We start from the raw sequence: 57,067 nt of genomic DNA on the forward strand, positions 1-57,067 counted from the left end.
GGGGTGGGCACGGGTCGGGTCTCGAGGCGGTAGTCCCCGGGGCCGTGCACCACGACCGCCCGCATCGTCGCAGGGATCTCCGGGGTCGAAGGCGTTGCAGCGGCCGCCTGGGGAGGGGTCGAGGTCGTGGACATGGTGGTCTCCGTCGGTCACGTTCCAGCCGCGTCATCGCGGTGCAGCAGACCATACGGGGTCCTGAACAGATGTCAAGAACAAGATTTCTGGTCGGACACGATTCGCGCTGATCTGCGATTGCCCCTTGCAGAAATCTCGTTCTGCACGTAATTTCTGGTCAGGCCGCTCCGAGAGGCGCGGTCGACGCCGTTCCGCAGGGACCGGCTGACCCCACCAGACGACGACGTCAGGCGCCCGCCGCGTGCTCGTCGTCCTCATGCAAGGAGCACGCGATGCCGCGAGCCGTCCGCCCCGCCACCGGGGCACCCCGAACCGAGCAGGCGTCCTGCGTCGACGGGACGCAGTCGTGAGCGCCGTCAGCACGACGTCGCCGCAGCGCCGACGCCTGACCCGCCGGATCGTCATCGGCGCGGTCGTGCTCGTCGTGCTCATCGCGATGGCGCTGAGCGTGAAGGTCGTCAGCAAGGGCTCGTCCGTCGGAGCCGGCCCGGCCGCGTTCTCCGCCTCGGCCTGGGGCAAGAAGCACTTCCCCGAGGTGCAGGCCGCGATCGCCAAGCGCGCCGTCCCTGCCGACGAACTGGCGACGGCGCTCAACGCCGACACGGCCGCCGCGACGAAGAAGTACGGCGTCGCCGGTGGTGCGGGCACGGAGTTCTCGACGACCTTCACGGGCACCGTGGGCGAGGCGCAGGACGGCCTGTACCCGGTCACCGTCGACGGGCTGCCGGGGGGACTGCTCATCCGCATGCAGACCGGTCCGGCCATCAACGGCACCGACCTCCGCGACGCACCGGGGACGATCGAGTTCGGGCAGTTCACGAACCAGATCGACTACCAGAACGCCGGCGCCGCGCTGAACGACCAGCTGAAGAAGCAGGTGCTCGCCGACGTCGACACCGCGTCGCTCACCGGCAAGACCGTCGAGGTCACCGGGGCGTTCCAGCTGATCAACCCGAAGGCCTGGCTCGTCACGCCGTCGGCCCTGGACGTCCGATGAGCGGCGACGGCGCGATCGGCGCGGTCGTCCTCGAAGCCACCGACGTCGTCAAGACCTACGGGGCGACGCGCGCGCTCAAGGGCGTCAACTTCGCGATCCACCGCGGTCAGGTCACGACGCTGTTCGGGGAGAACGGCGCCGGCAAGTCGACGCTCATGAAGATCCTGTCCGGGGTCGAGCAGCCGACGTCGGGCACGCTCACGCTGCACGGCGAGACCGTGTCGTTCGCCGACACCGTCGACGCCCGCGACCACGGCATCTCGATCATCCACCAGGAGCTCAGCCTCGCGCCGAACCTGACGGTGCGGGACAACATCTTCATGGGGCGCGAGATCACCGGCCCGACCGGTGTCGACTACGCCGAGGAAGCCCGGCAGTCCGCGACCGTCCTGGCCGAGCTCGGCGAGGAGATCGACCCGCTCGCCGTGGTGTCGGACCTGCGCCTCGGCCAGCAGCAGCTCATCGAGATCGCCCGGGCACTGTCGGTCGACGCCCGGATCCTCATCATGGACGAACCGACGAGCGCGCTCTCGGCGTCCGAGGTCGAGGTCCTGTTCCAGGTCGTCCGCGACCTGACCGCCCGCGGCGTCTCCATCGTCTACATCTCCCACCACCTGGAGGAGGCGCTGGAGATCACCGACCACGCGGTCGTGCTCCGCGACGGCGCGATCACGGCGATGGCCCCCGCGGCCGACATCGACCTGGAGTGGGTCGTCCGGGCCATGGTCGGCGAGGGCTTCGACCTCGGGTCCCCGCCCACCGGCTACGACTTCGGACCGGTCGCCCTCGCGATCGAGGACGTCACGGTCGCCGACCCCGACGTCCCCGGCCGCAACGTCGTCGACCGCGTGTCCCTCGACGTCCGTGCCGGCGAGATCGTCTGCATCTACGGTCTGATGGGCGCCGGACGCACCGAGCTGCTCGAGGCCGTGGCCGGACGCAACCGGATCGACGGCGGCCGGGTCCGCAAGGGCGACCGCGACCTGGCGGGCCTGAGCATCGCGGACCGCATCGAGGCGGGCCTCGGACTGGTGCCGGAGGACCGGCAGCGGGACGGGCTCGTGCAGACGATGACGGTCGGGCACAACATGTCGCTCGCCTCGATCGGCGCCTTCGTGAAGGGCCTGTTCCTCTCCGGGAACCGCGAGACCGACATCGTCACCGAGTCCATCCGGACCGTTCACGTCAAGACGCCCGGCGGCCACGCGATGATCGGCTCGCTGTCCGGCGGCAACCAGCAGAAGGTCGTCATCGGCAAGATGCTGGCCACGCAGCCCGACGTCATCCTGCTCGACGAGCCGAGCCGGGGCATCGACATCGGCGCCAAGGCCGAGGTCTTCAAGCTCCTCGCCGAGCGCGCCAGGAACGGCCTCGCGGTCGTCTACACGACGTCGGAGGTCGGTGAGTGCCTCAGCATCGCCCACCGCATCGTCGTGATGAGCCGGGGGCGCATCGCCGCCGAGTTCGGATCCGAAACCACCAAGGAAGCGATCATGGCCGCCTCGGGCGAGGCCGTGGTCGCATGACCGCCACGAACGGAACACGCATGTCCTCCACCACCTCGGCGCGACGCCGGCCCGCGATGTTCGCCGACGGGTTCAGCCTCGGCCGGCTCCTGCTGCAGGGGCGCGCGTTCTTCGCCCTCGTCGCGATCATCGTCGTCTTCTCCGTCCTCTCTCCCAACTACTTCACCGTCAGCAACATCCTCACGATGTCGTCCCACGTCGCGGTCTACGCGATCCTGGCGATCGGCATGCTCGTCGTGATCCTCAACGGCGGCATCGACCTGTCCGTCGGCTCGACGCTCGGGTTCTCGGGCGTCATCGCCGGTGCCCTGATGAAGGGCGTCACGATCGGCGGCTCGACGCTGTACCCGAAGGTCTGGGTCGTCGTCGTGGTCGCCTGCGCGGTCGGTGCGTTCATCGGCTTCGTGAACGGCATCCTGGTCGCCCGCTTCAAGGTGGCCCCGTTCGTCGCGACGCTCGGCATGCTCTACGTCGTCCGCGGCATCGGCCTGCTCATGACGAACGGCCTGACGTACAACGACCTCGGCGGGAACGCGGCGCTCGGGAACACCGGCTTCGACTGGCTCGGCTTCAACCGGTTGATCGGGCTGCCCATCGGCGTCATCGTGATGATCGTCGCGGCGATCGCGGCGAGCCTGCTGCTCAACCGCACGGTGTTCGGCCGCTGGCTGTACGCCTCCGGTGGCAACGAGCGGGCCGCGGAGCTCTCCGGTGTCCCGGTCAAGCGGGTCAAGGTGCGGGTCTACGCGCTGTCCGGCCTCTGCGCCGCCATCGCGGGCCTGATCCTGTCGTCCGAGCTGACGAGCGCCAGCCCCACCGCGGGCAACTCGTACGAGCTCACCGCCATCGCGGCCGTCGTCATCGGCGGCGCCGCGCTCTCCGGTGGTGTCGGCAACGTCCGCGGCACCCTCCTCGGGGCCTTCGTCATCGGCTTCCTGTCCGACGGCCTCGTCATCATCGGCGTCTCGGCCTACTGGCAGACCGTCTTCACCGGCGCCGTCATCGTCCTCGCCGTGCTGCTGAACGCCGTGCAGTACAAGCGCCGCCCGGCCCGTGCCGGCGGGACGACAGCGCCCACCCCCACAGCTCCCGTGGACACGCAGCCCCCGGCCGCCGTCCACGAGAAGACCGCCGGCTGACCCCCGTCACCGGAACACAGCGAAAGGAACCCCACAATGAACCGCAAGCTGGCAATGGTGCTCGCCGCGGGCGTCGGCCTGACCCTCGTCCTCGCCGGCTGCTCCGCCGGGGGCAGCGCATCGTCGGACAAGGGCTCCGGCTCGGGCTCGTCGAAGAAGGGCGGCCTGATCTCGATCATCGTCAACGACCCCTCGAACCCGTACTGGAAGACCGAGGGCGACGTCGCGTCGGCCGAGGCCAAGTCCCTCGGCTACAAGTCGAACGTCTCGGCCTCCAAGGGCGACACGAACACCGAGAGCAACCTCATCGACACCGCGATCACGAACAAGTCGGTCGCGATCATCCTCGACCCGGCCAACGCGAGCGGGTCGATCGGTGCCGTGAAGAAGGCCGACGCCGCTGGCATCCCGGTGATCCTGGTGAACGCCGAGATCAACCAGTCGGGCCTGGCGAAGGCGCAGCTCGTCTCGAACAACGCCCAGGGCGCCGCACTCGGCGCGCAGCAGTGGGTCAAGGACGTCGGCGACTCGGGCAACTACGCCGAGCTCTTCGGCGCCCCGTCGGACAACAACGCGCAGACCCGGTCGAACGGCTACAAGACCGTGCTGTCGCAGTACCCCGGGCTCAAGGAGGTGGCCAAGCAGGTCGCGAACTGGGACCGCACGCAGGGCCACGACAAGATGCAGTCCATCCTGCAGGCCAACCCGGACATCAAGGGCGTCATCCCCGGCAACGACGAGATGGCCCTCGGCGCGGTCGCCGCGCTGAAGGAGGCCGGCAAGCTCGACCAGGTCAAGGTCGGCGGCTTCGACGGCTCGCCGGACGCGGTCGACGCGATCAAGGCGGGGGAACTGCAGTACACCGTCCTGCAGCCGGTCGCCACGTTCGCGAAGAAGGCGGTGCAGGAGGCCGACTCCTTCATCCGCACCGGCAAGACCGGCGCCAGCCAGGAGAAGCAGGCGTTCGACTGCGTGCTCATCACCAAGGAGAACGCGGACAAGGTCACGTCCCCGTTCACCCTCGCCGAGTGAGCGCGTGACACCACGCCCTCCCACGGGCGCGACGGCCGGTCGTCCGGGACGACCGGCCGTCGCCGTGTCCGACGCCGCCCGCGACGGCCACGCCCGCTTCCCGCTCGACCTCGTGTACCAGGCGGCGCGGATGTACTACCTGGAGGACGTCACGCAGGTGGACATCGCCGATCGGCTCGCGGTGTCGCGGGCCACGGTCAGCCGCCTGGTCTCCGAGGCCCGGCGGTCCGGGCTCGTCGAGATCCGGGTCCGCGACCCGTTCCTCGACGAGACCGTCGCCCTGGCCGACGAGGTCCGGGTGCTCCTGGGCCTCGACGCCGTGCAGGTCGTCTCGGCCGTGCACCACGCCACCATCGGCAGCGACCTGGCCGCCGCGGTGACCGTCGCCGTCGACCGGATGGCGCTCCGCCCCGGCGACGCCCTGCTCATCGGCAGCGGCCGGACGACCCACGCGGTCGCCCGCGACGTCACGCTCCGCCTGGACGGCGTGCTCCTGGCGCCGACGGTCGGTGGGCAGGCGGACCCGCTGCCGTGGTTCCAGTCGAACGAGATCACCCGGCTCGCGGCCGAACGGTCCGCCGCCGTGCCGGCGTTCCTGTTCGCGCAGGCGCTGCCGTCCGTGGACATGCGGGCGTCGCTGGAGAACGACCCGGCCTTCCAGCACGTGGTCGGCCTGTGGGACCGCGCCGTCGGTGCCCTGGTCGGCGTCGGGGCCCCGCCGGCGATCCGCGACGCCCACGCACGCGGGGTCCCGGTGGACGACGAGGTCCTCCGCGACGCTGCCGGGGACGTCTCCCTCAACTTCTTCCGCGCCGACGGCTCCGAGATCGCCTTCGACGGGGCTGAGCGGATGGTCAGGACGCCACGGTCGGTCCTGGTCGACATCCCGCACGTCGTCGCGATCGCGGTCGGGCCGGAGAAGGCACCGAGCATCATCGGGGCCGTGCGGGCCGGGGTGGTCGACGAGCTCATCACCGACGTGGCGACCGCCAGGGCCGTGGTCGCGATCGCCCAGACGGACGGCGGGAGCGAAGGCTAGCGGCCCCAGAACCGGACAGACAGGCCAAACCCATGTACGTTCGCTGAAAGACCGCTGCATGCGGTCGCACGTCGAAGGAGCAAGCAGCATGGCAAACACCACTTCCGGTCGTCCGACGACCGTCACCGTCGCATTCGTGATCTGGCTGATCGTCGTCCTGGCGAACATCCTGTCCGGCGTCATCAGCCTCGTGTCGGGCAGCGCGTCCGACGCGGCCGACAGCGTCGGCACCGCCCCGCTCGTGGGCGGCGCGATCTTCGCGTTCATCCTCGCGATCGTCGAGCTCATCATCGTCTTCAAGATGCGCGACGGTCGCAACTGGGCCCGCATCGTGCTGACCGTCCTCGCGATCCTGCAGCTCATCGGCGTCGGCGTCGGTGCCGCCTCCGGCGGCAACGCCTTCGGCTGGATCGGTGGCGTCGCAGTGCTCGTCGCGACCATCCTGATGTACGTCGGTGGCGCGAACGGCTACTTCCGCCGCCACTGAGTCGAGCGGGTCGCCCAGGCGACCACATGACGGACGGGAGGCTCGGGGCACGACTGCCCCGAGCCTCCCGTCCGTCTCCTGCGTGCGCCCGGCGCGCGCTCAGCCGAGCACCGGCTCCCGCCGGCGGTGGAACGAGCGGTAGGCGCCCGGGGCGGCCCCGAACGCCCGGGTGAAGTGGGCGTAGAAGCTGCTCTGCGACCCGAAGCCCGCGGCGTGCGCCACCTCGCTGGTGGTCATCGTCGTCGTGGCGAGCAGCCGCTGGGCCTCCGCGACCCGGCACCGGGTCAGGTACTCCACGATCGTCGTGCCGACGTCCTGTCGGAAGACGGTCATGGCGTAGTGCGGGTGCAGGTGGGCGGCGGCAGCGACGTCGGTCACGGAGACGGGTTCGCGGAAGTGGCCCACGACGAACCGGACCATGTCCACGACCCGGTGCATGGACTCCGCGGTCCCGTGGTCACCGCAGGGGCGGAGGTCCACCTGTGCGCGGGCGTGCCGGAGCAGGCGTCGGACGAGCGCCTGCGCCTCCAGGTTCGCGATGAGCTCGGCGCCGTCGTCGGCGAAGTCCTGCTGCCACGAACCGAGCATGGACTCGACGTCCCGTCCGGCGGCCGACGTCGGGACGATGACCGGGCGGTTCAGGAGCATCGCTCCGAGGTCGTGGTCGGGGAGGCCCCACGCGAGCACCTCGGCGAGCGGGATGTGGACCCACCGGAACTCGCCGACCTCGGTGGGCTCGCCGATGAGCTGGTGCGCGGTCCAGCCCCAGAAGAGCGCGGTCTCGCCAGCGTGCACGCTGATCGGCGTCCCCCCGAACCGGTAGTCGAGCCGGCCCTCGAGCACGAGGTTGATCTCGAGGTCGTCGTGACGGTGGGAGGCGTCCATCCTCGGAGCCGGCCCGCGGTGGCTCCAGTAGGCGGGCTCCACGGTCTCGACGACGGAGCCGGGCGTCAGCGGATGGGTGAGCGCGTCATCGAGCACGGGGCGAGCCTAGGACAGCTCCCCGAGCAGGACCCCGGCCGACCTGAGGATCCGGGAACGCCGCCGTCCGAAGTCGGAGGCGGGCCCTCCCGGGCGCTCCGTAGCGTGCTGCCATGACCAAGATCACCATCATCGGCGCCGGCGGCTTCGTCTTCCCCTTCCGTCTCATCGGCGACCTCGTCAGCTTCCCCGCGCTGCAGGACGCGACGCTGCACCTCATGGACCTCGACGCGGGCAGGGTCGCCCGCACCGCGGCCGCCGCCAGGGAGCTCGTCGCGCACCACGGCCTCGGCGTCGAGGTCCTCGAGACCACCGACCGCCGCGCGGCCCTCGCCGACGCGGACGTCGTCATCATCACGTTCCAGGTCGGCGGCGTGGAGTCGTACAAGTGGGACGTCGAGATCCCGCGGAGGTACGGCATCGACCAGGCCGTCGGCGACACCGTCGGCCCCGGTGGGGTCTTCCGCTTCCTCCGCTCGGTGCGTGCGTACGAGGACATCGCCCGCGACGCGCTCGAGCTCTGCCCGGACGCGCAGTTCATCAACTACGCCAACCCGATGGCGATGGCCACGGCGTTCCTCAACGCCAAGGGGCTCCGGACGGTCGGGCTGTGCCACAGCGTGCAGGGCACGACGCGGATGCTCGCCAGGACCCTCGACGTGCCCTACGACGAGGTCGAGTTCGTCAGCGCCGGCATCAACCACCAGGCCTGGATCCTGGAGTTCAAGCGACGCAACGGCGAGGACCTCTACCCCCGCCTGCGCGAGGTGATGACCGCGAAGCACCGCCGGGGCGTCGCGGCGGCCGACCTGCACGACGACGACGGCGACCACAGCGAGGCAGCGCTGGCCGCCAGCAACTACGAGGGCGGCAACGAGCAGGTCCGCACGCAGCTGATGCGCTCGTTCGGGTACTTCGAGACCGAGTCGAGCCACCACGCGAGCGAGTACGTGCCGTACTTCCGGAAGGACCCGGAGACGACGCTCGAGTACATCCCGGAGCGCTGGGACTACTACGAGATCTGCCTGGCCCACGACGAGCAGGGCGACGTCGACCAGCAGCTCGAGAAGCTCAAGGCCGACCTGTCCCCGTCCGTCGAGTACGGCGCCAGCATCGTCAACGCGATCGTCACCGGCATCCCCGCGGTCGTCTACGGGAACGTCCCGAACGCCACCGGCGTCATCGCGAACCTGCCGTCCGACGCCTGCGTCGAGGTGGCCTGCCTGGTCGACGGCAAGGGCGTCCAGCCGACCTCCTTCGGCGAGCTCCCGCCGCAGCTCGCCGCGATCAACCGGACCAACACGAACGTGCAGACCCTCGCTGTCCGGGCCGCGTTGACCGGGGACGTGGCGAACGTGCACCACGCGGTGGCCCTCGACCCGCTCACCGCGGCACACCTGACCCTCGACCGGATCGCGGCGATGACCGACGAGCTGCTGCACGCCCACGCGGCGCTGCTCCCGGAGGCGCTCCGTCCGGCGGACGCGGTCGGCGTGGAGCAGGGCCACGGCCAGGAGGCCCGGCCCGCCCTGGTCTGACCGGTCGCGCCCGGCGGACACCGCGCCGGGCGCGACCCCGAGGCCACGGCGCGGTGCTGCGCGCACCGCGACCCGAGCCTCCTGTCCGCACGACCCGGCACCACGACCTCAAAGGAGAGGACATGCCGAACCGCCCACCACCCCAGCTCGCCAGACGGGGGTTCCTCGCCCTCGCCGGCATCTCGATGGCCGGCGCGCTCGCAGCGTGCGCCGGCCAGGGGACCGCCGCACGCGGCGGCACGAAGCACATCCGCCTGTCGACCTGGAACATCCCGACCGACATCACGAGCTACCAGCGGATCGCGGACGAGTTCGTCGCCACGCACCCCGGGACCAGCGTCTCGGTGGAGGTGACCACCGGGCAGTTCCACCAGTGGTTCATCACCCGCCTCGCCGCGGACCTGGCACCGGACATCATCCGGATCACCCCGCAGCAGATCGGCCGGTACGCCGCGAACGGCAGCCTCATCGACATCAGCGGCCACATCCCCGCCGACTACCAGTCCGACTACACGAAGCCGTTCTGGGCGATCGGCGCCAGGAACGACGGCGTGTTCGGGGTGTTCCAGCACACCGACAACTTCATCACCTACTACAACCGCGACGTGATGGAGCAGATCGGCGTGACCCCGCCGACGGCGATCGCCGACGCCTGGACCTGGGACCAGTTCCTCGACGTCGCCCGCGAGGTCAAGCAGGTGACGGGGAAGTACGCCTTCGGCTACGGGTGGAGCGGACCCGAGACGGCCTACCGCTGGCTGCCGTTCGTCTACCAGAACAGCGGTGCCTTCCTCGGCGAGGACGGCGCGACGCCCTCCATGGACACCGCGGAGGCGATCGGCGCGCTCGAGTTCGGCCGGAAGTGGTACGCCGAGGGACTCGCCACCACGGGCAACCTCAGCAAGACCGGTGGCGGGGACGTCGCCCGGAACCTGTTCATGACCGGGCAGATCGGGATGATGCTGAACAACCCCGAGCCGATGGCGCAGCTCGACGAGCAGATGCCGGACAACTGGGGGACCGCGCCCATGGTCCGCAACACCGGCGAGGCCAGCGACCTGGGCGGGAACGCACTCGCGGTGACGAAGTCGAGCAAGCACCCCGACCTCGCCGCGGAGCTCGTCGCCCTCATCACGAGTCGTGAGCAGATCGAGCGCTTCTGCCACGACGGCAACTGGCTGCCGGCACGGAAGTCGCTCGACGCCGCCGACGTCGGCTACGAGTCCCACGCGGACACCATGCAGCAGTTCATCGACCAGGGCGCCACGATCCCGCTCTCGATGGTGAAGGCCGAGAGCGGCCAGTACTTCTCGTCGCTGAACGCCGTGTTCGCCGACTACCTCGACCTGTGCCTGCTCGGGCAGCTCCGCCCGGCCGAGGCCGCAGGCCAGATGATGGAGGCGATGCGCAGTGTCACTGCGAACTGACACCAGGGACCGGGCGGCCACCCTGCCCGCGAGCCCCGAACGTCCCGCCGACGCGAGGACGCGACGCCGGGCGCGGTTCGTCCCGTACGCCTTCATCGGTCCGGCGGGTCTGCTGTTCCTCGCGTTCTCGCTCGTGCCGATCGTCATCGCGATCGCGCTGAGCCTCCGGGACAGCAGCACCTCGATCACGGACGGCGGCTGGATCGGCGCCGGGAACTTCACGGCGATGACCGGGGACCCGCTCATCGTCACCGCGCTGCGGAACACCCTCGTGTTCACCCTCGGGACCGTGCCGACGTCGATGGCGATCGGGCTCGCCCTCGCGGTCGCCCTGAACCGACCGCTGCCGGGGCGCGGTGTGTTCCGTGCCCTGTTCTTCGTGCCGATGGTCGCGGCGGGGGTCGTCGTCGGCGTCGTCATGTCCTGGATCTTCAACGGGGACTACGGCGTCGTGAACAACCTGCTCGAGGCACTCGGGCTCGGCCGGCTGCCCTGGTTGACCGCGCCGGGCTGGGCGATGGCGACCCTGGTGATCGTCGTCGTGTGGACCCGCATCGGGTTCTGCATGGTGATCTACCTCGGAGCGCTGCAGTCCGTGCCCGCAGAGCTCAAGGAGGCGGCCGCGATCGACGGCGCGTCCCGCTGGGCCCGGTTCCGCACGATCACGTGGCCGCTGCTCCGACCGACGACGTCGATCCTGGTCATCCTCAACGTCGTGTTCTCGCTGCAGGCCTTCGACGTGATCTACGTCATGACCGGCGGCGGCCCGGGGTTCTCCACCACCGTGCTCATCCAGTACGTGTTCCGGACCGCGTTCATCGACGCGCGGATGGGGTACGCCGCGGCGCTCGGACTCGTCCTCGTCGCGATCCTGCTCGTCTTCACGCTGCTCCGGCAGCGCGCCAACCGCAAGGCCGAGGAGGTCCTGTGACCACCGCACCGTCACCCCGCCAGACCCACCAGTCCCGTCCGTTCCGCGCCCGCCGTCCGCGGCCGGGGCGCTGGGTGCTCGTCGCCGGGCTCTCCCTGCTCGCGGCGGTGATGGTCTTCCCGCTCTACTGGATGGTCGTCTCCGCGCTCACGCCCGGGGGCCAGTCGCAGAGCGGCTCGTTCTACCTGTTCCCCGCGCACCCGTCGTTCGACAACTACACGCAGGTCTTCAGCACGCAGCCCGTCTGGCGCTGGCTCGGCAACTCGGCGCTGATCACCTCGGTCGGCACCGCGCTCAGCGTCGTGGTGTCGCTGATGGCCGGCTACGCGCTCGCGAAGTTCCGGTTCCTCGGCCGGGGGCTGCTGTACTCGGCGTTCCTCGTGACGATCATGATCCCGATCCAGGTGACGATCGTGCCGAGCTTCCTCGTGGTGGCGAAGCTGGGTCTCGTCGACTCGCCGTGGGCCGTGGTGCTCCCGACCCTGTTCGACGTCGTCGGCATCTTCATCGCCCGACAGTTCATGCTCGGCGTGCCGGACGCGCTCCTCGAAGCGGCACGGCTCGACGGTGCCGGCGAGTTCGTCACCTTCTTCCGGGTGGTGCTGCCGACCTGCGGACCGCTCGTCGGGGTGCTCGTGATCCTCGGGTTCATGACGCGGTGGAACGACTTCCTCTGGCCGCTGGTCGTGCTCCAGGGGAACGAGAACCTCACCGTGCCCGTCGCGCTCTCGACGCTGACGAACAACCCGGCGTTCAGCTCGCCGTGGGGGGCCGTGATGGCGATCGCGACGATCACGGTGCTGCCGCTGCTGGTGGTGTTCCTGGCGTTCCAGCGGCAGTTCGTCCAGGGGATCGCGTCGACCGGCATCAAGTGAGCACCCTGACGTTCGGTCCCCGTTCACCCGGAGTCGTTATACCGGGCTGACGCGCACGGTCGGACCGTGCGCAGGACGTGAGGAGAGCCCATGCTGGACGCCACCCCGATCGGTGACCTGCGGGAGTACATCGAGGACCTGCGCACCCGCGGGTTCACGGTCGGGAACGCACACACCCCGGACCCGGAGCTCATCGACCCCGAGGGCAACCCGATCTACACCTGGCTCGAGGACTACCCCTACGACGAGCGGATGTCCCGCGACGAGTACGAGTACGAGAAGTACCGGCTGCAGGTCGAGCTGCTGAAGTGCCAGTACTGGCTCGAGGACAACGACCGCAAGGCCATCATCCTGTTCGAGGGCCGCGACGCCGCCGGCAAGGGCGGCACGATCAAGCGGTTCACCGAGCACCTGAACCCGCGGACCTCGCGGGTCGTCGCGCTGTCGAAGCCGACCGAGCGCGAGCAGGGCCAGTGGTACTTCCAGCGCTACGTGGAGCACCTGCCGAGCGCCGGCGAGATCGTCATGTTCGACCGCTCCTGGTACAACCGGGCCGGGGTCGAACGGGTCATGGGGTACTGCTCGGACGCCGAGTACGAGACCTTCATGACGCAGGCGCCGTCGTTCGAGCGGATGCTCGTCGACTCCGGCATCCACGTCACGAAGTTCTGGTTCTCCGTCACGCGCAAGGAACAGCGGACCCGGTTCGCCATCCGCCAGCTCGACCCGGTCCGCCGGTGGAAGCTCTCCCCGAACGACGTCGCCTCGCTGATGGTCTGGGACGACTACACGGCGGCGAAGGAGGAGATGTTCCGGCGCACCGACAAGCGGTACGCGCCGTGGACGATCGTCCGGTCGAACGACAAGAAGCGCGCCCGCGTCAACGCGATGCGGTACTTCCTGACGCAGTTCGACTACGACGACAAGGACCCGGAGGTCGTGCTGCCGCCGGACCCCCTGCTCGTGATGCGCGGCAAGTCGCTGCAGCTCGAGGAGTAGCCCCCCGCGAGAGGTCCGCCGGAGGGCGATGCTGCATGCCGACTGCGGGTTCCGTCGGTGCTGCGATCAGAGTCCTCCGGTGGTGGCAGGATGAGCGACGGCCGCTTCCCTGGCGACCGGATCTGGAGTGATCGAGCGTGACCGAGACACACTCCGCGGCACCTGTCAGCGAGGACACCGCGACCCATGAGCACGGGGGCCCCGGCGGCGGCGCCGCACTCGCGCTGGCGGCGCTCGGCGTCGTCTTCGGCGACATCGGCACCAGCCCGCTGTACGCGCTCCGGACCGTCTTCACGATCGACGGCGGCATCGTCAAGCCGATCCCCGAGGACGTCTACGGGGTGATCTCGATGATGTTCTGGAGCATCACGATCATCGTCTCGATCAAGTACGTGCTCGTGCTGATGCGCGCCGACAACAACGGCGAGGGCGGGGTGATGGCGCTCGCCGCACTGGCCAGGCGCCTCTACGCCCAGCGCCGTGGCGGTGCGACGATCTTCCTGGTCATCGGCATCATCGGGGTCTCGCTGTTCTACGGCGACTCCGTGATCACCCCAGCCGTCTCCGTGCTGTCCGCGGTCGAGGGCCTCGGCACCGCGGCCCCGGCGGTCGGGCACCTCATCGTGCCGATCGCCGCCGTGATCCTCGTCATCCTGTTCTTCGTGCAGCGGTTCGGCACCGGCAAGGTCGGCACGCTGTTCGGCCCGGTGATGATGCTCTGGTTCGTCGTCATCGCGCTCGCCGGCATCCCGCGGATCATCGAGCACCCGGGCGTCCTGCAGGGGCTGTCCCCCACGTGGGCGATCGCGTTCGTGTTCGCGCACCCGCTCATCAGCTTCGTGGCGATGGGCGCCGTGGTGCTCGTCATCACCGGTGCCGAGGCGCTCTACGCCGACATGGGCCACTTCGGCCGCGTGCCGATCCGCCGCGCCTGGTTCTTCGTCGTGTTCCCTGCGCTCGTGCTGAACTACCTCGGCCAGGCGGCGCTCGTGCTCGAGCAGCCCTCGGCCACGAAGGACCCGTTCTTCCTGCTGTTCCCGAACTGGGCGCAGCTGCCCGTCGTGGTGCTCGCCACCGCGGCGACGGTCATCGCGAGCCAGGCCGTCATCTCCGGCGCGTTCTCCCTGACCCGCCAGGCCGTCCAGCTCGGGCTCCTGCCGCCGCTGACGATCCGCCAGACCTCGAAGCGCGAGGGCGGCCAGATCTACCTGCCCGCCGTCAACCTGCTGCTGTTCATCGGCGTGATGGCGATCATGCTCGCGTTCCGGTCCTCGGCGAGCCTGGCGACGGCGTACGGCGTCTCGGTGACGGGCGCCCTGGTGACCGACACCCTGCTCCTGCTGCTCGTCGTGAAGCCGCTCTGGAACTGGTCGACGTGGAAGCTCGTCGTCGTCGCGGTCGTCTTCGGCGGCCTCGAGCTGACGTTCCTCGCCGGCAACCTGTCGAAGGTGCTGCACGGCGGGTGGGTGCCGCTGCTCATCGCGCTCGCGGTCGTCACGGTGATGACGACGTGGCGTCGTGGTCGGCAGCTCGTGCAGGACGAACGCCGGGCGCGCGAAGGCTCGCTCGCCGAGTTCATCGAGAAGGTCAACGCGAAGGGCGTCCCGCGCGTCCGCGGCGTGGCCGTGTTCCCGCACCCGAACAAGGAGACGACCCCGCTGGCGCTCCGGGCGAACATGGAGCACAACCACGTGATGCACCGCCGGGTCATCATCGTGTCCGTCATCACGGCCAACGTGCCGCACGTGCCGCACTCCAAGGCCTTCACCCGCGACGACCTGGGGTACGCCGACGACGGCATCGACCACGTCACCGTGAAGTTCGGGTTCTCCGACGACCAGGACCTGCCGCACGCCCTGCACGCGGCGTGCCTGTCGGAGGTGCTCGACCTCGACCCCGACGAGATGGCCGAGGCGTCGTACTTCGTCTCGCGCGGGGCACTCCGGCCGATGCGGGGCAACGGCGGGATGGTGAACTGGCGGAAGAAGCTGTTCGTCGGGCTGGCGCACAACGCCGCCGACCCGGCGTCCCGCTTCGGGCTGCCGCCGCAGCGGACGGTCACGATGGGCAGCGACGTCGAGATCTGACGTCAGGCGGTGCCGGCGGTCGTCAGGCCGTCGGGACCGCTTCGCTGCTGGCCAGCGCCGCCGCCAGCACGGCGTTCCGCACGACCCGGGCCACGTCCGGTGACGTCGACCCCGCCGGCCACGCGACGACGGTGGTGGCGAGCACGGCGTCGACGACCGGCACGGCGACGTGCTCCGGCCACTGCAGGGTGCGGCTGGACCGCGGGATGACTATGACCGTGCGGCTGAGGGCGACGAGCTGGGCGAGCTGGGCCTGCGACCGGACCTCCGGCCCGGGCCCGTCGGGGTAGGACCCGTCCGGCCGGGGCCACCGTGCGGCGGGCAGGTCCGGCAGGTCGCGGAGGTCCGCCTGCACGAGCGAGTCCCGCGCCGCCAGGGGGTGCGTGCGCGGCAGGATCGCCACCTGCTCCTCGGTGCGCAGGTCCTCGGTGTCGAACCCGGTCAGGTCGTCGTAGGTGCGGTGCATGAGCGCCACGTCGGCCCGGCCGTCGCGCAGGAACGCGGCCTGCTCGTGCACCTCGCCGAACAGCACCTCGATCGGCAGGCCGTCCGGGTCCGCCCCGTGCACGTCGAGCAGCGCCTGCAGCAGTTCGTGGTCGGCCCCGGCCTTCACCGCGAGCACGAGGTGCCGCGTGGGGAGCCCGGCCCGGCGGGTGCGTCGGCCAGCAGCCGCCACGGCCGCGAGCGCCGACCGCGCCTCGCCGACGAGCACGGTGCCGGCGACCGTCAGGCGCACACCGCGCGGGTCGCGGACGAACAGGTCCACGCCGATGCGCTGCTCCAGCTGTCGGACCGCCCGGGAGAGCGGCGGCTGCGACATCCCGAGCCGTGCGGCGGCGCGGCCGAAGTGCAGCTCCTCGGCCACCGTCAGGAAGTACCGCAGTTCGCGCGTCTCGAGATCGTCCACGTGCGGAGCCTACGTCGTGCCGATACCCCACGGGTATCGCTCGGCACCCGATCGGTCTTGGACGCACCGGGGTGCGCGGACCGAGGATCGGACCATGACGACGACACAGAAGACTGCCCTGGTCACCGGGGCGAACAAGGGCATCGGGTACGCGATCGCAGAAGCGCTCGGGAGGCTCGGCCACCGTGTCGTCCTCGGCGCGCGTGACGAGGTGGCCGGCGCCGACGCCGCGGCCCGGTTGGTCGCGCAGGGGATCGACGCGAGCGCCCTGCGGCTCGACGTGACGAGCGACGCGAGCGTCGCCGCAGCGGCCGCCGAGCTCGAGGACCGGGTCGGCATGCTCGACGTCCTCGTGAACAACGCGGGCATCTCCGGGGCGTTCGACCCGGTCACCTGGGGGCAGGACCCGACGACGATCGACCTCGACGTGCTCCGGGGTGTGGTCGACACGAACGTGTACGGCGTCATCCGGGTCACGAACGCGATGCTGCCCCTGCTCCGCCGGTCCGACGCCCCGCGCATCGTGAACACGTCGAGCAGCATGGGGTCCCTCGGCCGGCAGCCGGGTCCGGTGATGGCGGTCTACTCGTCCTCGAAGACCTTCCTCAACGGCATCACCGTGCAGTACGCCCGGGCGCTCGCCGACACCCCGGTGATCGTGAACGCGGCCTGCCCCGGTCTCGTCGCGACGGACTTCAACGGGTTCGCGGGGGACCGCACCCCCGAGCAGGGCGCCGCGACGGCCGTCCGCCTCGCGACCCTGCCCGACGACGGGCCCCGCGGCGGCTTCTTCGAGGACGACGGCGTCGTCCCCTGGTGACCGGTCAGGCCGTCAGGCCGTCCGAGTCGTCTGCGCGGTCAGTCTGCTCGGGCCGCTGACGGCAGACCGCTCGCGCGGCGCTCCAGGTCGGCCAACGCCCGCACGGTCGCCGGGTCGCCCTGCCGCCACCGCTCGACGACGTCGGCACCGAGCCGGGTGACCTCCGACCGGGTCGTCAGTGCGCGGACCGCGAGGAGCTCGGTGCCGGCCGGCTGACGACCCAGGCGCGCGGTGGCGGTGGCAGTGCGGACGAAGCCGCCGCGGAAGTGCAGCCAGACGAGCAGCAGTGCCACGACGAGGACGACGGCGACACCGCCACCCACCAGGTGCGCGAGCCGCACGGTGGCGTCGTGCTGCTCCGTGCCTGCTGCCGCCACCGCGCCGGCTCGTTCGGAGGCCTCGCGGAGCGGACGGCTCACGGCGTCACCGGCGAACGGCACCTTGCCGAGCGCGGACGCGGCCTTGCCGAGCTGCTCCTGGAACGCCGAGCCGTCCCGGTTCACCCGGGTGCCGATCGCCGCGATGCCGCTGATCGCCCCGGAGACCGTCGTACCGATGACGACCGCCAGGACACAGCCGAGCAGCACGACCACGTCGAGGACCACTTGCCGCACGCGCTGCACGGGTCGGGCGCTGTAGAACACCACGGTCAGTCCGTGGGGCGGTGCAGCGTGCGGATGCGGTCGTGCAGCGGTTCGGTCTGCCACCGCGCCTCGAACGTGCCCGACGCCGGGTCGCACCGCACCCAGAGCAGGTGCGGGGTGTCGACGAACCGCACGGCGACCAGCACCCGGCCGTCCTCGTCGACCGCGGCGCTCGCCGCCGTCGACCCGTCGACCGCCCACGCGCCGGCGCCGAGCGGCGCGGACACGGCGGAGCCGTCCTGGGTCAGGGTGGTCGTCCAGGTGGCGCCGTCCTGCTCGAGCACCACGGTGTCCAGGCCGGGGACCGCGGAGCTGGCGGCGCGGGAGAACGCACCACGAGCCTCCAGGCCGTCGACCGTGTCCAGCGCGCCCCCGGCGACCGGTGGCAGGGCCAGGCCGGGCAGGGCGGCGTCCGTCGTGTCCGGACCGGGACGGTCGATCGCCGGCAGCAGGTGCTCCCACACGGCGTCGAGCACGGCCTGCATGTCGAGGCTCTGGCCGGTGATCGCGAGGACGACGTCGTGCTCCGGCAGGACGACGCAGAACTGGCCGTAGGCGCCGTCGCCGCGGAAGCCGTGCCGGGCCATCCAGAACTGGTAGCCGTAGCCCTGGGACCAGTCCGGGTTCTCCTCGTCCGGGTTCGCGACCTGCATGCGGGTGGCGGACTCGACCCAGTCCTCGTCGAGGATCCGGACGCCGTCCCACAGCCCGCGCTGCAGGTAGAGCTGGCCGAGCTTCGCGACGCTCTCGGTCGTGGTGTAGCAGCCGCTGAAGCCGAGCTCGCCGACCGAGTCACGCTTCCAGGACAGTCGGTCGATGCCGAGCGGGTCGAGCAGCCGCGGCCGGAGGTAGTCCACCAGGGTGCCGCCGCTGACCCGCCGGACGATCTCCGCGAGCGTGTACGTGCACGGCTGGTTGTAGGCGAAGACCGAGCCGGGCTCCTCGTCCGGGGGCAGCAGCAGGAAGCCGCGGACCGTGTTCTCGGGGTCGATCGCCAGCGCCCGGTCCAGGGTCTCCGCACGGTGACCGCTCGCCATCGACAACAGGTGACGGAGGGTCATCCGACGGGTGCGCTGGTCGAGCACCTCATGGTCGAGCTCAGGGAAGTGGCTGATCACGGCGCTGTCGAGGTCGAGCAGCCCCTCGTGCGCAGCGATCCCGACGGCCGCCGCCGTGAAGCTCTTGCTCAGGGAGTAGAGCAGGTGCGGGCGGTCGGCGGAGTACGGGTCCCACCAGCCCTCCGCGGCGACCTGGCCGTGCCGGAGCAGGACCAGCCCGTGCGGCTCGACGTCCGGTGTGGACTCCAGCGCGCGGACGAGGGCATCCACCCCCGAGGCGTCGATGCCGAGGGCGGACGGGGAGCTGCGCGGGAACGTCGTCGTCACGGGTCGAGCGTAGCCCGGGCAGGCCGGGCGGCGGCCTGCCATCATCGAGGGAGCGTTCGACAGCAGATCGCACCGCCGTCACCCACGACAAGGATCCGCATGCCGTTCTTCACCCCGTCCTCCGCGACGAGCGACACCCCGCCCACCGGCGCCAGGAAGGCGTGGTCGGACGCGTTCGGCGGACTCGCGACCCGGTGCCTGCAGGTCATCATCGTGCTGGTCATCGTGATCGGCATCGTCTACGCCGCGTCGACCATCAGCGTCGTGACGATCCCGGTGCTCATCGCGCTCATCATCGCCTCGGCCATGCACCCCGTCGTGTCCTGGCTCCGCCGGCACCGCGTGCCTTCCCTCGTGGCAACCCTGATCGTGCTGCTCGGGGTGCTGGCCGTGCTCGGGCTGGTCGGGTGGCTCATCGTCGTCGCGGTCGAGAACCAGTGGAGCGACCTGCAGAAGTCCGCGGTTGACGGCTTCCAGCAGCTGCAGGGCTGGGTGACGTCGCTGCCGTTCTCGATCTCGGACAAGCAGATCGACGACGCGACGAAGACCGCCACCGACTTCGTCACGAGCGCCAAGTTCGGCTCGGGGGCGCTCGCCGGGGCCTCGGCCACCGCGAACTTCCTCACCGGGCTCGTGCTGATGATCGTCGTGCTGTTCTTCTTCCTCAAGGACGGCCCGAAGATCTGGGAGTTCCTGCTCCGCCCCTTCACCGGCACCCGCTACGCCCGCGCCCGTCGCGTCGGTGACCGCGTCGTCTCCACCCTCGGCGGCTACGTCCGCGGCACGGCGACCGTCGCCGCGGTGGACGCCATCGGCATCGGTGTCGGCATCGCCATCGTCGGGGTGCCGCTCGCGCTGCCCCTTGCCGTCGTCGTGTTCATCACGGCGTTCATCCCGATCGTCGGTGCCACCGCGGCCGGCATCCTCGCGGCCCTCGTCGCCCTGGTGACCCTCGGCCCGGTGCAGGCGCTCATCGTGGTCGGCATCGTGGTCCTCGTGAACCAGCTCGAGGGCAACCTGCTCCAGCCCGTGCTCATGGGCCGCACGCTGCAGCTGCACGGCCTCGTGATCCTGGTCGGCCTGACCGCCGGCACGGTGCTCGCGGGCATCACCGGCGCGGTCATGTCGGTGCCGCTCCTCGCCGCGGCGTGGGGCGCCGTGCAGGTCTGGGACGGCCCGGACACCCCCGCCAAGCCGTGGCGGCAGAAGCGCTCGGAAGAGGTCGGCGCCAAGTAGCCCGACGGGTGGACGGCGGCGCCCCGAACGGGGGTATCGCCACTTCCCCCTGACCCCCTTGTAGATTGCTCAGCAATCGACCGGTGTCCCCAGAACGGTGGACCCCGATCGGCCGACACGGACTCACCACCCGTGTCCCGCAGCGCGGCGGGAACGCCGCGTGGACCCGGAAGGATCAGGGATGTCACGCCCACGGACTGATCGAACGCCCCTGGCGTCGGGTGTCTTCGGCGTGCCGAGTCGTTCTGCGCGGCGTGACGTCGCCGGTGATCCCTTCCGCGTCGGGTCCCCTGCCACCACGGGGGACGGATCAGCGGCGGACGGCCGCATGTCGGGTTCGGTGCGGTGGGGCGTTCGGGTCCCCGCCGCACCGACTCCGCGTCGTCCACTGCGACGAACGACAGGAGCGAGCGTGCACGACCACGACACCCATCCCCTCGACCGGGCCGTCGGCCCCGAACACGTCGAGCGGTTCCGGCTGCTCCGGACCCCGGACGAGACGCTGAGCGTGGTCTGCCGGTGCGCGATCGGCGTCGACCACGACAACACCATCACGCCGGCCGGTCCTGCACCGGACCTGACGGGTCGCCGAGTCCGCTGACCGTCCCGCTCGCCGCGGTGGATACTGGGGCGGTGCGTGAACTCCAAGCCGCCATCGCCGCGGACCTCAACGTCCAGCCCGTCATCCACCCGGCCGCCGAGGTCGCACGTCGTGTCGACTTCCTCCGCGACTACCTGCTGACCACGGGGGCGAAGGGCCTGGTCCTCGCGATCAGCGGTGGGCAGGACTCCACCCTCGCCGGGCGGCTCTCCCAGCTCGCGGTCGAGTCGCTCCGTGCCGAGGGGCACGACGTCTCGTTCACCACGGTGCGCATGCCGTACCGGGTGCAGGCCGACGAGGACGACGCCCAGCTCGCGCTGCAGTTCATCGCCGCGGAGCCCGGTGTCACCGTGAACATCGAACACGGGGTCGACGGCGTGGTGCAGGACACCGCGGACGCCGGTGTGCCGCTGAGCGACTTCGTCAAGGGCAACGTCAAGGCGCGGATGCGCATGGTCGCCCAGTACGCGGTCGCCGGGCAGCGCGGGCTCCTGGTCGTCGGCACGGACCACGCGGCCGAGGCCGTGACCGGCTTCTTCACGAAGTACGGCGACGGCGGCGTGGACCTCACCCCGCTGACCGGGCTCACGAAGAGCCAGGGACGGCAGCTCCTCGAGCACCTCGGTGCGCCGGCCCGCCTGTACGAGAAGGCCCCCACCGCTGACCTGCTCGACGAGACCCCGGGCCAGACGGACGAGGCGAACCTCGGCCTGAGCTACGCCGAGATCGACGCCTACCTGCAGGGGCACGACGTGCCGGTCGAGGTCGCCGAGGCGATCGAGACCCGCTACCGCGCCACGGAGCACAAGCGCCAGGTGCCGGCGACCCCCTTCGACGCCTGGTGGCGCGCGTAGGGAGCCGTTCCCCGCGTCGCAGGTCGTTTCGCGCGTGGGTCGTTCCGCGCGTTGCGAGACCCTCCGCGCGCGGGAGGTCGAATCGCGCGTAGGCGGTCAGTTCTTCCGACCTCCCACGCGCGATCCAGCTTGCCATCGCGCGCGGTGTGGGTGGGAACCGCCGGACTGGAGGCTCCCCACCGGACCGGTGGGGAGCCTCCAGTCCGTCCTGTGGTGCGTCAGCCGGCCAGCGCGGCGTACCGTTCGCTGACCGATGCGCCGAGCGAGGCGCGGACGCTGCGCGTCAGCTCGTCCGCGAGGACCTCGTGCTCGCCGTGCTCGACGCCGTCCCACACCGCGGTGACGACGGACTCCGGGGTGTTCTTCGGCGCGTCGACGCCGCTGGCCATCGCCGTGTCGGTGTACCCGAGGTAGGCCCCGACGACCTGGACCCCGTCGCTCGCCAGCTCGAGCCGGATCGAGTCCGTCGCCGACCACAGCCCTGCCTTCGAGACGCCGTACGCGCCGGCGCCACCGAGCCAGCTGAGGATCGAGGCGACGTTGACCAGGGCGCCGTGCGCTGCGCGGAGTGCCGGGGCGAAGGCGCGCGTGACGAGCAGCGGTCCGACCAGGTTCGTCTCGATCTGCGCGCGGATGTCGTCGAGGTCGCCGTCGACGAGACCGCCCTGGCGCAGCAGTCCGGCGTTGTTGACGACGACCGTGACGTCGGAGGCCTCTGCGGCCGCGCGTGCCACCGAGGCGGCGTCGCTGACGTCGAGCACGAGGGGGACGATGCGGGCGTCGTCCCAGTCCTGCGGTCGTCGTGCGGCGGCGTAGACCTTCGTGGCGCCGCGCTCGAGGGCCTGGCGCACGAACTCGGTGCCGAGTCCGCCGTTCGCGCCGGTGACGAGCACGGTCTGTCCGATGAGTCCGGTCATGATGGGTTCCTTCCGTCGGGGCACCGAGCGATGCCGTGTCCTCTCGACAGCAATATGACCGGTCGTCTCATTCCCGGAGTGAGAGCATTGGTCCATGCCGAAAGCCAGCCTGCGGGACGCGATCGTCGACGCCGCCCTCGTCGAGTTCCACCAGCACGGGTACGCCGCCACCGGGGTGGCCGCGATCACCGGGTCCGCGGGGGCACCGAAGGGGTCGTTCTACAACCACTTCCGGTCCAAGGCGGACCTGGCGATGGAGGTCGCTGACCGCTTCGCCGCCGCGTCACCGATCGGGCTGCTCGCGGACGCGTCAGTGCCGCGCGTGGTGGACCGGATCACGGGCTACTTCGACGCGATGCTCGACCGGCTGGCCGGCATCGACTTCCGGTACGGCTGCCTGCTCGGCAACCTGGCGGTCGACACCGCGACGGACGAACCCGTGGTCGCTGCCCACGTCGACGAGGTGTTCGACGCGTGGGTCGCACGACTTGCCACGGCCGTGCGGGCCGCGCAGGACCAGGGCGACGTGGCCGCCGCACTCGACGCCGACCTCGTCGCGGCCCAGCTCGTCGACCTGTGGGAGGGTGCCGCGCTCCGGGCGAAGGCCCGCCGTGACGGCGACCTCACCCGCCGCGCGGTGACGGACGGGGTGCGGCGGCTGCTCGGGGTCTGACCCGCCGCGGGTCGCCCCGCGCGTTGCGGGTCGTTCCCCGCGTAGGTCGTTCCGTGCGGAGGTCGTTCCGCGCGTTGCGAGTCCTTCCGCGCGCGGGAGGTCGTTTCGCGCGTAGGTGGTCGTTCCTTCGCACCTCCCACGCGCGATCCCACGTGCCATCGCGAGCGGTGTGGGTGGGAACCGCCGGACTGGAGGCTCGCCACCGGGCCGGTGGGGAGCCTCGAGTCCGTCCCCTGGTGCCGTCAGGCGGGGACGCCGGACCGGCGGTGTGCGGCGGCGGGGTGTGATGCCGGGAGTCGGGCGGGACCTCCGGTCACGCGTTCGCGCAGGGTCTCGCCCGGGGTGTAGCGCTCGGGCAGGCGACCGCGCTCCTGCAGCAGCGGTGTGACGTACCGGCCGAAGTCGCGGACGGTGTCGAACGAGTGGTACTGCCGCAGGTTGATGCCGTCGATCCCGTCGTCGTCGAGCCAGCCCTCGATCTGCTCGGTGACCGCCTCGGGGACGCCCGCGGCCCAGAACGCGCCGTGCCAGGCCTCGTTCACCCGGTCGAGCAGCTCCCCGACGGTGGCGTCGAGTGCCACCCGTCCGACGAGGCGTTCGCCGCCGGCGACCCCCTCGACCTCGAGGGCGTCGCGGACCGTGCGGCTGCGCGGGTGGGAGAGCGCGTCGAAGGGGACGCTGCCGTGGACGAGCGGGCCCTCCTCGCTCGCGAAGGCACGGTACTGCGACACCTTGTCGTCGACCTCGCGCTGGGTCGGCGCGGTGATCACGGCGGCCTGGGTGACGAACCGGACGTCGCCGCGGTCTCGGCCAGCTGCCTGGGCTGCGTCCCGGACGGCGTCGGCGGTCCGCTGGACGCCGTGGCCACCGGTGAAGACGACCTCGGCGTGCTGACCGGCGCGGGTGATGCCGGCAGGGGAGCCGGTCGCGAGGAACAACGCGGGGGTGCGCTGCGGCGACGGCTCCGACAGGTGCGGGCCCGCGACGCGGAAGTGCTCGCCGACGTGGTCGATCGGGTGGACCTTGTCGGGGTCGGTGTAGATCCCCCGATCGGCGTCGCGGAGGACGGCGTCGTCCTCCCACGAGCCCTCCCACAGCTGGTAGAGGACGTCGAGGTACTCGTCGGCGATCTCGTACCGGGTGTCGTGCGGGATCTCCGTGGCCAGGCCGAAGTTCCGGGCCGCGTTCGGCAGGTAGCTCGTCACGACGTTCCAGCCGACCCGGCCGTTCGTCAGGTGGTCGAGCGTCGACATCCGCCTGGCGAACGCGAAGGGTGGCTCGTAGCTCGTGGAGAACGTGATGCCGAAGCCGAGGTGCTCGGTCACGGCGGCCATCGCGGGCACGACGAGCATCGGGTCGTTGTTCGGGATCTGCAGGCCCTCACGCAGCGCAGGCGCGGCTGATCCGCCGTACACGTCGTAGGCGCCGAGCACATCGGCGATGAAGACCGCGTCGAACTGACCGGCCTCGGCCGACCGGGCGAGTTCGGTCCAGTACCGGATGTCCGTGTACCGGTGTCGGTTGTTCCCGGGCAGGCGCCACAGGCCATGGGTGATGTGCCCGACGCAGTTCATCTCGAAGACGTTGAGCAGGAGTCGCTTCGGCATGCGTCCGACGGTACGGGGACGTGACGCGCGGCATGCGTTCGTGACCTCGTGTTTCCCCGGTGGGCGGCCTCGGGTGGGCGGCTAGCGCTCGTCCCGACGGTGTCGGCGGTCGTCGGGCTCGTCGGCACCGACCCGTCCGTCGGCACCGACCCGTCCGTCGGTGCCGTCACGGGCATCGCGTCGAGTGTCCTCGCCGGAGCGCTGGCGCTGGTCGTCGGACATCCGGCGCTGTTCCGGCTCGGCGTCGGGCTGCTCGGTGCCGTCGGCCTGCTCGGCGGCTGCTGTCCGGTCACGATCGCGGTCGCGGTCGGCAGCGAGACGTTCCTGCCAGATGATGCTGCGGGCCGCGCCCTCGAGGACGTCGTCGACCGGACGACCGGTCTGGGCGGCCAGGGCGCCGCTCAAGCCGGCGGTCAGGGTGCCGCCAGCCGAGGCGAGGCGTTCGACGACCTCCTCCTGCCGTTCGGTCAGGGGCTCGTCGATCATGTCCTCGATCGTCTCGCGGATGTTCTCCATGCTCGCGTCCAGAGCCGCCTCGTCACCGGACTGCAGCGCTGCTGCCTCCCCGACGACGACGAGTCCCAGCCGTGCAGCGTCCTCTTCGGGGCGGTGCCGTGCGTTCTCGTCAGTCATGTCCTGGACCGTACGCTCGGGGCTGCCGCGCTCCCTGGACAACTGGGGGACCCTCAGTCAGGATCTGCGTCCGGACGGGCATGGCGGCCACGTCGACCGACCCGCAGGTGCAGCGTGTGCGGCGGCAGGTCGTCCTGGTCCGGCGCCGCGACGAGCACGATGCGGCCGCGTCCGGCGACGGTCGCGACGGCCTCGTGCACGCGCTGCCGCGACGCCGGGTCGAGCTCGCTCGTCGGGTCGTCGAGGACGATGAGTGCGGCGTCCGTCACCAGGGCGCGGGCGAGGGCCACGCGCTGCTGCTGGCCGCCGGAGAGCTGCTCAGCGAGGTTGTGCCGTACCGCGTCCGCGACCCCGAGGGCGTCGAGGACACCGCTGATCGCCGCCGGGTCGTGCGGGGTGCCCCGGTGCTGTGCGAGCAGGCCGAGCGCGATGTTCTCGGTCGCGGTCAGGGCGCCGATGAGGGCGTGGTCGCGGGGCATCACGGCGACGGAGCCGGTCGTCGGCCTGGGGTCGGGCGCCGGCGCTGGGCCGGGTGCGGCATCATCGCGCGTGGGCGCCGTGTCCGTCGTCTCGAACCGGACCGTGCCGGTCGTGCGCCACGGCACGGGCTCGGTGTCGCCGGTCAGCACGTGCACGACGGCGTCGAGCACCACGGTCGCGTCGTCACCGCCCGGTGCGGAGACCACCACGACTGAGCCGGGCTCCACCAGACTGTCGGCGGCGAAGAGGTCGCGGCCGTCGAGCTGCACCGTGAAGTGGTCGAAGCGGAGCGCGGGCTGCGGCGTCACGGTGTCTCGTCGGTCACGGGTCTCCTCGGTCACGGTGCCTCCTCGGTCAGGGTGTCTCCTCGGTCCGTCGGACGACCAGGCCGCCACTGCCGTCGGGCTCGACCGTGACGAGGGCTCCCGCCGGCCACCCCGCGCGCAGGTGCTCGGGGATCGGCACCGACCCGTCCGCGGTGACGACGGCACGGCGGCCGGAGCCGGAGTCCTCCTCGCCCACGCGGCCGTCGCGCAGGTGGATCATCCGCTGCATCCGCCGGGCGACCCGTTCGTCGTGCGTGACGAGCAGCACGGCGATGCCCTCGCGCTCGGTCTCGGTCACGAGCAGGTCGAGCAGTGCCTCGCGGGGATGGTCGTCCAGGCGGCTGGTGGGTTCGTCGGCGAGGAGCAGCCGCGGCCGGCTCGCGAGGGCCACGGCGAGTGCGGCGGTCTGACGCTGCGACGGCGAGAGCTGGCCGACGGGGCGCCCGTCGTCCGGCACCCCGCCGGCGGCCAGGACCCGCTCGCCGAGGGAGACGTCGCGGCCGGGCGTCCCGCGGACCGTCCACGCCACGTTCGCGTGCGCGGACTCGTGCGCGATCAGGTTCACGTCCGCGCCCTGCAGCATCAGCCCGAGCACGTCCCGCCGCAGCCGTTCGAGCTCGGCCGGTCCGGCGGCACCGAGGTCCTGGTCCCAGACGCTGGCGATGCCCGCGCTCGGGCGCATCAGTCCGGCGGCGATCGAGAGCAGCGTCGACTTGCCGGAGCCGGACGGGCCGAGCAGGGCGACGCGCTGCCCTGGCGGCACGGTGAGGTCGATGCCGCGGAGGGCGGCGACGTCGGTCTCCGCCTCGCGGTAGACGTGCACGAGCCCGGCGGCACGGAAGGCGGCGGCGGGCCGGGCGGTCGGCTCGGACGCGGTCGGGCGTCGGCGGCTCATCGGACGTCTCCGTCGCGTTCGGGAGCCCGCGCGCCGGGCGTCGTCGGCCGGGTGGCGAACGAAGCCGTCGCGGCCGACACCGCGGCGACGGCAGCCAGCGCCGCGAGCGTGATGCCCACGACCGTCCACACGTCCACCGGGTTCCCCATCGGGGGCAGCGCACCGAGTCGCAGGGGGAGTCGTCCCGCGGTCAGGAGCGTCGCCGCGGTGCTCGCGACGGCTCCGGCGACCACCGCGAGGGCTGCTGGCAGGAAGGTCTCGAGGAACAGGGCCCGGCGGACGGCGCTGCGTCGGAAGCCCGCGGTGCGGAGGGTGGCCGCGTCCTCACGGCGCGCGGCGGCACCGACCACGCCCACGCCCGCGACCACGAGCAGGGTCAGCGCGAGGGCGGCGAGCGCGATCGGGACGCCGATGCGTGCCCCGCGTGCCGGGGCAGCCCGCTCCGCCTGGAGTTCGGCGTCGGCGAGCGTGTGTCGTGCGTCGACCGAGATCCCGCGGCGTTCCAGTGCGGCGACGACCCCGCGGTGGTTCCCCGGCGCGAGCCAGACCTCGTGGCGGATGTCCCGCGCCGTGGTGTCCGACACGCGTCCGGCGACCTCGAGGTCGACCAGTGCACCGTCGCCGAGCACCCGCGGGAGCGTCGGTGCCCTGCCGACGACCCGGAGCACCCGGGAGTCACCGGACGGGGCGATCCCGAGCACGCCGTCCTCCACCCCGGCGAACGCGTCGGTCACCGTGCCGCGACCGATGATCGCCGGCAGCGGTTCCGGGGCGTCGCGCGGCGCGATGCTCGGCGTGCCCGTCCCGGTCGGGTCGACCCACGAGATGCGCAGTCCGTCACGGGTCTGCCCGAGCACGGACATCGGCCGTCCGTCCGTCAGGGAGCTGTCCCCGATGCGGTCGCGCCACCGCTCCGGCAAGAGCCAGCGGTCGTCCACGGGCTGCAGCGCGTCACCGGTCCCGACGGCGATGCGGGTGACGGTGACGCCGAGGCCGTACGCCGCGCTGTCGACCGAGTGGCTCTCGAGCCCCAGGGACACCAGGCGACACCCGTCCTCGCACGGCACGGCGTCGCCCGTGCTGGTCAGGGTGCCGTCCCGCGGCGCGCCGAGGTCGACGCGTCGCCAGGTGTCCCCGGACTGCACCACCGCGACCACGTCGACGTCGCCCGGGTCGGCGGTCGCGTAGGTCTTGGCGGCCTCGCCGTCCGGGGCCCCCACGGTCGCGAGCGTGACGGCGAGCCGGTCACCAGTGAACCGCAGGGCGGGGCCGCCGGTGGGGCGCAGGGCCCGTGCTGCGCGGTCGAAGCGGTCGCCGCCCCACGACGACTGCCACACACTGACCGCTGTCAACCGGGTCGAGTCGACGGCGACCAGACGGCCGACCCCGGCGCCGGTCGTGGTGGTCTCCACGGCCATGGCGACGTGACCGGAGGGGTCGGCCCGTCGGACGGTGTCGACGAAGGGGACGCCCTCGCGCACGCTGACGTCGAGCACCGTCGCGGCACCGAGCTCCGCCGCGGCGCGGTCGTCGGCGAGCCGGACCGCGAGCACCGCCGACTGGCTCGACGACACCGCCAGGGCGACGCCCATCACGACCATGACCGCGGTCGTCAGGACGGAGGGCGTCCGGCTGATCCGCCGCAGCGCCAGGAGCTCCACCAGGGAGCGTGCGGGGCGAGCTGCCCGGCGGCGGACGACCGCCACGCCGATGCGCAGCCCGACGACTGCGACCAGGACGGCCACGAGCGTCGGTGCGAGCAGCGCGATCCCGAGCCCGTCGATGCGGCGCTGGGTGACGACCGCTGCCAGCCCGACGACCGCGGCGATGACGGCGACAGCCTGCACCACCGCGCCCGCCCGCGACAGCGCACGCGGCTCGGTCGCCCGCCGCAGCAGGTCGACGAGCGGGACCTTGGCGGCACGGCTGCTCGCGACGAGGAGCGCGACGAGCGACCCGAGCACGGACGCCGCGAGGGCGAGCACGACCGGCAGTCGGGTCGGCTCGAGCCCGGGGGCGTCCGCACCGAGCAGGACCCGGTCCAGGACCCCGGCGAGCACCACGCCGATGGCGGCACCGACCGCGCTGCCGACGAGCGTCGCGACGACGGGTTCGAGCAGCACGGTCGTGGACCGTCTGCGTGCGGAGAGCCCACGCAGCCGGGCGAGGCCCCACTCCCCGGCGCGGGCACGTCCGACCCGGGCCGCGAGGACCCCCTGCGCGAACCACGCCACGATCACGGCCTGCAGCGCCGACACCGCGACGATCACGGTCGCCGCGTCGTTGCCGTCGGCCACCCGGTCGACGAGCGCGTCGATCCGCTGCGTCACCGACACCGCCGACTGGGCGGCACCGACGGTGAGGGTGCCGTCCCGCGCTGCCTGCACGTCGTCGATCACCGCGGGCAGGTCGTCGAGCCGGGTGCCGGGCTCGAGCGTCCGGACGGACCACATCGTCCCGCCGACGCCGAGCTCCGCGAAGCCCGCGAGCGAGGTCACCAGCGCGGGCTCACCACCACCACCGCTGCCGAACAGCTGACCGGGTCCGGCGACGACGCGTCCGGGGCCCGACGCGGCGTCGTAGGTGCCGACGACCCGGACCCGGAACCGCTGCTCCGGGATGTCGAGCAGCGTCAGCGGCAGCACCGTGCCGACGGGCAGGTCCGCACCGGCAGCCGCGAGCACCTCGGTCTTGCCCGTCGGGCACCGGCCCGCCGTCAGTCCGATGCGGCGACAGGAGCCCTCGAGCCCCGCCAACGGCGTCAGACGACGAGCGTCCTCACCGGGCGGCGTGTCGGCCGAGGCCGGCGGCAGGAACGACACGAACGCGGACGACGTCGCCGACACCACGTCGTCCTGCCAGAGCCGCAGGTGCTCGGCCGCCCCGGTCGTGGTCACGACCGCGCCCTCGGACTCGGTGAGACTGCCGACCTCGATGTCGGCGGACGCAGCGATGGACGTCTCCCGGACCCCGCCACGCGCCAGGGCGTCGTCGAGGGTGGCCTGCTCCACGGCACGGAGCATGAGCGGTGCGAGGACCGACACGATCGTGGTGATCACGGCGAGCACCGTCAGGACGACGCTCGCGGCAGGGCGTCGACGGACGCTGCGCACCCAGAACGGTGTTCCGCTGCCGCGCGACATGGTCCCCCTCTGGACGCCGGCTCCGTCACCGACGATCGCGATTCTGGCACACCGGACGGGAGGCTCGTGGCGGGCCCCGCCACGAGCCTCCCGTCCGGCTCACCGTCGCCAGCAGCGCGCGCCGCGACGCCCCAGCTGAGATCGCACTTCGTGTCGGTTCGCCGCCCGCGGAGGCGACACGAAGTGCGATCTCACCGGCCCGGTCAGCGCTGGTGACGTTCCTCTGATGCGGACGGGCAGCGTGATGGCCGCGACCGCTGATCGTCATCCCCGCGGCGGAGGTGGCAGCGCCGCGACCTCCGCTAGCGTCGGCCCATGCGACAGCGGGTGGGCGTGAACGTGGCGGGTGTGGCCGTGGTGGCGGTGTACGCGGGGCTGATGGCGCTGCAGGCACTCGTGCTCGACCCACTGGCAGCGGTCCCCGGGCGCTCGCTGGCTGCGATCCTCGGGCACCTGGAGCGTCAGGGCTTCGACGTCGCCGCTGACGTCTGGACCGTGGTGGTCACGGCAGCTGTCGGGGTCGTCCTCGCCGTGGGCGTCGCCGTGTGGGGGATCGTCGACCGGCTCGACCCCGTCGTCTCGGCGGTGCTGTTCCTCGCCCTGCTGGTCTTCGGCGCCCCGGTGACGTTCGGCACCGGCTTCGCGCTCGGCATGGACGTGGCCGACGGGTTCGGGAAGAGCGGGGCAGCGCACACGATCTGGGCGGGCGTGCTCTACGGCGCGAGTCTGCTGGCGCTCATCGGCATCCCGGTCGTGGTCGGCGCGACGTGGCTGCGCCGGAACGGCCGACGGGGGCGTGCCGTGGTCGTCTGACCACTGCACGCCCCCGTCGGGCTCTGATCTGGTGCGATCAGCGGCGCGAGCCCTTGCCCGCGAAGCGGGTGTAGAGGAACAGCACGATGATCGCGCCGATGATCGAGCCGATGATGCCGGCCGGCTGGAAGAAGCCGTCCATCGGGTCGTGCTGGAAGATCAGGAACCCGAGGAAGCCGCCGACGAAGGAACCGACGATGCCGAGGACGATCGTCATGAGGATCGACAGGTTCTGCTTGCCGGGGATGATCAGGCGCGCGAGCGCACCGGCGATCAGTCCGACGATGATCAAGCTGATGATGAGACCGAGCACGGTGTCCTCCTGGTGGAACGAACGAATCGGCACCGACGGGTTCGTCGGTGCCGAGGTCAACCCCAGAGTCAACACGGTGGGACACATCCACGCCGGTTTTCGCGTCTTCTGGCTGTTTCGTCGTCCCGGAACAACCGGGCCGAGGGGTCTCAGACCAGGTTCGAGGCCTCGAGCTCGGCCTGCAGCTCCGCGTCCGACGGCTCGACGAAGTGCTTGCCGTTCGGCAGCACCACGACGGGGATGCTCTTGCGGCCGCTGATCTCCTCGGCTCGTGCAGCGGCGGACAGGTCGGCCTCGACGTCCACGTACGTGTACTCCACGCCGAGCTTGTCGAGCAGCGCCTTCGAGCGGCGGCAGTCGCGGCACCAGTCCGCGCCGAACATGGTCACCTGGTCGTACGTCACGTCGGTCATGTCGTCGGGAACCACATCCGTGGTCCCGCCTATTCCCGGGTCGGCCGGCATCCCGGCACCAGGCCGCCCACCCGCGGAGCACGATGGGCGCATGGCCATGCCCCCCGCTATCCCCGTGGACCACCCGCACCACCGCCGAGGTTGGTGGTGGAAGACCCTGCTCGTCGGCTTCCTGCTCTGGGTGGTGACGATCATCGTGACGGTGTTCACGAGCAACACGAACCTGGTTCCGACGATCATCCTGCTCGGCAGCTTCCTGGTGCCCTTCACCGTGGTGCTCTTCGTCATCGAACGGGTCACTGGCACGGTCAGCACGATGCAGCTCGTCACGGCGTTCTTCGTCGGCGGGATCCTCGGCGTGCTCGGGGCGTCGCTGCTGGAGTCGGACCTGCGGCAGGGTGCGCTGATCTACGTCGTGGTCGGCTTCGTGGAGGAGTTCGTCAAGGGCGTCCTGCTCGTCGTGGTCGGGTGGCGCGTCCGCCCGAAGACCGCCAGACAGGGAGCACTCCTCGGGGCGACCGTCGGCGCGGGCTTCGCGGCGTTCGAGTCCGCCGGGTACGCCTTCAACGCGGCGATCACCGCGCGCGGCATCGACCTGGTGTCCCTGCTGCAGACCGAGGTGGTCCGCGCGATCCTGTCGCCGGTCGGCCACGTGCTCTGGACGGCGATCCTCGGCGCCGTGCTGTTCGGCGCCTCGCACGGTCGGCCCCGGTTCCGGTGGACCTGGACGGTCCTGGTGACCTACGTCGTGGTGTCGCTGCTGCACGGACTGTACGACTCGAACGGGACGATCTCGACGCTGCTGGCCTTCGTCGTCACCGGCACGCCGCTGTCCGCGGCGCAGAACGGGACGGTCCCCACCGCCATCGCCGGGCTCGCGTCGACGCTCTACGTGGTGGGGCTCGCCCTCGTCTCGGCGATCGGCGTCGCGGTGCTCATCGGCGTGCAGGTGCACTTCCGCAACCGCGCCCGCCGCGACGGCACGGACCCGACCGGGGCCGGTGCCGCACCCGTCGGCGCCGGCTGGCACGACGCACCGCACCCCCGACCGATCGACTGACGACGAGGGCCGCGACGACCGCGACGACGGGTCCGACGCCCCGCCCTACGATTGACCCATGCCGCGCGCCGACCCGACACGCCGACCCGACGTCGCGACGCGCTCCTGGGCCTCGGCGGCCGTCCGACGCTTCGCCGCCGCCACGAACCTGCTCGTCGCCGCCCGCCGCTTCCGCCTGGTCGGCGGTGACCCCCGCGACCGCAGGGCCCTCCACGAGCTGCTGACCGCCCTCGGCGCCCGAGCCGCAGCCGACCACGAACCCGTCGACCAGCTCTGGTGCCTGGGCGAACCCGACGAGGGCACCGCCGCCGTCGAGCGCGAGGCCGACCGCCCCCGCGGCGCCACCCTCGTCGTGATCGACGCCGGACGCCACCTCCCCGCGGTCGACGAGGACGCCTTCGGCCCGGTCACCTTCGCCCGACCCGGGGTGCTGGCCGTGCCGATGCTCTCCGACGACGTGTTCCTCGTCTCGACGGGCCGCGACCCCGAGGACGACCCCGCCGCCGACGCCCGCCTGCGCTGGGCGCGGCGGTCGATGCCGGTCTCCCGCGCAGTGGCGGGCGAACTCCGCGACGGCGGGCTGCTCCGCGGCACCCGCATCAGCGTCGCCATGGTCCTGGAACCGAAGACCGCCGTGCTGAGCCTGCTCCTCCGCGACGCCGGCGCCGAGGTCGTCGTCTACGCCCACGCCGACGAGACTGACGACGCCGTGGCCGACGCACTCCGGCGAGCCGGGCTGCCCGTCTTCGCCGAGTCCACCGCGACGCTCGCCCGGCAGAAGGAGCTCGCGCTCGCGATGCTCGACACGCGGCCACACATCCTGCTCGACGACGGCGCGCACCTGATCCGCCTGGCCCACCAGGAGCGCCAGGACCTGCTGCCGACGATGCTCGGCGCCGCGGAGGAGACCACGAGCGGCCTCCGCCCCCTGCGCGTGATGGCCTCCCGCGGTGACCTCGGCATCCCCGTGGTCGCCGTCAACGACGCCCGCACCAAGACCTTCTTCGACAACCGGTACGGCACCGGGCAGTCGACGGTCTTCGCGGTCCTCGACCTGGTCGACGGGCTCACGTCCGGCGCACGTCCGGAACTGCCTGGGCCCACGCCGCCGGTTCCGGACCGACGCGCCAGCGGCGGTCCGGCCGTGCCGGTGGGGAGAGGCTCAGCGGTCGTCGCCGGGTTCGGTCACGTCGGCGAGGGGGTCGCCCTGGTGCTCCGCGCGCTCGGGTTCAGCGTCACGGTCGCCGAGACGGATCCGGTCCGAGCCCTGCAGGCACTGTTCGCCGGGTACAGCGTCGCCCCGCTCGTCGACGCCGTGCGCGAGGCCGAGCTCGTGATGAGCGCGACCGGGGTCCCCGACACAATCAGCCTCGACGTCCTGCGGGCCTGCGCTCCCGACGCGGTGGTCGCGGTGGCCGGAGGGGTCGACCAGGAGGTCGCGCTGGATGCTGCCCTCGCCGCTGGAGCCACGATGAGCACCGTCGGGCGCAAGGCCGAACGCCTGACGTTCCCCGGGGCGGCGTCCGGGCCGCTCGTGCTCGACCGCGGCGGCTGCATCAACATCACCGCGGCCGAGGGCAACCCGGTCGAGATCATGGACCTCTCGTTCGCAGCGCAGCTCGGTGCGGTGCGGATGCTCCTCGAGCACGGCGACGAGCTCGAGCGTGCCGTCGTGCCGATCGACCCCGCGGTGGACGAGGCGACCGCCCGCGCGGCGCTCGCCGCCTTCGGGACGCAGGCCGAGCCTCCCGGCCGTGTCGCCAGCCAACCCGCGGACCGCGAGCCGGACGTCCGGACCAGCCGCTTCGGGGACCCCGCGTGAGCGAGGTGACGGCCGCGACCACCGTGCACTCGGCCCGCATCGTCGTGCCGATGACGGCGCCGCCCATCGCCGACGGTGCCGTCGCGGTGCGTGACGGGCGGATCCTGCACGTCGGTGAGCGGTCCTGGGTCGTCGACCAGCTCGACGGCTGCGCGTTCACCGAACGACGCTGGCGCGGGGCCCTGCTGCCCGGGCTCGTGAACGCGCACTCGCACCTGCAGTACACCGGCATGGCCAGTGTCGGCTCCGGCCAGTACCAGGGCTTCGAGGACTGGGCGGCAGCGTTCAACCGGGACTACGCCGAACCGCACGACTGGCGGGCCGAGGCCGCGGAGGGCGCGCGCCGCTCGATCGTCGCCGGGGTGACGAGCATCGCCGACGTCGTGACGGACATCGAGGCGGCGACCGCGCTCGAGGACACCGGACTCGGCGGGATCGCCTACTGGGAGGTGATGGACTGGGAGAACGCGGCCTGGCAGCAGCACGGCCGCGACCAGGTCCTCGACGAGCTCGCCCGCATCCCGACCACACCGGGGGCCGGGCTCTCCCCGCACGCGCCGTACTCGCTCGACGTCGCACCCCTGCTGGAACTGCCCGACATCGTGCGGCAGCGCGGGCTGCGGCTGCACCTGCACCTCGGCGAGGCCGCCTTCGAGGGGGAGCGGCTCGCGGGGGTCGACGGCGCCGACCTGCACGGCACGGACTGGCACCTGGCGAACGTGCCGTCGTTCCGAGCCATGCGGGCGCTCGGGTTCGGCGCGAGCGCGACCGCGTTCGTGGACCGGCTCGGGGTGCTCGGGCCGGACTGCCACATCGCGCACGGCGTGTACATGACGGCCGCGGACCGGGCACTGCTCCGAGCGCGCGGGACCGCCGTGGCGCTGTGCCCGCGGTCGAACGCGGTCATCGGCCTCGACCCGCCGCCCGTCGCCGACTACCTCCGCGAGGGCAGCCCGATCGCGATCGGCACCGACTCGCTGTCCTCGTCCCCGTCGCTCGACCTGATGGCCGACGTCACCGCACTGCACCGGATCGCCCGCGCGCAGGGGTACGGCGACCACGACCTGCACGAACGCCTGCTCGCGGCGGCGACGCTCGGCGGGGCGCACGCGATGGGGCTCGCCGTCGGGCAGGACCGGATCGGCCACCTCGCCGTCGGGGCCCGCGCCGACCTGGCCGTGTTCGACGTCGACAGCCGGACGGTGCCCGACGCGCTCGCCGAACTCGTGGAGGACGGAGCCGGGCGCGCGGTCGCCACGGTGATCCGCGGGGCGGTGCGTGCCGACGGCGGCCCGGACCGTCACCGGGACGTCCCGCGGGGCGGGAGGATGGTGCCATGACGAACCAGATGGCACGACGCACCGTCGACGGCGAGGTCATCGAGTGGCTCGACGTGCCGCAGCGCGCCGCCGCCCTCGGGATGGAACCGCACCCGGAGGGCGGCTGGTACGTCCGCACGTGGACCTCCCCGGCGACCGTGACGACGTCCGCGGGCGACCGGCCCGCCGCGACCCTCATCCACTTCCTGCTGCCGCCGGGGGAGTCCTCCGCGTGGCACCGGGTCACGAGCGACGAGATCTGGATGTGGCACGGACCGGACTCGGTCGTGCTCGAGCTCGGCGGGACCGGCGACCAGCCGGAACCCGGGGCGCAGATCACCCTCGGGCCGGACGCCGGCCGTGACCGCGTGAACGACGCCCAGGCGTTCGTCCGCGGTGGCGTGTGGCAGCGGACCCTGCCCGGCGACGGCGAGGTCCTGGTGAGCTGCCTGGTCTCCCCGGGCTTCTCGTTCGAGGACTTCACGCTGTCGTCCTGACGCCCCATGACGCCGCCGGTCGCGGTGGTGTACCAGTTCCCCGTACGATTCTCCATGCCCCCCGACGCCCCCGCACGAAGGCCCGACCGTGACTCGTACCCTCCGCCTGTCCCTCGCCGTCGCGACCGCCGCCGCCGCCGCGCTCGCCCTGTCCTCGTGCAGCGCCGGCAGCTCGGGTGGTGCTGACGGCACCGTGTCCGACGGCAAGCTCACGATCGCGACCGGGCAGCCCGCGTACTCCCCGTGGGTGGAGGACAACAAGCCGCAGTCCGGCAAGGGCTTCGAGTCGGCCGTGGCCTACGCCGTCGCGAAGGAGATGGGCTACGCCGAGTCCGACGTCGTGTGGAAGCGCTCGACCTTCGACAGCGCGGTGGCCCCGGGCCCGAAGGACTGGGACCTGAACGTCCAGCAGTTCTCGATCTCGTCGCAGCGCAAGAAGGCTGTCGACATGTCGTCGCCGTACTACACGACGACCCAGGCCGTCGTGACGACGCAGAAGTCGAAGGCCGTCGACGACACCACGATCGCCAAGCTCAAGCAGGACACGATCGGCGTCGCTGCCGGCTCGACGAGCATCACCAGCGTGAAGGACACCCTCGGCGTCACCCCGCAGGTGTTCAACTCGAACGACGACGCCGTGCTGGCGCTGAAGTCCGGCCAGATCGACGCCATCGTCACCGACCTGCCCACGGCCTTCTACATGTCCGCCGCGCAGCTCGACGACGGCACCGTCTCGGCGCAGTTCCCCGCCGACGGCAAGGGCGACCAGTTCGGGTTCGTGCTGCCGAAGGACTCCGGGCTCACGAAGAAGGTCGACTCCGCGCTGCAGAAGCTCGACGACGACGGCACGCTGCAGGACCTGCAGACGAAGTGGCTGTCCTCGGAGACGAACACCCCCGTCCTGAAGTAGCACGTGACGCTCCCAGCAGGGGCCGGCGCGGGCACCCCCGTCGCGGCACCGACCCCCAGCCCGATCGAACTCGAACGCCGGCTCTGGCGCCGCCAGCGTGGCCGTCGGTCGGTGGTCGTGTCCGTCGCGTCGACGCTCGTCGTCCTGGCGATCGCGTACTTCGGCGTCGTCAACACCCCGGGCTGGGCCGCCGTCCAGCAGTCGTTCTTCGACCCGGGCGTCGCCGCCTCGACCTTCCCCGACATCCTGCTCGGCCTGTGGCTGAACGTGCGGATCCTGTTCTTCGCGTCGATCGGCGTCGCCGTGCTGGGCACTGTGCTCGCCGTCGTCCGGGGCCTGCGCAGCCCGGTGTTCTTCCCGCTCCGGGTGCTCGCGACCGCCTACACCGACCTGTTCCGCGGGCTGCCGCTCATCATCGTGCTCTACCTGGTCGGCTTCGGCCTGCCCGGGCTCGGCGTCTTCCCCCGGCTGCCGCCGGAGTTCTGGGGCACGATCGCGATCGTGCTGACGTACTCGTCCTACGTCGCCGAGGTGCTCCGCGCCGGCATGGAGGCCGTGCACCCGTCCCAGCGCCTGGCCGCGCGGTCGCTCGGCCTGTCCCACACCCAGACGCTGCGGCTGGTCGTGCTGCCGCAGGCGATCCGCAAGGTCACGCCCGCGTTGATGAACGACTTCGTCTCGATGCAGAAGGACGTCGGCCTGGTGTCGATCCTCGGCGCGGTCGACGCCGTCCGCTCCGCACAGATCGCCCAGGCGGAGACCTACAACTTCACGCCGTACCTGGTCGCCGGCCTGCTCTTCGTCGTGATCAGCCTGCCGCTCATCCGGGTCACGGACGCGATCGCGCGTCGGCAGCAGCGGCGCGAACAGATCGGTGGCACCGTATGACCGACGCACCCGTCCTCGAGCTCCGTGGGCTCCGGAAGTCGTTCGGCGAGCACGAGGTCCTGCGCGGCATCGACCTGACCGTCGACCAGCACCAGGTCATCTGCGTCATCGGCGCGTCCGGCTCGGGCAAGTCGACGCTGCTCAAGACCGTGAACCTGCTCGAGGGCATCGACGACGGCCAGGTCCTGCTGCAGGGCACCGACATCTCCGACCCGCGCGTGGACGTCGACGCCACCAGGGCCCGCATCGGGGTCGTGTTCCAGCAGTTCAACCTGTTCCCGCACATCACCGTGCTCGACAACGTGACGCTGGCGTCGCGGAAGGTGCACGGCATCGACCGGGCCACGGCCGAGCAGACCGCGCGGCGACTCCTCGAGCGGATCGGCCTCGCCGACTTCGCGGGGTCGTACCCGGACCGGCTCTCCGGCGGGCAGCAGCAGCGCGTCGCGATCGTCCGGGCGATCGCGTCCGACCCCGAGCTGCTGCTCCTCGACGAGGTCACGAGCGCCCTCGACCCGATGCTCGTCGGCGAGGTGCTCGACCTGGTCACCGAGCTCAAGCAGCAGGGCTCCACGATCCTGATGACCACGCACGAGATGCACTTCGCGCGGAACGTCGCCGACCGCATCGTGTTCCTGCACCGCGGCGAGGTCGTCGAGCAGGGCGAACCGGCCGCGGTCCTCGACAGCCCGCAGCACCCGGCGCTGGTGGAGTTCCTCTCCCGCGTCGGCGCCTGACGCTCGTCGGTGGTGCGGCGCCGCTTCGCGCCCCGGTGCGCACACCGCGCCCCGTCGTGACGGGGCGCGATGTCCGCGGGCGGGCGTGATGCGACCCTGCCCGCATCGGCCCGGAGGACCGGTGCCGGCCCGCCGGGCATGCGCCGCGCCTCCAGGCGGTTCCGTCTGGATGTGCACAACGGAAGTGGGCTCGCGCCGCCTCCGTGCACGGTTCGAGCCGGCACCGGTGGTGCGGCGCCGCTTCGCGCCCCGGTGCGCACATCGCGCCCCGTCCTGACGGGGCGCGATGTCCGCGGGCGGGCGCGATGCGGCCCTGCCCGCATCGGCCTGGAGGACCGGTGCCGGCCCGCCGGTCGTGCGACGCGCCTCCATGCGGTTCCGTCTGGATCTGCACAAAGGATGTGGGCTCGCGCCGCCTCCGTGCACGGTTCGAGCCGACACCGGTGGTGCGGCGTCGTCTCGCGCTACGGCGTGAGCAGCAGCTTCCCGATGACGTCGCCGGACGCGATGCGTCGGTGCGCCTCGGCGGCCTCGGCGAGCGGCAGCACGGCGTCGACGACCGGGCGCACGCGACCGTCCACGACGAACGGCCAGACCTCGGCGCGGACGGCCTCGACGATCGCGGACTTCTCGGCGAGGGGCCGGGCGCGCAGGGTCGTGCCGCTGATCGTCGCGCGCTTGCGCATGAGCACCCCGAACGGCAGCGTGGCCTCGGACCCGCTGCCCGCGGCGATCACGGTGATGTGCCCGTTCGAGGCGAGCACGTCGAGGTTCCGCTCCAGGTAGTCCGGGCCGACGACGTCGAGCACGACGTCCACGCCGACACCGTCCGTGAACTCCTTCGCGCGGGCGACGAAGTCCTCGGTGCGGTGGTCGATCACCAGGTCTGCGCCGAGCTCGCGGGAGGCCGCGACCTTGCGCTCCCCACCGGACGTGGCGATCACCCGCGCGCCGAGCGCCTTCGCCCACAGGACCGCGTGCGACCCCATCCCGCCCGTGCCCCCGTGCACCAGGAGCGTCTGCCCCGGGCGGAGTCCGGCGATCATGCCGAGGTTCGAGTACACCGTGCAGGCCGCCTCGGGCAGGGCAGCTGCCTGCACCAGGTCGAGCCCGTCGGGCACCGGGAGGAGCTGCGAGGCGGGGACCACCGCGAGCGAGGCGTACCCGCCGCCCGCGAGCAGGGCGCACACGCGGTCGCCGACGGCCCACCCGGTGACGTCGGCGCCGAGGGCGCGGATGGTGCCGGAGACCTCGAGACCGAGCACGTCCGAGGCGCCGGGTGGCGGCGGGTAGTTCCCCTGCCGCTGCTGCAGGTCGGCGTTGTTGACCCCGGCAGCGGCGACCTCGACCAGGACCTCGCCGGCAGCCGGCGTCGGGTCGGGGAGTTCGGAGAGGGTGAGGACGTGCTCGTCGCCCGGGGCGTCGAAGGTGATGGCCTGCATGTCCTCGACGGTACGCGTCCATCCGAGTGGAGCATGTGTACGCTCGGCGTCGTTCCGAGGGCCGACCTGGCCCACGACGACCTGGGGGGACCACCACCATGAAGAAGACCGCCGCACTCACCACCGCCGTCGTCACGGCCCTGCTGCTCGCAGGCTGCGCCTCGGGCGGGTCCGGCGCCGACGCGACGCCCACGCCGAAGGCGCAGTCCAAGGCCGCGGCGTGCAAGTCGCTCGAGGGCGACATGAAGTCGGTGGCGAGCGAGCTGCAGGAGCAGGTGACGAACCTGCAGAGCGACCCCGACAAGGCCGTCGCCGAGCTGAAGAAGTTCGACCAGAAGCTCAAGGCCGCGACGGACGACGTGTCCAACGAGCAGGTCCACACGGCTGCGTCCGAGTTCGAGCAGTCGTTCTCGACCCTCGTCGGCAACCTGGAGACCTACGCGAAGGACCCCAAGTCCGCCGACGTCTCGAAGCTGCAGGCGTCCATCAAGGAGACGCAGTCCTCGACGAAGTCGCTCAGCAAGGTCTGCGGCTGAGCCGACCGCGCCCAGCGGCGGCTGAGCCGACCGCAGCCCACACGTCGGACGCGCCCCGGTCCTCCTGGCAGGAGGGTCGGGGCGCGTCGTCGTGCGCGGACGGACTAGGCGGTCGCGGTCGACCGGTCGAGCCGGTCGATGTCCTCCGGGCGCAGGCGGATGGTGACCGCGGTCACGGAGTCGAGGATCGACTGCGGGCGTGACGCACCGGGGATCGGGATGACCACGTCGCTCTTCGCGAGCTCCCACGCGAGGGCGATGACCTGCGGCGTGACCCCACGGTCCCGCGCCACGGTGGCGAAGTCCTGGTAGGTCGTGCCGAGGTCCGACGCGCCGGCGATGCCGCCGAGCGGGCTCCACGGCAGGAACGCGATGCTCATCTCGTCGCAGAGCTCGAGTTCGGCCTCGCTCGACCGGAACGCCGGCGAGTACTGGTTCTGCACGGACACCAGTCGCCCGTCCAGGACCTCGTTCGCCTGCCGGATCTGGTCGACGTCCGCGTTCGAGATGCCCGCCATCCGGATGACGCCCTCGTCGAGGAGCTCCGCGAGCGCCCCGATCGAGTCCGCGTACGGCACGGCCGGGTCCGGGCGGTGGAACTGGTACAGGTCGATCGTCTCGACGCCGAGGCGCTTCGCTGACGCCTTCGCCGCCTCCTTCAGGTAGGCGGGGTCGCCGTTCTGCGTCCAGTTGCCGGCCTCGGGGCGGAGGTGCCCGCCCTTCGTGGCGATGAGCACGCTGTCGGCGTCGCCGTGGAACTCGCGGACCGCGCGGCCGATGAGCTCCTCGTTGTGGCCGACCTCGTCGTGGCCGCCCAGGTGGTAGGCGTCCGCGGTGTCGATGAGGGTCACGCCCGCTTCGAGCGCGGCGTGGATGGTGGCGATGGAACGCCGTTCGTCGGGTCGTCCCTCGATGGACATCGGCATGCCGCCGAGTCCGATCGCGCTGACGTCGGTGTCACCGATGGTTCGCTGCTTCATGGGCCCAGCATGCGCTGTGCCGGCTGGCGGGGCTCAGGAACGGGGCGCGGTCGCGACCACCCACCGGCCTGGAGGCTCGTGGCGGCGCCGCACCGAGCCTCCCGTCCGGTGCGTGGCCGGGTCCAGGGCATGCGTCCGCATCAGACGACGTGGTACGTGTCGTTCGACGCCCGTCGTGTCGGATCCTGTCGACGGATGTGCTGCGTGCGCATCAAGCGACAGCGCAGCGATCAGGCGACGCTGCTGCTCGACCCCGTCGCCGCGCCGCCGTCCGAGGCGTCCACGAACACGACCCCGCCGACCGTGATGCACACGATCGCGAGCACGAAGCCGACCGCCGCGATCCACCACGACGTGCGCCGCCGGACCCACGCGCCGATCGCCAGCACGACCGTCGCGACGCCGATCACGAACGCGCCACCGACCGCGATCGCCGCGCCGCCGAACCAGCCGCCGGGGGTGCACCCGGCAGCCGCGTCGCACGAGGCGGTGGCCGAGGCGATCGCGACGACCGCGACGATCGCCGTGACGACCGTCAGCACCGCCCCGAACACCAGGAGCAGCACGGTGGAGATCCGGTCGGCGAGCTTGCCCGGCGGGAAGAGCGTCGAGCCTCCACGAGCCCAGGCGGCGGCTGCGCCGTCGGGACGGTGGGCGGGGTCGGGTGCTGACCAGGTCATCGTGTCCTCAGCGTGCTTCGACGCCGAAGGCCTCGGCGAGTCGTTGGATCTTCTGGGCGCGCCCGAGTCGGGGCAGGTCCGAGCCGTCGCGGATGACGCGCCCGCGGGCCTCGAAGTCGTCGAGGAAGTCCTGCGCCCAGGCCACGTCGGTCGGGGTGGGGGAGATGACCTCGTTGATGACCGGCAGCTGCTCGGTGTCCAGGCAGAGCTTGCCGGTCAGGCCGAGCGAGACCGCCACCTGCGACTGCTCGCGGAGGATCGGGTGCGACGAGCCGACCGTCGGGCCGTCGATCGGGCCGGGCAGGTCGCCCACGCGGGACGCCACCACGAGCCGGGACCGCGGGTACGCCATCGCCAGCGTGTCGGACGAGGTGCCGGTGTCGCGGCGGTAGTCACCGCTGCCGAACGCCAGGCGGAACGCGCCCTGGGCCCGGGCGATCGACACGGACTCCTCGATGCCCAGGGCGGACTCGACGAGGGCGATCACGGGGGTGTGCCCGCCGAGCCGGTGCCACGTGTCGGTGACCTGCGCCGGGCTCTCGGTCTTCGCGAGCATCACGCCCTGCAGCCCTGGCAGGCCGCGGAGCTCCTCGACGTCGTCCTCCCAGAAGTCGGTCGTGACGTCGTTGATCCGCACCCAGGCGTCGCCGCCACCGGTGAGCCACTCGGCCACGGTGGACCGGGCCGCGGGCTTCGCGGCCGGGTCGACGGCGTCCTCGATGTCGAGGATCACCTGGTCGGCGCGGGACCGGACCGAGCCGTCGAAGCGCTCGGACGCGGTGCCGGACACCAGCAGCCACGAGCGCGAGATCTCGGCGGGGACCGATCGACGCCGGGACGGAGCGGTGGTGGGCGGGGCGGGTCGGTCGTCGATGGCCATGCCACGTTGGTACCACAGACCGCACCGCCGCAACCTGTCCAGGACCTCGCCGATCTTGCCGAAACCACGGTTCATTGCCGGAGTGGTGCCGCGCTTCCGCTTACAGTGGGCGTTGTGTGGCGTGCGGACAGGGTGACCGACGGCGAGGACGACGTGAACGACGTCCCCGTCACGGGTTCCGACGCGCCCGGGGGCCAGGCGCACGACGACCACCGCGACGATCAGGACGACACGACGAGCACTCCGGACGCCACCACCGGCGCAGACACCGAGCACGACGGCGACGACCTGGGCCGGTCCCTCCAGCCCGAACTCCAGGTGACGAGCCCGCACGCGATCTCCCTCGGCGACCCCCGGCTCACGGCGACGAACGCCGCCGAGCCCGTCTGGGACGCCTGGCGTGAGCAGCTCGCGGGTGTCGGCGGCGCCAGCCCCCTCGTGCACTTCGCGGACCACCCCCGCGCCCGCATCGAGCTCTCGACGACCCACCCGGGTGGCCTCGCGCAGTTCATCACCGGCAAGACCACCCTGCTCTCGAGCCTGATCCGCGACGAGGTCGCCCTCCGCGCAGCCCGCATCGCCGCCGGGCACGTCGAGGCCAAGGGCACCGAGCTCGCCACCGTCCGCGGCATCGACGCCGTGAACCTCGGCATCGGCATGGCCGACTGGAAGCACGGCGACGAGCAGTTCCGCGGCCCGGTGCTCCTCCGCCCGCTGGCGATCCGCCGGCACGGCCGTGACTTCGAGGTCCGCCTGCTCGGCGAACCCGTGCTGAACCCGGCGCTCGCCGACGCCCTGCGCGAGCAGTTCGGCGTCACGCTCGACGCCCAGTCCTTCGTCGCGCTCGCGCAGCAGGACGGCTCCTTCACGCCGAACCCCGTGATCGACCGCCTGCGCGGGCTCACGGCGCACATCCCCGGCTTCTCCGTCCACGCCCGACTCGTCGTGTCGACGTTCGCCGAGGTCGCGGTCGGCCTGGTCGAGGACACGAAGGACCTCTCCCACCCGGTGCTCGACGCCCTCGCAGGCAACCCGAGCGCCAAGTGGCAGGTCGAGCAGTCGTACCACCCGGTCGAGCAGACCCCGTCGGACGAGCGCAGCCCGGACACGGACACGCTCCTCCTCGACGCCGACGACGAGCAGGAGAACGTGATCGCGCAGATCACGGCCGGCAACTCGATCGTCGTGAAGACCCTGCCCGGCACCGGCGGCACCCAGACCATCGTGAACGCGCTCGGTGGCCTCGTCGCCGCGAACAAGCGCGTCCTCGTGGTCAGCCCGCGCCGTGCGACCCTGCGTGGGATCGCCGCGCGCTTCGGCGAGGTCCAGCTGCCCGGCGTCGCGGTCACCCCCGCGACCCTGCGCCGTGACGTCGTCCGGGCGATCGCCCGCAACGAGAAGGCGACCCGGCCGAACCTCCGCGAAGTCGACGACGCCCTCGTCCGGCTCCGCAAGGTCCTCACCGACTACCGCGGCGCGCTGAGCCGCACCGACGCCGACTTCGGCGTCAGTGTGCTCGACTGCCTCGTCGAGCTCTCCCGGCTCTCGCTCCTGCCCGTGCCGCCGTCGACGACCGCCCGGCTGTCGAAGCAGTCCGTCAGCGCCATGGTCACCGGCCGGTCCCGCGTCGCCGAGACCATGGTCAGCGCCGCGAACCTCGGCGAGTTCCGCTACGGCCCCGACGACTCGCCCTGGTACGGCGCGAAGTTCTCCTCGAGCGACGGCGCCCAGCGTGCGCACCGGATCGCCAAGGAGCTGCACGGCGGCGCGCTGCCGACACTGCTGCAGCGCGCGCACGAGCTCATCGCGACGACGCGGATGCGCCAGTTCACGACGATCAACGAGCTCGGCATCTACCTCCGCCTGCTCACCGAGATCCGCGACACGCTCGACCGCTTCCTGCCCGTCGTGTTCGACCGCTCCGTGTCCGAGCTCGTCGCCGCCACTGCCCCGCGCGGCGAGGGCGCCCCGATGTCGAGCACCAACCGTCGTCGCCTCAAGAAGCTCGCGCGCGAGTACGTCCGACCGGGCGTGCACGTGTCCGACCTGCACGAGGCCCTGACCCGCGTGCAGCAGCAGCGCGTCCTCTGGCAGCGCTACGTCGCCGCCGGGGTGGCCCCCGAGGTCCCCACGGGCATCGCCGACGTGCAGGTGCTCTACTCGAACGTCACCGAGGACCTGGCGCGCCTGGACGAGCCGCTCGGCCGCAGCAGCCGCGACGAGCAGCTCGCGAACGTGCCCGTCGACCAGCTCCTGCCCTACATCGGGTCGCTCGCCGAGGAGTCCGACGTCCTGCACAACCTGCAGGAGCGCACCGAGCTCATGCAGACCCTGCGCGACCTGCAGCTCGAGCCCCTCATCACCGACCTCGCGAACCGCCACGTGCCGGACACCCAGGTGCCCGCGGAGCTCGAGCTCGCGTGGTGGCAGTCCGCGCTCGAGACCATGCTCGAGTCCGACCGGGCCCTGCTCGGCGCGAACACCGACATGCTCGACCGGGTCGAGGCCGACTTCCGCCTCGTCGACGACGCCCACGCAGCCGGGGTCTCGCAGGGCCTCGCGTGGCAGCTCGCCGAGAACTGGAAGGTCGGCCTCGTCGACTGGCCAGAAGAGGCAGCAGCGCTGAAGTCCCAGCTCAAGGACGGCGCGATCACCTCGCGGCTCCTGCAGGACTCCGCCCCGCACCTGTCCCGGTCGATCGCCCCGGTGTGGCTCGCGTCCCCGTACGAGGTCCCGCAGATCGCCGACACGATGCCGTTCGACACGGTCATCCTGGTCGACGCCGGCGCCGTGACCATCGCCGAGACGGTCGACGCCGTCCGCCGCGCACGCCAGACCGTCGTCTTCGGCGACCCGGTCACCCAGACGCCGTCACCGTTCCGGATCGCCGTGGACCCCGCGCACCGCGCACTCCAGGTGGACGAGGCGACGCTCGACGCCCTGCACGCCGACTCCGCACTCGCGAAGCTCTCGACGCTGCTGCCCACCCTCTCGCTCACGCGGTCGTACCGCGCCGGCGGCGAGGACCTGGCCGAGCTCGTGAACCGTCGCTTCTACGGCGGCCGGATCGAGTCGCTGCCGTGGGCCGGCTCGTTCCTCGGGCACGGGTCCATCGCGCTCGACTACGTCAGCGACGGCAAGGCCGTGCCGGACCCCGAGTCCGGTGCCGTGGAGAGCGTCGACGCCGAGGTGGACCGCGTCGTCCGGCTCGTCATCGACCACGCGCGCACCCGGCCGACCGAGTCGCTCATGGTCATCACCGCGTCGGCGAAGCACGCCGTGCGCGTCGAGCAGGCCGTGCTCACCGCGGCGCAGGGACACAAGGACCTGACCGAGTTCGTCATCGGCGACCGCGCCGAGCCGTTCATCGTCGCCACGCTCGAGCAGTCCGTGGCCCAGAGCCGCGACCGCGTCGTGTTCTCCATCGGCTACGGCCGCACGCCGCACGGCCGGGTCCTGCGCGACTTCGGTCCGCTCGGCAAGCCGGGTGGCGTGCGCCTGCTCGCGGTCGCCATGACCCGCGCCCGCCGCTCGATGGTCATCGTCACGTGCTTCCAGCCGTCCGACATCGAGGCCGAGCGCATGGGCCACGGCACCGTCGCCCTCGCCGAGATCCTGGCCGAGGTCCGCGCCCGCACCACCGCCGAGTACGTGCCGGACGACTCCGACCCGCTGCTCGTCGACCTGGCACGCCGACTCGAGATGCGCGGCATCCCCGTCGCCCTCGGACACCGCGGCAAGCTCGGCCTGGTCGCCGCGCACGGCGGGGTCTGCGTCACGATCGAGACCGACGCGTCGCTGGTCAAGGGGTCGCTGCGCGAGTCGCTGCGGCTCCGGCCCGAGGTGCTCCGTCGACTCGGCTGGCACTACGTGCGGGTGCACGCGTTCCAGCTGTTCTCCGACCCGGACCGCGTGGCGAACACCGTCGCGGCCGTGCTCGGGGTCGACCGCGGCGCGACGCAGGAGATCTCCATCCCACCCATTCCTGCACGCCGATGAGCAGGCGGGCCTCCCGGCCCACCGGTCCGGTCACGCCGGACACGGACCACCTGGTCGGATCGTGGACGCGAGCTGACGACGCGACGTCGGTCGAGCCTCCAGCCCGTCCTGTGGTCACCAGTGACCGGACGGGAGGCTCGGCTCGGCCGAGCAGACGCGTCACCACCCAGCCGGTGCCGGGTTCCGACCCGGCTCCCGCGCCGGAGCCGGAGCGGCATGCCTCCGGCGAGAACGACGCCCGACTGCTCGGGGACCGGCCTCCCCACTGGTGATGGGTACGCTGGAGATCTCAGAACCCGATCGAAAGCACCCGATGACCGACGCCGCACAGCGGACACGCCCCGACTGGCAGACCTGGCCGAACCTCATCACGCTCCTGCGGTTCCTGCTCATCCCCGTCTTCGTGACCCTGGTCGTGCAGGACCACCCCGGGTGGGCGCTCGTGTCCCTGGTGGTGCTCGGCGTCTCGGACTGGGCCGACGGCTTCATCGCGCGGAAGTTCGACCAGACGTCCAAGCTCGGCAAGGTGCTCGACCCCATCGCCGACCGGTTGGCGATCATCGCGATCGTGCTGTCGCTCGTGCTCGTCGGGCTGCTGCCGTGGATCGTCGTCGTGGTGATCGTCGTCGTCGACGCCGTGCTGGCACTGCTGTCGAGCGTGTGGTTCAACGGGGACCCCGACCTCGACGTGTCCTGGACGGGCAAGATCCGGTCGGCGCTGCTCTTCGTGGGGCTGCCGGTGCTGCTGTTCTCGTCGACCTCGTGGGCGTCGGAGCACCCCTGGATCCGCATCACCGCGCTCGTCTTCGTGTGGCTCGGCACCGCCGGGCACGTCGTCGCCGGCACGCAGTACGTCATGGCGCTGGTCGCGAAGCGCCGCGAGCGCGCGATCGCCGCGTAGGGCGCTGGCGCGCGTTCGTCCGGTGCCGGTCCGCCGGGGCCGTGGTTCGCGGCGTCGCCGCACAACGGAAACCGGCTCGCGCCACGGAACTCCTTGGCGCGAGCCGGTTTCGGTTGTGCGATGTCGATCGGCGCCAGGCGCCGACAGCCGGAGCGCGCCGCGCTACAGCTTCGTCGTGCCGCCGATGCCGGGGCCCTGGGGCGCGGTGCTCGGGGCGACGTGGGCGCCCGAGCCGGTGTTCGTCGGCTCGCCGTTCTGCGTGCGGAGCAGGTCGCGGATCTCGAGCAGCACCTCGACGTCAGTCGGCGGGACGTCCTGCGGCGTCTGCTCGGTGTCGTTCTTCACCCGTTCGAACGCGACCTTCTTGAGGTGGTTGACGGGCACGACGAGCGCGAAGTACACGACCGCGGCGACGATGACGAAGTTGATCACGGCGCCGATGATCGCGCCGAAGAGGATCTTCGCGTCCCCGCCGGAGACGGTCGGGATCGTCCACACCAGCGCCGTGTCGAGGCTCGAGGCGTTGAACACCGCACCGATCAGGGGGTTGATCAGGGCGTTGACGATGGTGGTGACGATCGCGGTGAACGCGGCACCGATCACGACGGCGACGGCCAGGTCGATCACGTTTCCGCGGAGCAGGAACTCCTTGAAGCCCTTCACGTGGGACTCCTTCCGGGTCGAGGACGGCCGCCGGTCGGCGACACCTCAACCTATCGGCGGAGACGGATCCGGGTCCGGGTCAGGACGCGGACGAACCAGACGACGACGACCCGGACGACGACGAGGACCCAGACGAGGACGACGACGAGGACCCGGACGACGACGCGGGCTTCGCGTCGGACTTCGCAGCAGCGGGCTTGGCGTCGGACGACCCCGACGACCCCGACCCCGACGACCCCTCGCCCTTCGGCGCCGGCCGCGAGTCGGTCCGGTAGAAGCCGCCGCCGTTGAACGTCACACCGACGGGGGAGAACACCTTGCGGAGCACACCGCCGCACGTGGGGCACTCGGTGAGCGTGGCGTCGGAGAAGGACTGCTTGATGTCGAACGCGGTGCCGCACTCGGTGCAGCGGTACGAGTAGGTGGGCACGTCTAACTCCGGAACGTGATGATGCGTGACGGCGTGATGATGCCGTCGACGGGTTCGTCGTGGGGTTCGCGCGGGACCTCGTCGAGGTACTCCGCGTCGAAGATCACAGCATAGACGGGCGGGCGGTCCGCCATGGACCCGAGGGTCTTGTCGTAGTAGCCGCGGCCCCAGCCCATCCGGACGCCGTCGTGCCCGACCGCCGCGGCCGGGGTGAGGATCGCGTCGACGTCGTTGATCGCGAGCGGGGAGAGCACCTCGCCGACGACCTCCGGCATGCCGAACAGGCCCTCGGTCTCCGAGCTCCCGTCGCCGACCGCCCAGTCGAGCAGGCCGTCCTCGCGGGTGACGGGCAGGAGCACCCGGATGTCGTGCTCGAACGCCCAGTTCAGGAACGGTCGCACGTTCGGTTCGTCCGATGCCGACAGGTACAGCGCGACGGACCGGACCTGCCGCTCCTCGGCGAACCGCTGCAGGGTCGCGGTGAGGTCGGCGGTGTCGGTGTCCCGCTCGGTGGTGGTCCTGGTGCGTCGCCGCTGCCGGAGCTCGGCCCGCAGCGCGCGCTTCTCGTTGCCGAGATCGGGGATCATGCGCAGGAGTCTAACGACCGCGGCGCAGACCGCCCCGCGGTGCGGGAACCCGCCAGACCTCCGCGCAAACCCCGTGTCCTCCGTTCCGGCGACATGACCCCGCAACCCCCATCGGATACGGTCATCGACATGGGCTTCCAGATTTCCAAGGCGGTGATCCCAGCTGCAGGGCTGGGCACTCGCTTCCTCCCCGCGACCAAGGCGATGCCGAAGGAGATGCTCCCCGTCGTCGACAAGCCAGCCATCCAGTACGTGGTGGAAGAGGCAGTCGACGCCGGTCTCACCGACGTGCTGATGATCACCGGGCGCAACAAGAACGCGCTCGAGAACCACTTCGACCACGTGTCGGAGCTCGAGGAGACCCTCCGCAAGAAGGGCGACCACGAGAAGCTCCAGAAGGTCAACCAGTCGACCGACCTCGCCGACATGCACTACGTCCGCCAGGGCGACCCGCTCGGCCTCGGCCACGCGGTGCTCCGCGCCAAGATGCACGTCGGCCGCGAACCCTTCGCCGTCCTCCTCGGCGACGACATCATCGACGCCCGTGACCCGCTGCTCAAGCGCATGATCGAGGTCCAGGGCCAGAAGAACGCCACCATCGTGGCTCTCCTCGAGGTCCCGGAGTCGCAGACCCACCTCTACGGCATCGCCACGGTCGAGCCGACCGACACCGACGACGTCGTGAAGATCACCGGTCTCGTCGAGAAGCCGGCACAGGGCGAAGCGCCCTCGAACCTGGCCATCATCGGCCGCTACGTCATCCGTCCCGAGGTCTTCGACGTCCTCGAGAAGCAGGAGCCGGGCAAGGGCGGCGAGATCCAGCTGACCGACGCGCTCATGAAGATGGCGAGCGCCGAGGAGTGGACCGGTGGCGTGTACGGCGTCGTGTTCCGTGGACGCCGGTACGACACGGGTGACAAACTCGACTACATCAAGGCGATCGTGCAGCTCGCCTCGGACCGCGCGGACCTCGGCCCCGACCTCAAGTCGTGGCTCAAGGAGTTCAACGCGGGCGAATGAGTCGACCCATCCCGTGCGGGTCCGGAGCACCCGGACCCGCACGGGACACCCGCTCCGGTGACCGCCGGGGCACCGGAGGAACCGCCCGATGACGACCATCCCGACCCTGTCCCACGGACGGGTCACCATCCGTCCCCTCCGGATCCGCGACTCGCGTGACCTCGACGTGGCCCTCGCGACGAACCGGTCCTGGCTCAGCACCTGGGAAGCGACCAACCCGTCCGGGTACGTCACCACCGACGTCCGTGGCAGCATCCGCGCGCTCCAGGCCAACGCCCGCGCGGGACTCGGACTGCCCTTCGCGATGGAGCTCGACGGCCGTTTCGTCGGTCAGCTCAACGTCTCCGGCATCAGCTTCGGCTCGCTCGCCAGCGCGTCCATCGGCTACTGGGTCGTCGAGGGCGCGGCCGGCCACAACGTCACGCCGATCGCCGTCGCCCTGGCCGCCGACCACTGCTTCCGCAACGCCGGCATCCACCGCCTCGAGATCTGCATCCGCCCGGAGAACGCCCCGTCGCTCCGCGTCGTCGAGAAGCTCGGGTTCCGGTACGAGGGACTCCGCCGTCGCTACATCCACATCAACGGCGACTGGCGCGACCACTTCTGCTTCGCCCTCGTCGCCGAGGAGGTGCGCGAGGGCGTCCTGGAGCGCTGGAACAGCGGCCAGGTCCCACTGGGTGTCGGCAGCGTCCCGCTCGCCGCCCGCGACGAGGCCGCCGCACCGATCGACACGGGTCGTCGCGCCTACTGACGTCCGCCTCGTGGCGCGTGGCGCCGGCCGGGAGGCCCGCCCCGCCTCCCGTGGATCTGCTCGCGACTCGCGCAACACACGTCCCCCAATCACGGGTGCGGTGAACGGCCACCCCTAGCCTTCCCCCATGGGATTCGGGTCATGGGGCGGCGGCATCGTCCTGCTGGTCGCGGCGGTGCTGTGGCTCGTGTACCTGATGCCCTCGTGGGCGGCACGGCGTGAGTACCTCGCCACCGAGCGGAACGCCATCCGACTGCAGCAGACCCTGCGCATCCTCGCGCAGACCGCCGAGCTGCCGGACGAGGTGCGCATCGAGATGAACGCGAAGTCCCTCGCCGAGGCGCAGAAGGTCGCGAAGTCGGAAGAAGCCAAGCGCGCCGCGATCGTCCGCGCGCACGAGGCCGCCCGTCAGCGCGAGATCACCCGTCGACTGGCCGAACAGGCCCCTGCGCTCGAGAAGGCGTCCTCCGTGCCAGCACTCACCGCCATGCGCATGCGTCGTTCCCGACTCGGCGCGACCCTGCTCGGCACCCTCGGTCTCGTCGTGGCGCTCGTCGTCCTCGTCGCGGTCCCCTCGGCCTGGCTCGTCGCCGTCGCCGGCATCGTCGCCGCCGGTGGGTCCGCAGCCGTCCTCGCCCAGCTGCACCAGGTGGCCCAGGCACGGAAGACCCGTGCCGCAGCGTCCGCGCCGGACGCCACCCGAGCCTCCAGGCCGGCCAGTGCGTGGACGGACCCGGCACCGCCGCTGCGGACGGAGACCGTCGCCGAGCCGTCCGAGACGGACCGCAGCTGGACGCCGGCACGCGTGCCGAAGCCCCTCTACGTGGAGCGGCCCGCCGCTCCCGCTGCCGCACCGGAGTCGTCGGCCGAGCTCGCTGCCCGGCTGAAGGAGCGCGTCGCCGCAGCCAAGGCCGAGGCGGACGCCGAGGCCGCTGCGATCCGGGCCGGGCAGACGGACCCGTCGCTGGCGACCGTGTCGCGGATGCGGCCCGACGTCGACGAGGCTGCGACCGCGCTGTCGGCGCACGACCAGGGCACCCTCGCGGAGCGGCTCGGGTTGCGGGCGACCGCGGAGCCGGCAGCACCGGCCGACCCGACGCCGCCAAGCAAGTGGGCCGGCATGGGCGTCATCGGGGACGACGCCTACGAGCAGGCCGACCTCGACGCGATCATGCGGCGCCGTCGCGCGGTCTGACCGACGGCACGCCCGAGGGCCGCTGGACGATTTCGGTTCCGCTCCGGGACGGTGCTAGTGTGGTCGAGCACTTGGGGCTATGGCGCAGTTGGTAGCGCGTCTCGTTCGCAATGAGAAGGTCAGGGGTTCGAATCCCCTTAGCTCCACCACGTGACAGAACGGCCCGGAACCCCACGGTTCCGGGCCGTTCTGCTGTCCGGCGGTCGTGCTGTGAGGTGACGTCGGATCGTTGCGCGGGTGGTCCGGCCGTGCCACGCTGGCCCTGAGCACCGGGCAGTGTCGCCCGGGCGGACGAAGGAGTCCCGCCATGACCTCGCACCTCAGCCCCTACCTGGGCTTCCGCGACGACGCCCGCCAGGCGATGGAGTTCTACCAGTCGGTGTTCGGCGGTGAACTCACCCTCGGCACCTTCGGCGAGATGCACGCCTCGGACGACCCGGACGAGGTCGACAAGGTCATGCACGCCCAGCTCGTGGCACCGAACGGGTTCCTCCTCATGGGGTCGGACACCCCGAAGGGCATGGAGCGCTCGTCGACGAGCAACATCTCGCTGTCGGTGTCCGGGGACGACGCCGACGACCTGCGCCGGTTCTTCGCCGCGCTGTCAGCGGGCGGCACGGTCATCGAGCCGCTGACCGTCGCGCCGTGGGGCGACGAGTTCGGCATGCTGACCGACCGGTTCGGCGTGACGTGGATGGTGAACGTCACCGGGGTCGGCCCCGTGTCCTCGTCCGGGGCGGGCGTCCACGCCTGACCGGCTGGGCATGACCCTCGGCGCGCAGCCGTCCGCGCGTCCCGTCGTCTGTCGGAGGGCGTCCCGTACGCTGACGGGGTCATGACTTCCTCGTTCACGCGTCGTTCGCTCCTGTCCCTCGCGGGTGTCGCCGGCATCGGCTTCGTCGCCGCGGCCTGCTCGTCGGACTCCCCGAAGGGCTCCGGCGCGTCCTCGGCTGCGGCCGGTGGGTCAGGTGCCGCGGGTCAGGCGTCCGGCGCGGCCTCGCGTCCGGCCACGGGTTCGGGTTCGGCCAAGGCCACCGCGAAGGCCCTCGCGCCCGCGCAGGTCCCGCTCACCGGTGGCGTCACGGTCACGGTGACCGGTGCCGGGCTCGCCGCGGTCCGCGGTGTCACCGTCGGTGGTGTCCCCGCGCGTGACGTCAAGGCGACCGCCACGAAGGTGACCTTCACCGCCCCGCACCAGGCGATGTACACGGCGGGTGACGCCGACGTCGCGCTCTTCGCCGACGCGATCGCCCCGGTCGCCTCGGCGAACCAGAGCTCGGACGGCAACGGCAGCGCCGCGAACGACGGCCAGAGCGGTTCGACGCAGGCCGACGCCGCGACGACCACGCCGGCTGCCCCGGCGACGCCGGACGCGTCCGCCGCCCTCGCCACGACGACGCTCGCGTACGCGACGCTCACCGCGGTCGACCGTCAGCTCGAGTACGCGATGCGGCACTGGAAGGACTACAACCTCGCCGAGTACGGCACCATGAACCCGATCGGTGGCGACTGCGCGAACTACGTCAGCCAGACGCTCATCGCCCGCGGGTGGAAGCAGCGCGACGACTGGTACAACCGTTCGGCCGGCGCAGCGCACTCGGCCACGTGGACGTACTGCCCGACGATGGACCCGTGGCTCGACGCCAACGCGGCGACGTTCGGCCTGACGCGGCGCTCCCTCGACGAGCGGGACAAGGTCAAGGTCGGGGACATCGTCTTCTACGACTGGAACCACAACGACTCCCCGGACCACACCACCATCGTGTCCGAGGTCTTCACCGAACCCGACGGCACGATCCGCATCAAGTCGGCCAGCCACAACCAGGACGGCCCCTACCGCGACCTCGACGAGATGATCACGGTGCAGCACCCGGGCGGCACCGCCTGGTTCCACACGTTCGACGCCTAGCGCGTCCCGCCCCGCAGGGCTCGCGCCTCAGGGGTACCCGAGGAACCAGAGCAGCACGACGGCCACCGGCTGCAGGCCCACCCCGACGCACAACCACGTCACCGCCCGACGCCGCGTCCGGACGAACACGTCCGACCTCAGGAGCGGCGCCGTCGGCATGAGCAACCGCGGCAGGCTCTGCTGCGGCAGGAACACCGCGACCAGGTAGAGCACGTACGCACCCGCGAACCCGACGACCTCTGGTCCGAGCGCTCGGACGTCACGGCGCCGGAAGAACCACAGCGCTCCGGCCAGCACCGCCACGACGAGCACGATGCCGAGCGGCCCGAGCCACCGTCCCGCCATCACGAACCACGGCGTCAACGGCGCGAAGTGCTGCCGGCCGACGAACCCCACCCACCACGACAACTCCGTCGCCAGGTAGGCGTCCGACCGGCCGGTCACCGCGCCGGCGACCACCGGCCACGCGAGCCCGGCCGCGGCGACGACGAGCCCCGCCACGACGATCGCCGCCCGGTCGCGCCAGGGGAAGCCCCCGGCAGCCCGACCATCGCGCATCCAGGCGACCCACCGCACGACGAGGTGCACCGCGAGGGCGACCGCGAGCGCCAGCACCCCGGGCTTCGTGAACGCCGCGACCGTCCCGAGCACCGCGACCAGCCAGTACCGCCGGCGCACCAGCGCGAGCAGCCCGCCGAACAGCAGCAGCAGCACCGTGCTCTCCGCGTAGGCGACCTGCAGCAGGAACCCCGTCGGCCCGAACGCGAACAGCGCCGTCGCCCAGCGCGCGCGGTACGGGTTGCCGACGGCGAGCACCAGGCGGTACAGCAGCACGCAGGCGCCGGCTCCGGCGAGGCTCGCCACGACGACACCGGCGACCCAGAACGACCCGCCGGTGACCGTCATCACCACGCGCACGAGCGCCGGGAACACCGGCAGGAACGCCCACGGGTTCGGCAGGACGTGGCCGGCGCCGTCCGTCGGAAGGGTCCGCGGGTAGCCGTGCTCGGCGATGGTCCGGTAGAAGGACGCGTCCCACGAGCCGGAGAAGGTCGCGAAGGAGGGATCACGGCGGTACGACGCGAAGTCCCAGCCGTTCGCCGTCGCGACGACGAACATCGTCACGAGCAGCGCCGTGCTGACGACCCGGGAGCCCAGCCAGATCACGAGCGGCGCGGTCCACCCGCTGTGCCGTCCCGTCATCAGGGTGCGGACACCCGGACGGGAGGCCCGGGTCGTCTCCGCCACGCTCGTCACCCGGACGATCCTCGCAGACCAGGGCCGTTGTCCGGTCCGCGACGACGATCAGCAGACGCCGAGGTGGACGGGCGTTGCCTCGGACAGACCCTGGAACACCCTTCGAGAGGAACACCATGCCGTTCATCACCGTCGGCGCCGAGAACGGGCACGACATCGACCTGCACTACGACGACTTCGGGTCGGGCGACCCCGTCGTGCTCATCCACGGCTGGCCGTTGTCCGGTCGCTCGTGGGAGGGCCAGGTCCCGGCGCTCGTCGAGGCCGGCCACCGCGTCATCGCCTACGACCGCCGTGGCTTCGGTCAGTCGTCGCAGCCCTGGAACGGGTACGACTACGACACCTTCGCCGCCGACCTGAACACGCTCATCGACCAGCTCGGGCTGCAGAACGTCACGCTGATCGGCTTCTCGATGGGCGGCGGTGAGCTCGCGCGCTACGTCTCGACGTACGGCACGGGCAAGGTCGCCAAGCTCGTCTTCGCCAGCGCCGTCCCGCCGTACCTCTGGAAGTCGGACGAGAACCCGGAGGGCGGCGTCGACCAGGACCTCGCCGACTGGTTCTCGAACGGCATCACCGGCGACCGCCCGGCGTTCCTGCACGAGTTCATCGACATGTTCTACACGGCCGGCGGCAAGCCCTCGCTCGTGAAGAAGCCCCTCGTCAGCGAGGACCAGCGGGCCTACGACCTGGCGATCGCCGAACTGGCCTCGCCGAAGGGCACGCTCGACTGCACGGCCGCGTTCGCGAC

Annotated in this window: 53 protein-coding genes, 1 tRNA gene and 1 pseudogene (1 of these 55 cut by a window edge); 35 read left to right on the forward strand and 20 right to left on the reverse strand. The window is 71.8% G+C overall.

Features of this window, described 5'->3' with window-relative positions; all coding sequences use genetic code 11:
- Window positions 1–481 precede the first annotated feature (481 nt).
- The 6 genes from ITJ54_RS17305 (at window position 482) to ITJ54_RS17330 (ending at window position 6,355) form a co-directional block, all read left to right on the forward strand.
- Complete coding sequence (locus ITJ54_RS17305) at window positions 482–1,132, forward strand: DUF2291 domain-containing protein (protein WP_323741774.1); 651 nt, start codon at window positions 482–484, stop codon at window positions 1,130–1,132.
- Window positions 1,129–2,658: a sugar ABC transporter ATP-binding protein gene (locus tag ITJ54_RS17310; RefSeq protein ID WP_194630485.1), complete on the forward strand. Its 1,530-nt coding sequence runs from the start codon at window positions 1,129–1,131 to the stop codon at window positions 2,656–2,658. The genes ITJ54_RS17305 and ITJ54_RS17310 overlap by 4 nt, the downstream gene beginning before the upstream one ends.
- A 20-nt stretch (window positions 2,659–2,678) precedes the next feature.
- Window positions 2,679–3,797, forward strand: a complete 1,119-nt coding sequence (locus ITJ54_RS17315) for an ABC transporter permease (protein WP_228509612.1) — start codon at window positions 2,679–2,681, stop codon at window positions 3,795–3,797.
- 36 nt (window positions 3,798–3,833) lie between these two features.
- On the forward strand, window positions 3,834–4,829 hold the full coding sequence (locus ITJ54_RS17320) for a D-ribose ABC transporter substrate-binding protein (RefSeq protein ID WP_228509613.1): 996 nt from the start codon (window positions 3,834–3,836) through the stop codon (window positions 4,827–4,829).
- 64 nt (window positions 4,830–4,893) lie between these two features.
- Entirely contained in the window at window positions 4,894–5,868 is a 975-nt protein-coding gene (locus ITJ54_RS17325) for a sugar-binding transcriptional regulator (RefSeq protein WP_323741775.1), read from the forward strand.
- Between the two features lie 88 nt (window positions 5,869–5,956).
- A complete protein-coding gene (locus tag ITJ54_RS17330) occupies window positions 5,957–6,355 on the forward strand; it encodes a hypothetical protein (protein WP_194630491.1) in 399 nt (132 codons plus the stop codon).
- Window positions 6,356–6,454: 99 nt separating this feature from the next.
- On the opposite strand, the gene ITJ54_RS17335 is transcribed toward ITJ54_RS17330, so the two are convergent.
- On the reverse strand, window positions 6,455–7,336 hold the full coding sequence (locus tag ITJ54_RS17335) for a helix-turn-helix domain-containing protein (RefSeq protein WP_194630493.1): 882 nt from the start codon (window positions 7,334–7,336) through the stop codon (window positions 6,455–6,457).
- Window positions 7,337–7,449: 113 nt separating this feature from the next.
- On the opposite strand from ITJ54_RS17335, the gene melA reads away from it, so the two are divergent.
- The 6 genes from melA (at window position 7,450) to ITJ54_RS17365 (ending at window position 15,193) form a co-directional block, all read left to right on the forward strand.
- A complete protein-coding gene (gene melA / locus ITJ54_RS17340) occupies window positions 7,450–8,874 on the forward strand; it encodes an alpha-galactosidase (protein WP_194630495.1) in 1,425 nt (474 codons plus the stop codon).
- 122 nt (window positions 8,875–8,996) lie between these two features.
- On the forward strand, window positions 8,997–10,301 hold the full coding sequence (locus ITJ54_RS17345) for an ABC transporter substrate-binding protein (RefSeq protein WP_228509614.1): 1,305 nt from the start codon (window positions 8,997–8,999) through the stop codon (window positions 10,299–10,301).
- Entirely contained in the window at window positions 10,285–11,232 is a 948-nt protein-coding gene (locus ITJ54_RS17350) for a carbohydrate ABC transporter permease (protein ID WP_194630497.1), read from the forward strand. The genes ITJ54_RS17345 and ITJ54_RS17350 overlap by 17 nt, the downstream gene beginning before the upstream one ends.
- Window positions 11,229–12,107, forward strand: coding sequence for a carbohydrate ABC transporter permease (locus ITJ54_RS17355; protein WP_323741776.1), 879 nt, complete (start codon window positions 11,229–11,231; stop codon window positions 12,105–12,107). The genes ITJ54_RS17350 and ITJ54_RS17355 overlap by 4 nt, the downstream gene beginning before the upstream one ends.
- 90 nt (window positions 12,108–12,197) lie before the next feature.
- Window positions 12,198–13,106, forward strand: a complete 909-nt coding sequence (gene ppk2 / locus ITJ54_RS17360; protein ID WP_071273294.1) for a polyphosphate kinase 2 — start codon at window positions 12,198–12,200, stop codon at window positions 13,104–13,106.
- A gap of 137 nt (window positions 13,107–13,243) precedes the next feature.
- On the forward strand, window positions 13,244–15,193 hold the full coding sequence (locus ITJ54_RS17365) for a potassium transporter Kup (RefSeq protein ID WP_194630499.1): 1,950 nt from the start codon (window positions 13,244–13,246) through the stop codon (window positions 15,191–15,193).
- 22 nt (window positions 15,194–15,215) lie between these two features.
- Here ITJ54_RS17365 and ITJ54_RS17370 read toward each other — a convergent pair whose 3' ends face one another.
- Complete coding sequence (locus ITJ54_RS17370; RefSeq protein WP_194630500.1) at window positions 15,216–16,100, reverse strand: LysR family transcriptional regulator; 885 nt, start codon at window positions 16,098–16,100, stop codon at window positions 15,216–15,218.
- Window positions 16,101–16,194: 94 nt separating this feature from the next.
- Between ITJ54_RS17370 and ITJ54_RS17375 the strand changes: the two genes are divergently transcribed.
- Entirely contained in the window at window positions 16,195–16,920 is a 726-nt protein-coding gene (locus ITJ54_RS17375; RefSeq protein ID WP_194630503.1) for an SDR family oxidoreductase, read from the forward strand.
- Window positions 16,921–16,958: 38 nt separating this feature from the next.
- On the opposite strand, the gene ITJ54_RS17380 is transcribed toward ITJ54_RS17375, so the two are convergent.
- On the reverse strand, window positions 16,959–17,567 hold the full coding sequence (locus tag ITJ54_RS17380) for a hypothetical protein (protein ID WP_194630505.1): 609 nt from the start codon (window positions 17,565–17,567) through the stop codon (window positions 16,959–16,961).
- 2 nt (window positions 17,568–17,569) lie between these two features.
- Window positions 17,570–18,949, reverse strand: a complete 1,380-nt coding sequence (locus ITJ54_RS17385; RefSeq protein ID WP_323741777.1) for a serine hydrolase — start codon at window positions 18,947–18,949, stop codon at window positions 17,570–17,572.
- Between the two features lie 99 nt (window positions 18,950–19,048).
- On the opposite strand from ITJ54_RS17385, the gene ITJ54_RS17390 reads away from it, so the two are divergent.
- The 3 genes from ITJ54_RS17390 to nadE all read left to right on the forward strand — a co-directional run bounded on the left by ITJ54_RS17390 (window position 19,049) and on the right by nadE (window position 21,640).
- Window positions 19,049–20,185, forward strand: a complete 1,137-nt coding sequence (locus ITJ54_RS17390; protein ID WP_194630507.1) for an AI-2E family transporter — start codon at window positions 19,049–19,051, stop codon at window positions 20,183–20,185.
- Window positions 20,186–20,597: 412 nt separating this feature from the next.
- Entirely contained in the window at window positions 20,598–20,786 is a 189-nt protein-coding gene (locus tag ITJ54_RS17395; protein ID WP_194630509.1) for a hypothetical protein, read from the forward strand.
- A gap of 32 nt (window positions 20,787–20,818) precedes the next feature.
- On the forward strand, window positions 20,819–21,640 hold the full coding sequence (nadE, locus tag ITJ54_RS17400) for an ammonia-dependent NAD(+) synthetase (RefSeq protein WP_194630511.1): 822 nt from the start codon (window positions 20,819–20,821) through the stop codon (window positions 21,638–21,640).
- Window positions 21,641–21,858: 218 nt separating this feature from the next.
- Here the strand turns inward: nadE and ITJ54_RS17405 are convergent, their stop codons facing one another.
- Window positions 21,859–22,557, reverse strand: coding sequence for an SDR family oxidoreductase (locus tag ITJ54_RS17405; RefSeq protein ID WP_194630513.1), 699 nt, complete (start codon window positions 22,555–22,557; stop codon window positions 21,859–21,861).
- Between the two features lie 94 nt (window positions 22,558–22,651).
- Here ITJ54_RS17405 and ITJ54_RS17410 point away from each other — a divergent pair, with 94 nt between their 5' ends.
- Entirely contained in the window at window positions 22,652–23,230 is a 579-nt protein-coding gene (locus tag ITJ54_RS17410; protein ID WP_194630515.1) for a TetR/AcrR family transcriptional regulator, read from the forward strand.
- Window positions 23,231–23,472: 242 nt separating this feature from the next.
- Here the strand turns inward: ITJ54_RS17410 and ITJ54_RS17415 are convergent, their stop codons facing one another.
- The 5 genes from ITJ54_RS17415 to ITJ54_RS17435 all read right to left on the reverse strand — a co-directional run bounded on the left by ITJ54_RS17415 (window position 23,473) and on the right by ITJ54_RS17435 (window position 30,314).
- On the reverse strand, window positions 23,473–24,837 hold the full coding sequence (locus ITJ54_RS17415) for an NtaA/DmoA family FMN-dependent monooxygenase (protein ID WP_194630517.1): 1,365 nt from the start codon (window positions 24,835–24,837) through the stop codon (window positions 23,473–23,475).
- 81 nt (window positions 24,838–24,918) lie between these two features.
- Window positions 24,919–25,470 (reverse strand): hypothetical protein, encoded by a 552-nt coding sequence (locus ITJ54_RS17420; RefSeq protein ID WP_194630519.1) that lies wholly within the window; start codon window positions 25,468–25,470, stop codon window positions 24,919–24,921.
- A 53-nt stretch (window positions 25,471–25,523) separates the two neighbouring features.
- On the reverse strand, window positions 25,524–26,291 hold the full coding sequence (locus tag ITJ54_RS18415) for an ABC transporter ATP-binding protein (RefSeq protein ID WP_194630521.1): 768 nt from the start codon (window positions 26,289–26,291) through the stop codon (window positions 25,524–25,526).
- A gap of 13 nt (window positions 26,292–26,304) precedes the next feature.
- Complete coding sequence (locus ITJ54_RS17430) at window positions 26,305–27,171, reverse strand: ABC transporter ATP-binding protein (protein ID WP_194630524.1); 867 nt, start codon at window positions 27,169–27,171, stop codon at window positions 26,305–26,307.
- Entirely contained in the window at window positions 27,168–30,314 is a 3,147-nt protein-coding gene (locus tag ITJ54_RS17435) for an FtsX-like permease family protein (RefSeq protein WP_194630526.1), read from the reverse strand. The genes ITJ54_RS17430 and ITJ54_RS17435 overlap by 4 nt, the downstream gene beginning before the upstream one ends.
- Window positions 30,315–30,629: 315 nt before the next feature.
- On the opposite strand from ITJ54_RS17435, the gene ITJ54_RS17440 reads away from it, so the two are divergent.
- A complete protein-coding gene (locus ITJ54_RS17440) occupies window positions 30,630–31,127 on the forward strand; it encodes a hypothetical protein (RefSeq protein ID WP_194630527.1) in 498 nt (165 codons plus the stop codon).
- Window positions 31,128–31,164: 37 nt separating this feature from the next.
- Here the strand turns inward: ITJ54_RS17440 and ITJ54_RS17445 are convergent, their stop codons facing one another.
- Together ITJ54_RS17445 and ITJ54_RS17450 are read right to left on the reverse strand one after the other, a co-directional pair.
- Window positions 31,165–31,440, reverse strand: coding sequence for a GlsB/YeaQ/YmgE family stress response membrane protein (locus tag ITJ54_RS17445; RefSeq protein WP_071273536.1), 276 nt, complete (start codon window positions 31,438–31,440; stop codon window positions 31,165–31,167).
- Between the two features lie 149 nt (window positions 31,441–31,589).
- Entirely contained in the window at window positions 31,590–31,853 is a 264-nt protein-coding gene (locus ITJ54_RS17450) for a glutaredoxin family protein (RefSeq protein WP_194630530.1), read from the reverse strand.
- 91 nt (window positions 31,854–31,944) lie between these two features.
- On the opposite strand from ITJ54_RS17450, the gene ITJ54_RS17455 reads away from it, so the two are divergent.
- The 7 genes from ITJ54_RS17455 to ITJ54_RS17485 all read left to right on the forward strand — a co-directional run bounded on the left by ITJ54_RS17455 (window position 31,945) and on the right by ITJ54_RS17485 (window position 39,086).
- Window positions 31,945–32,913: a PrsW family intramembrane metalloprotease gene (locus ITJ54_RS17455; protein ID WP_228509615.1), complete on the forward strand. Its 969-nt coding sequence runs from the start codon at window positions 31,945–31,947 to the stop codon at window positions 32,911–32,913.
- A 58-nt stretch (window positions 32,914–32,971) separates the two neighbouring features.
- Entirely contained in the window at window positions 32,972–34,735 is a 1,764-nt protein-coding gene (locus ITJ54_RS17460) for an adenosylhomocysteinase (protein WP_194630532.1), read from the forward strand.
- Window positions 34,732–36,075, forward strand: coding sequence for an amidohydrolase family protein (locus tag ITJ54_RS17465; RefSeq protein ID WP_323741778.1), 1,344 nt, complete (start codon window positions 34,732–34,734; stop codon window positions 36,073–36,075). Before ITJ54_RS17460 ends, ITJ54_RS17465 begins: the two co-directional genes overlap by 4 nt.
- Complete coding sequence (locus ITJ54_RS17470; protein ID WP_228509616.1) at window positions 36,072–36,551, forward strand: cupin domain-containing protein; 480 nt, start codon at window positions 36,072–36,074, stop codon at window positions 36,549–36,551. Before ITJ54_RS17465 ends, ITJ54_RS17470 begins: the two co-directional genes overlap by 4 nt.
- A gap of 88 nt (window positions 36,552–36,639) precedes the next feature.
- Window positions 36,640–37,461 carry an ABC transporter substrate-binding protein gene (locus tag ITJ54_RS17475; RefSeq protein ID WP_194630534.1) on the forward strand — a complete coding sequence of 274 codons (822 nt, stop codon included), beginning with the start codon at window positions 36,640–36,642 and terminating at the stop codon, window positions 37,459–37,461.
- A gap of 3 nt (window positions 37,462–37,464) precedes the next feature.
- Window positions 37,465–38,349: an amino acid ABC transporter permease gene (locus ITJ54_RS17480; RefSeq protein ID WP_194630536.1), complete on the forward strand. Its 885-nt coding sequence runs from the start codon at window positions 37,465–37,467 to the stop codon at window positions 38,347–38,349.
- A complete protein-coding gene (locus ITJ54_RS17485) occupies window positions 38,346–39,086 on the forward strand; it encodes an amino acid ABC transporter ATP-binding protein (RefSeq protein WP_194630538.1) in 741 nt (246 codons plus the stop codon). Before ITJ54_RS17480 ends, ITJ54_RS17485 begins: the two co-directional genes overlap by 4 nt.
- Before the next feature lie 464 nt (window positions 39,087–39,550).
- On the opposite strand, the gene ITJ54_RS17490 is transcribed toward ITJ54_RS17485, so the two are convergent.
- Entirely contained in the window at window positions 39,551–40,528 is a 978-nt protein-coding gene (locus tag ITJ54_RS17490) for an NAD(P)H-quinone oxidoreductase (RefSeq protein WP_194630540.1), read from the reverse strand.
- Between the two features lie 98 nt (window positions 40,529–40,626).
- Between ITJ54_RS17490 and ITJ54_RS17495 the strand changes: the two genes are divergently transcribed.
- Entirely contained in the window at window positions 40,627–41,064 is a 438-nt protein-coding gene (locus ITJ54_RS17495; RefSeq protein WP_194630542.1) for a hypothetical protein, read from the forward strand.
- Window positions 41,065–41,168: 104 nt separating this feature from the next.
- Here the strand turns inward: ITJ54_RS17495 and ITJ54_RS17500 are convergent, their stop codons facing one another.
- The 3 genes and pseudogenes from ITJ54_RS17500 to ITJ54_RS17510 form a co-directional block, all read right to left on the reverse strand.
- Complete coding sequence (locus tag ITJ54_RS17500) at window positions 41,169–42,044, reverse strand: aldo/keto reductase (protein ID WP_194630544.1); 876 nt, start codon at window positions 42,042–42,044, stop codon at window positions 41,169–41,171.
- A 230-nt stretch (window positions 42,045–42,274) separates the two neighbouring features.
- A pseudogene (locus ITJ54_RS17505) lies at window positions 42,275–42,733 on the reverse strand (DUF6264 family protein); the annotation flags it as partial.
- Window positions 42,732–43,604, reverse strand: a complete 873-nt coding sequence (locus tag ITJ54_RS17510; protein WP_194630549.1) for an HpcH/HpaI aldolase/citrate lyase family protein — start codon at window positions 43,602–43,604, stop codon at window positions 42,732–42,734. The gene ITJ54_RS17510 and the pseudogene ITJ54_RS17505, both read right to left, overlap by 2 nt.
- 132 nt (window positions 43,605–43,736) lie before the next feature.
- Between ITJ54_RS17510 and ITJ54_RS17515 the strand changes: the two genes are divergently transcribed.
- Together ITJ54_RS17515 and ITJ54_RS17520 are read left to right on the forward strand one after the other, a co-directional pair.
- On the forward strand, window positions 43,737–47,603 hold the full coding sequence (locus ITJ54_RS17515; RefSeq protein ID WP_323741779.1) for an AAA family ATPase: 3,867 nt from the start codon (window positions 43,737–43,739) through the stop codon (window positions 47,601–47,603).
- A gap of 313 nt (window positions 47,604–47,916) precedes the next feature.
- Entirely contained in the window at window positions 47,917–48,504 is a 588-nt protein-coding gene (locus ITJ54_RS17520; protein ID WP_194630551.1) for a CDP-alcohol phosphatidyltransferase family protein, read from the forward strand.
- 162 nt (window positions 48,505–48,666) lie between these two features.
- Here ITJ54_RS17520 and mscL read toward each other — a convergent pair whose 3' ends face one another.
- From mscL to ITJ54_RS17535, 3 genes are all read right to left on the reverse strand, one after another.
- Window positions 48,667–49,167 (reverse strand): large conductance mechanosensitive channel protein MscL, encoded by a 501-nt coding sequence (gene mscL, locus ITJ54_RS17525; protein WP_194630553.1) that lies wholly within the window; start codon window positions 49,165–49,167, stop codon window positions 48,667–48,669.
- A 79-nt stretch (window positions 49,168–49,246) separates the two neighbouring features.
- Window positions 49,247–49,597: an FmdB family zinc ribbon protein gene (locus ITJ54_RS17530; protein WP_194630555.1), complete on the reverse strand. Its 351-nt coding sequence runs from the start codon at window positions 49,595–49,597 to the stop codon at window positions 49,247–49,249.
- A 2-nt stretch (window positions 49,598–49,599) separates the two neighbouring features.
- Window positions 49,600–50,184, reverse strand: coding sequence for a 5-formyltetrahydrofolate cyclo-ligase (locus ITJ54_RS17535; RefSeq protein WP_194630557.1), 585 nt, complete (start codon window positions 50,182–50,184; stop codon window positions 49,600–49,602).
- Window positions 50,185–50,313: 129 nt separating this feature from the next.
- Between ITJ54_RS17535 and galU the strand changes: the two genes are divergently transcribed.
- The 6 genes from galU (at window position 50,314) to ITJ54_RS17565 (ending at window position 55,059) form a co-directional block, all read left to right on the forward strand.
- Entirely contained in the window at window positions 50,314–51,204 is an 891-nt protein-coding gene (gene galU / locus ITJ54_RS17540) for a UTP--glucose-1-phosphate uridylyltransferase GalU (RefSeq protein ID WP_194630559.1), read from the forward strand.
- 88 nt (window positions 51,205–51,292) lie between these two features.
- Complete coding sequence (locus tag ITJ54_RS17545; protein ID WP_194630561.1) at window positions 51,293–51,955, forward strand: GNAT family N-acetyltransferase; 663 nt, start codon at window positions 51,293–51,295, stop codon at window positions 51,953–51,955.
- Between the two features lie 127 nt (window positions 51,956–52,082).
- Window positions 52,083–53,150 carry a hypothetical protein gene (locus ITJ54_RS17550; protein ID WP_194630563.1) on the forward strand — a complete coding sequence of 356 codons (1,068 nt, stop codon included), beginning with the start codon at window positions 52,083–52,085 and terminating at the stop codon, window positions 53,148–53,150.
- A gap of 73 nt (window positions 53,151–53,223) precedes the next feature.
- Window positions 53,224–53,299, forward strand: a tRNA-Ala gene (locus ITJ54_RS17555).
- 158 nt (window positions 53,300–53,457) lie between these two features.
- Entirely contained in the window at window positions 53,458–53,904 is a 447-nt protein-coding gene (locus tag ITJ54_RS17560) for a VOC family protein (protein ID WP_194630565.1), read from the forward strand.
- Window positions 53,905–53,985: 81 nt separating this feature from the next.
- Entirely contained in the window at window positions 53,986–55,059 is a 1,074-nt protein-coding gene (locus tag ITJ54_RS17565; protein WP_194630567.1) for an amidase domain-containing protein, read from the forward strand.
- 27 nt (window positions 55,060–55,086) lie between these two features.
- Here the strand turns inward: ITJ54_RS17565 and ITJ54_RS17570 are convergent, their stop codons facing one another.
- A complete protein-coding gene (locus ITJ54_RS17570) occupies window positions 55,087–56,316 on the reverse strand; it encodes a hypothetical protein (RefSeq protein WP_194630569.1) in 1,230 nt (409 codons plus the stop codon).
- A 116-nt stretch (window positions 56,317–56,432) separates the two neighbouring features.
- Here ITJ54_RS17570 and ITJ54_RS17575 point away from each other — a divergent pair, with 116 nt between their 5' ends.
- A protein-coding gene (locus ITJ54_RS17575; protein ID WP_194630571.1) for an alpha/beta fold hydrolase crosses the window boundary here: on the forward strand, window positions 56,433–57,067 show its 5' portion. Its footprint extends 217 nt past the window's final position; the window shows 635 of its 852 coding nt (coding positions 1–635); it begins with the start codon at window positions 56,433–56,435; its stop codon lies beyond the right edge, outside the window.

Origin of the sequence: Curtobacterium sp. VKM Ac-2865 (assembly GCF_015350905.1) — a bacterium.
Taxonomy (GTDB): domain Bacteria; phylum Actinomycetota; class Actinomycetes; order Actinomycetales; family Microbacteriaceae; genus Curtobacterium.

Excerpts from the sequence above, each read along its gene's own strand:
- ITJ54_RS17440 (WP_194630527.1), top strand. The coding sequence starts at position 30,630 with ATGCGACAGCGGGTGGGCGTGAACGTGGCGGGTGTGGCCGTGGTGGCG.
- ITJ54_RS17520 (WP_194630551.1), top strand. The coding sequence starts at position 47,917 with ATGACCGACGCCGCACAGCGGACACGCCCCGACTGGCAGACCTGGCCG.
- melA (WP_194630495.1), top strand. The coding sequence starts at position 7,450 with ATGACCAAGATCACCATCATCGGCGCCGGCGGCTTCGTCTTCCCCTTC.
- ITJ54_RS17345 (WP_228509614.1), top strand. The coding sequence starts at position 8,997 with ATGCCGAACCGCCCACCACCCCAGCTCGCCAGACGGGGGTTCCTCGCC.
- ITJ54_RS17535 (WP_194630557.1), bottom strand. The coding sequence starts at position 50,184 with ATGATCCCCGATCTCGGCAACGAGAAGCGCGCGCTGCGGGCCGAGCTC.
- ITJ54_RS17435 (WP_194630526.1), bottom strand. The coding sequence starts at position 30,314 with ATGTCGCGCGGCAGCGGAACACCGTTCTGGGTGCGCAGCGTCCGTCGA.
- ppk2 (WP_071273294.1), top strand. The coding sequence starts at position 12,198 with ATGCTGGACGCCACCCCGATCGGTGACCTGCGGGAGTACATCGAGGAC.
- ITJ54_RS17420 (WP_194630519.1), bottom strand. The coding sequence starts at position 25,470 with ATGACTGACGAGAACGCACGGCACCGCCCCGAAGAGGACGCTGCACGG.
- ITJ54_RS17315 (WP_228509612.1), top strand. The coding sequence starts at position 2,679 with ATGTCCTCCACCACCTCGGCGCGACGCCGGCCCGCGATGTTCGCCGAC.
- ITJ54_RS17490 (WP_194630540.1), bottom strand. The coding sequence starts at position 40,528 with ATGCAGGCCATCACCTTCGACGCCCCGGGCGACGAGCACGTCCTCACC.
- ITJ54_RS17415 (WP_194630517.1), bottom strand. The coding sequence starts at position 24,837 with ATGCCGAAGCGACTCCTGCTCAACGTCTTCGAGATGAACTGCGTCGGG.
- ITJ54_RS17430 (WP_194630524.1), bottom strand. The coding sequence starts at position 27,171 with ATGAGCCGCCGACGCCCGACCGCGTCCGAGCCGACCGCCCGGCCCGCC.
- ITJ54_RS17390 (WP_194630507.1), top strand. The coding sequence starts at position 19,049 with ATGCCGTTCTTCACCCCGTCCTCCGCGACGAGCGACACCCCGCCCACC.
- ITJ54_RS17565 (WP_194630567.1), top strand. The coding sequence starts at position 53,986 with ATGACTTCCTCGTTCACGCGTCGTTCGCTCCTGTCCCTCGCGGGTGTC.
- ITJ54_RS17495 (WP_194630542.1), top strand. The coding sequence starts at position 40,627 with ATGAAGAAGACCGCCGCACTCACCACCGCCGTCGTCACGGCCCTGCTG.
- ITJ54_RS17460 (WP_194630532.1), top strand. The coding sequence starts at position 32,972 with ATGCCGCGCGCCGACCCGACACGCCGACCCGACGTCGCGACGCGCTCC.
- galU (WP_194630559.1), top strand. The coding sequence starts at position 50,314 with ATGGGCTTCCAGATTTCCAAGGCGGTGATCCCAGCTGCAGGGCTGGGC.
- ITJ54_RS17310 (WP_194630485.1), top strand. The coding sequence starts at position 1,129 with ATGAGCGGCGACGGCGCGATCGGCGCGGTCGTCCTCGAAGCCACCGAC.
- ITJ54_RS17560 (WP_194630565.1), top strand. The coding sequence starts at position 53,458 with ATGACCTCGCACCTCAGCCCCTACCTGGGCTTCCGCGACGACGCCCGC.
- ITJ54_RS17410 (WP_194630515.1), top strand. The coding sequence starts at position 22,652 with ATGCCGAAAGCCAGCCTGCGGGACGCGATCGTCGACGCCGCCCTCGTC.
- ITJ54_RS17550 (WP_194630563.1), top strand. The coding sequence starts at position 52,083 with ATGGGATTCGGGTCATGGGGCGGCGGCATCGTCCTGCTGGTCGCGGCG.
- ITJ54_RS17455 (WP_228509615.1), top strand. The coding sequence starts at position 31,945 with ATGGCCATGCCCCCCGCTATCCCCGTGGACCACCCGCACCACCGCCGA.
- ITJ54_RS17500 (WP_194630544.1), bottom strand. The coding sequence starts at position 42,044 with ATGAAGCAGCGAACCATCGGTGACACCGACGTCAGCGCGATCGGACTC.
- ITJ54_RS17330 (WP_194630491.1), top strand. The coding sequence starts at position 5,957 with ATGGCAAACACCACTTCCGGTCGTCCGACGACCGTCACCGTCGCATTC.
- ITJ54_RS17485 (WP_194630538.1), top strand. The coding sequence starts at position 38,346 with ATGACCGACGCACCCGTCCTCGAGCTCCGTGGGCTCCGGAAGTCGTTC.
- ITJ54_RS17510 (WP_194630549.1), bottom strand. The coding sequence starts at position 43,604 with ATGGCCATCGACGACCGACCCGCCCCGCCCACCACCGCTCCGTCCCGG.
- ITJ54_RS17545 (WP_194630561.1), top strand. The coding sequence starts at position 51,293 with ATGACGACCATCCCGACCCTGTCCCACGGACGGGTCACCATCCGTCCC.
- ITJ54_RS17405 (WP_194630513.1), bottom strand. The coding sequence starts at position 22,557 with ATGACCGGACTCATCGGACAGACCGTGCTCGTCACCGGCGCGAACGGC.
- ITJ54_RS17470 (WP_228509616.1), top strand. The coding sequence starts at position 36,072 with ATGACGAACCAGATGGCACGACGCACCGTCGACGGCGAGGTCATCGAG.
- ITJ54_RS17320 (WP_228509613.1), top strand. The coding sequence starts at position 3,834 with ATGAACCGCAAGCTGGCAATGGTGCTCGCCGCGGGCGTCGGCCTGACC.
- ITJ54_RS17450 (WP_194630530.1), bottom strand. The coding sequence starts at position 31,853 with ATGACCGACGTGACGTACGACCAGGTGACCATGTTCGGCGCGGACTGG.
- ITJ54_RS17375 (WP_194630503.1), top strand. The coding sequence starts at position 16,195 with ATGACGACGACACAGAAGACTGCCCTGGTCACCGGGGCGAACAAGGGC.